General features: G+C 62.7%; 57 protein-coding genes and 1 tRNA gene (1 of these 58 only partly in view). 32 read left to right on the top strand and 26 right to left on the bottom strand.

Annotation, left to right across the window (positions count from 1 at the left end):
• Nucleotides 1-95 precede the first annotated feature (95 nt).
• Both FJ978_RS20655 and FJ978_RS20650 read right to left on the bottom strand, forming a co-directional pair.
• Nucleotides 96-2,540: a penicillin-binding protein 1A gene (locus FJ978_RS20655; RefSeq protein ID WP_140573560.1), complete on the bottom strand. Its 2,445-nt coding sequence runs from the start codon at nucleotides 2,538-2,540 to the stop codon at nucleotides 96-98.
• A 213-nt stretch (nucleotides 2,541-2,753) separates the two neighbouring features.
• Nucleotides 2,754-4,007 carry an N-acetylmuramoyl-L-alanine amidase gene (locus tag FJ978_RS20650; RefSeq protein WP_140573558.1) on the bottom strand — a complete coding sequence of 418 codons (1,254 nt, stop codon included), beginning with the start codon at nucleotides 4,005-4,007 and terminating at the stop codon, nucleotides 2,754-2,756.
• Nucleotides 4,008-4,658: 651 nt separating this feature from the next.
• Between FJ978_RS20650 and FJ978_RS20645 the strand changes: the two genes are divergently transcribed.
• Complete coding sequence (locus FJ978_RS20645) at nucleotides 4,659-7,637, top strand: ribonuclease E/G (RefSeq protein WP_140573556.1); 2,979 nt, start codon at nucleotides 4,659-4,661, stop codon at nucleotides 7,635-7,637.
• Between the two features lie 103 nt (nucleotides 7,638-7,740).
• On the opposite strand, the gene FJ978_RS20640 is transcribed toward FJ978_RS20645, so the two are convergent.
• Together FJ978_RS20640 and FJ978_RS20635 are read right to left on the bottom strand one after the other, a co-directional pair.
• On the bottom strand, nucleotides 7,741-8,724 hold the full coding sequence (locus FJ978_RS20640) for a glutaminase (RefSeq protein WP_140573554.1): 984 nt from the start codon (nucleotides 8,722-8,724) through the stop codon (nucleotides 7,741-7,743).
• Between the two features lie 4 nt (nucleotides 8,725-8,728).
• Nucleotides 8,729-9,877 carry an aminotransferase class I/II-fold pyridoxal phosphate-dependent enzyme gene (locus FJ978_RS20635; protein ID WP_140573552.1) on the bottom strand — a complete coding sequence of 383 codons (1,149 nt, stop codon included), beginning with the start codon at nucleotides 9,875-9,877 and terminating at the stop codon, nucleotides 8,729-8,731.
• A 147-nt stretch (nucleotides 9,878-10,024) separates the two neighbouring features.
• Between FJ978_RS20635 and FJ978_RS20630 the strand changes: the two genes are divergently transcribed.
• The 6 genes from FJ978_RS20630 (at nucleotide 10,025) to aat (ending at nucleotide 15,351) form a co-directional block, all read left to right on the top strand.
• The gene (locus FJ978_RS20630) at nucleotides 10,025-11,416 is read left to right on the top strand and encodes a M48 family metalloprotease (protein WP_140573550.1); all 1,392 of its coding nucleotides are present in this window, start codon (nucleotides 10,025-10,027) and stop codon (nucleotides 11,414-11,416) included.
• A 64-nt stretch (nucleotides 11,417-11,480) separates the two neighbouring features.
• Entirely contained in the window at nucleotides 11,481-12,302 is an 822-nt protein-coding gene (locus FJ978_RS20625; protein ID WP_013895759.1) for a DsbA family protein, read from the top strand.
• 145 nt (nucleotides 12,303-12,447) lie between these two features.
• Complete coding sequence (aroQ, locus tag FJ978_RS20620; protein WP_013895760.1) at nucleotides 12,448-12,882, top strand: type II 3-dehydroquinate dehydratase; 435 nt, start codon at nucleotides 12,448-12,450, stop codon at nucleotides 12,880-12,882.
• Between the two features lie 26 nt (nucleotides 12,883-12,908).
• Nucleotides 12,909-13,367, top strand: coding sequence for an acetyl-CoA carboxylase biotin carboxyl carrier protein (gene accB / locus FJ978_RS20615; protein WP_013895761.1), 459 nt, complete (start codon nucleotides 12,909-12,911; stop codon nucleotides 13,365-13,367).
• A 10-nt stretch (nucleotides 13,368-13,377) separates the two neighbouring features.
• Nucleotides 13,378-14,721: an acetyl-CoA carboxylase biotin carboxylase subunit gene (gene accC, locus FJ978_RS20610; protein ID WP_013895762.1), complete on the top strand. Its 1,344-nt coding sequence runs from the start codon at nucleotides 13,378-13,380 to the stop codon at nucleotides 14,719-14,721.
• A 12-nt stretch (nucleotides 14,722-14,733) separates the two neighbouring features.
• Complete coding sequence (gene aat, locus FJ978_RS20605) at nucleotides 14,734-15,351, top strand: leucyl/phenylalanyl-tRNA--protein transferase (RefSeq protein ID WP_013895763.1); 618 nt, start codon at nucleotides 14,734-14,736, stop codon at nucleotides 15,349-15,351.
• A 3-nt stretch (nucleotides 15,352-15,354) separates the two neighbouring features.
• Here the strand turns inward: aat and FJ978_RS20600 are convergent, their stop codons facing one another.
• The 3 genes from FJ978_RS20600 to FJ978_RS20590 form a co-directional block, all read right to left on the bottom strand.
• Nucleotides 15,355-15,744 carry a hypothetical protein gene (locus FJ978_RS20600; RefSeq protein WP_140573627.1) on the bottom strand — a complete coding sequence of 130 codons (390 nt, stop codon included), beginning with the start codon at nucleotides 15,742-15,744 and terminating at the stop codon, nucleotides 15,355-15,357.
• A gap of 75 nt (nucleotides 15,745-15,819) precedes the next feature.
• Complete coding sequence (locus tag FJ978_RS20595; RefSeq protein ID WP_140573548.1) at nucleotides 15,820-16,398, bottom strand: DUF2155 domain-containing protein; 579 nt, start codon at nucleotides 16,396-16,398, stop codon at nucleotides 15,820-15,822.
• 158 nt (nucleotides 16,399-16,556) lie between these two features.
• Nucleotides 16,557-16,955 carry an NADH:ubiquinone oxidoreductase subunit NDUFA12 gene (locus FJ978_RS20590; RefSeq protein ID WP_140573546.1) on the bottom strand — a complete coding sequence of 133 codons (399 nt, stop codon included), beginning with the start codon at nucleotides 16,953-16,955 and terminating at the stop codon, nucleotides 16,557-16,559.
• A gap of 232 nt (nucleotides 16,956-17,187) precedes the next feature.
• Here FJ978_RS20590 and panB point away from each other — a divergent pair, with 232 nt between their 5' ends.
• Entirely contained in the window at nucleotides 17,188-18,054 is an 867-nt protein-coding gene (panB, locus tag FJ978_RS20585) for a 3-methyl-2-oxobutanoate hydroxymethyltransferase (RefSeq protein ID WP_140573544.1), read from the top strand.
• Nucleotides 18,051-18,902 (top strand): pantoate--beta-alanine ligase, encoded by an 852-nt coding sequence (gene panC / locus FJ978_RS20580; RefSeq protein ID WP_140573542.1) that lies wholly within the window; start codon nucleotides 18,051-18,053, stop codon nucleotides 18,900-18,902. Before panB ends, panC begins: the two co-directional genes overlap by 4 nt.
• Nucleotides 18,903-18,990: 88 nt before the next feature.
• On the opposite strand, the gene FJ978_RS20575 is transcribed toward panC, so the two are convergent.
• The 3 genes from FJ978_RS20575 to gatB form a co-directional block, all read right to left on the bottom strand.
• A complete protein-coding gene (locus tag FJ978_RS20575; protein ID WP_140573540.1) occupies nucleotides 18,991-19,689 on the bottom strand; it encodes an AIM24 family protein in 699 nt (232 codons plus the stop codon).
• A gap of 156 nt (nucleotides 19,690-19,845) precedes the next feature.
• Nucleotides 19,846-20,337: a GNAT family N-acetyltransferase gene (locus FJ978_RS20570; protein WP_140573538.1), complete on the bottom strand. Its 492-nt coding sequence runs from the start codon at nucleotides 20,335-20,337 to the stop codon at nucleotides 19,846-19,848.
• Between the two features lie 4 nt (nucleotides 20,338-20,341).
• The gene (gatB, locus tag FJ978_RS20565; RefSeq protein WP_140573536.1) at nucleotides 20,342-21,841 is read right to left on the bottom strand and encodes an Asp-tRNA(Asn)/Glu-tRNA(Gln) amidotransferase subunit GatB; all 1,500 of its coding nucleotides are present in this window, start codon (nucleotides 21,839-21,841) and stop codon (nucleotides 20,342-20,344) included.
• A 281-nt stretch (nucleotides 21,842-22,122) separates the two neighbouring features.
• Here gatB and FJ978_RS20555 point away from each other — a divergent pair, with 281 nt between their 5' ends.
• Nucleotides 22,123-22,377, top strand: a complete 255-nt coding sequence (locus FJ978_RS20555; RefSeq protein ID WP_140573534.1) for a YjhX family toxin — start codon at nucleotides 22,123-22,125, stop codon at nucleotides 22,375-22,377.
• Nucleotides 22,378-22,423: 46 nt separating this feature from the next.
• On the opposite strand, the gene FJ978_RS20550 is transcribed toward FJ978_RS20555, so the two are convergent.
• Nucleotides 22,424-22,855: a CBS domain-containing protein gene (locus FJ978_RS20550; RefSeq protein ID WP_013895773.1), complete on the bottom strand. Its 432-nt coding sequence runs from the start codon at nucleotides 22,853-22,855 to the stop codon at nucleotides 22,424-22,426.
• Nucleotides 22,856-22,942: 87 nt separating this feature from the next.
• Nucleotides 22,943-23,698 carry a rhomboid family intramembrane serine protease gene (locus FJ978_RS20545; protein WP_013895774.1) on the bottom strand — a complete coding sequence of 252 codons (756 nt, stop codon included), beginning with the start codon at nucleotides 23,696-23,698 and terminating at the stop codon, nucleotides 22,943-22,945.
• Nucleotides 23,699-24,091: 393 nt separating this feature from the next.
• On the opposite strand from FJ978_RS20545, the gene FJ978_RS20540 reads away from it, so the two are divergent.
• From FJ978_RS20540 to FJ978_RS20525, 4 genes are all read left to right on the top strand, one after another.
• The gene (locus tag FJ978_RS20540) at nucleotides 24,092-24,724 is read left to right on the top strand and encodes a PAS domain-containing protein (protein ID WP_140573532.1); all 633 of its coding nucleotides are present in this window, start codon (nucleotides 24,092-24,094) and stop codon (nucleotides 24,722-24,724) included.
• 118 nt (nucleotides 24,725-24,842) lie between these two features.
• Nucleotides 24,843-25,460: a PilZ domain-containing protein gene (locus tag FJ978_RS20535; RefSeq protein ID WP_013895776.1), complete on the top strand. Its 618-nt coding sequence runs from the start codon at nucleotides 24,843-24,845 to the stop codon at nucleotides 25,458-25,460.
• Nucleotides 25,461-25,740: 280 nt separating this feature from the next.
• Entirely contained in the window at nucleotides 25,741-26,349 is a 609-nt protein-coding gene (locus tag FJ978_RS20530) for a transglutaminase-like cysteine peptidase (RefSeq protein ID WP_013895777.1), read from the top strand.
• Between the two features lie 233 nt (nucleotides 26,350-26,582).
• Nucleotides 26,583-27,188: an ankyrin repeat domain-containing protein gene (locus FJ978_RS20525; protein ID WP_246678171.1), complete on the top strand. Its 606-nt coding sequence runs from the start codon at nucleotides 26,583-26,585 to the stop codon at nucleotides 27,186-27,188.
• Nucleotides 27,189-27,231: 43 nt separating this feature from the next.
• Here FJ978_RS20525 and FJ978_RS20520 read toward each other — a convergent pair whose 3' ends face one another.
• Together FJ978_RS20520 and FJ978_RS20515 are read right to left on the bottom strand one after the other, a co-directional pair.
• Nucleotides 27,232-27,759 (bottom strand): gamma carbonic anhydrase family protein, encoded by a 528-nt coding sequence (locus tag FJ978_RS20520; RefSeq protein WP_140573530.1) that lies wholly within the window; start codon nucleotides 27,757-27,759, stop codon nucleotides 27,232-27,234.
• A gap of 20 nt (nucleotides 27,760-27,779) precedes the next feature.
• The gene (locus FJ978_RS20515) at nucleotides 27,780-28,121 is read right to left on the bottom strand and encodes a hypothetical protein (RefSeq protein ID WP_140573528.1); all 342 of its coding nucleotides are present in this window, start codon (nucleotides 28,119-28,121) and stop codon (nucleotides 27,780-27,782) included.
• Nucleotides 28,122-28,244: 123 nt separating this feature from the next.
• Between FJ978_RS20515 and FJ978_RS20510 the strand changes: the two genes are divergently transcribed.
• Complete coding sequence (locus FJ978_RS20510) at nucleotides 28,245-28,976, top strand: hypothetical protein (RefSeq protein ID WP_140573526.1); 732 nt, start codon at nucleotides 28,245-28,247, stop codon at nucleotides 28,974-28,976.
• Nucleotides 28,977-29,032: 56 nt separating this feature from the next.
• Here the strand turns inward: FJ978_RS20510 and FJ978_RS20505 are convergent, their stop codons facing one another.
• On the bottom strand, nucleotides 29,033-29,236 hold the full coding sequence (locus FJ978_RS20505) for a DUF3126 family protein (RefSeq protein WP_023764279.1): 204 nt from the start codon (nucleotides 29,234-29,236) through the stop codon (nucleotides 29,033-29,035).
• Between the two features lie 154 nt (nucleotides 29,237-29,390).
• A complete protein-coding gene (gene cysE, locus FJ978_RS20500) occupies nucleotides 29,391-30,239 on the bottom strand; it encodes a serine O-acetyltransferase (RefSeq protein ID WP_140573524.1) in 849 nt (282 codons plus the stop codon).
• A gap of 145 nt (nucleotides 30,240-30,384) precedes the next feature.
• Here cysE and FJ978_RS20495 point away from each other — a divergent pair, with 145 nt between their 5' ends.
• Nucleotides 30,385-30,990 (top strand): hypothetical protein, encoded by a 606-nt coding sequence (locus FJ978_RS20495; RefSeq protein WP_140573522.1) that lies wholly within the window; start codon nucleotides 30,385-30,387, stop codon nucleotides 30,988-30,990.
• A 142-nt stretch (nucleotides 30,991-31,132) separates the two neighbouring features.
• On the opposite strand, the gene FJ978_RS20490 is transcribed toward FJ978_RS20495, so the two are convergent.
• Genes FJ978_RS20490 through FJ978_RS20480 form a run of 3 tightly spaced genes read right to left on the bottom strand, consistent with a single transcriptional unit; the run spans nucleotide 31,133 to nucleotide 33,100 of the window.
• Entirely contained in the window at nucleotides 31,133-31,900 is a 768-nt protein-coding gene (locus FJ978_RS20490) for an alpha/beta hydrolase (RefSeq protein WP_140573520.1), read from the bottom strand.
• Nucleotides 31,901-31,919: 19 nt separating this feature from the next.
• Entirely contained in the window at nucleotides 31,920-32,480 is a 561-nt protein-coding gene (locus tag FJ978_RS20485; RefSeq protein ID WP_140573518.1) for a DUF192 domain-containing protein, read from the bottom strand.
• 23 nt (nucleotides 32,481-32,503) lie between these two features.
• Nucleotides 32,504-33,100 carry a cold-shock protein gene (locus tag FJ978_RS20480; RefSeq protein ID WP_013895787.1) on the bottom strand — a complete coding sequence of 199 codons (597 nt, stop codon included), beginning with the start codon at nucleotides 33,098-33,100 and terminating at the stop codon, nucleotides 32,504-32,506.
• Nucleotides 33,101-33,316: 216 nt separating this feature from the next.
• Here FJ978_RS20480 and gloA point away from each other — a divergent pair, with 216 nt between their 5' ends.
• A complete protein-coding gene (gene gloA, locus FJ978_RS20475) occupies nucleotides 33,317-33,757 on the top strand; it encodes a lactoylglutathione lyase (RefSeq protein WP_023764274.1) in 441 nt (146 codons plus the stop codon).
• Nucleotides 33,758-33,898: 141 nt separating this feature from the next.
• A complete protein-coding gene (locus FJ978_RS20470) occupies nucleotides 33,899-34,192 on the top strand; it encodes a DUF2218 domain-containing protein (protein WP_140573516.1) in 294 nt (97 codons plus the stop codon).
• A 2-nt stretch (nucleotides 34,193-34,194) separates the two neighbouring features.
• Here FJ978_RS20470 and FJ978_RS20465 read toward each other — a convergent pair whose 3' ends face one another.
• Together FJ978_RS20465 and ilvA are read right to left on the bottom strand one after the other, a co-directional pair.
• Entirely contained in the window at nucleotides 34,195-34,749 is a 555-nt protein-coding gene (locus FJ978_RS20465) for a DUF1697 domain-containing protein (RefSeq protein ID WP_140573514.1), read from the bottom strand.
• Nucleotides 34,746-36,002: a threonine ammonia-lyase IlvA gene (gene ilvA, locus FJ978_RS20460; protein ID WP_140573512.1), complete on the bottom strand. Its 1,257-nt coding sequence runs from the start codon at nucleotides 36,000-36,002 to the stop codon at nucleotides 34,746-34,748. Before ilvA ends, FJ978_RS20465 begins: the two co-directional genes overlap by 4 nt.
• A 411-nt stretch (nucleotides 36,003-36,413) precedes the next feature.
• On the opposite strand from ilvA, the gene FJ978_RS20455 reads away from it, so the two are divergent.
• Together FJ978_RS20455 and FJ978_RS20450 are read left to right on the top strand one after the other, a co-directional pair.
• Complete coding sequence (locus FJ978_RS20455) at nucleotides 36,414-37,487, top strand: alpha/beta hydrolase (RefSeq protein WP_083833288.1); 1,074 nt, start codon at nucleotides 36,414-36,416, stop codon at nucleotides 37,485-37,487.
• A gap of 164 nt (nucleotides 37,488-37,651) precedes the next feature.
• Nucleotides 37,652-38,812: an alpha/beta hydrolase gene (locus FJ978_RS20450; RefSeq protein WP_013895793.1), complete on the top strand. Its 1,161-nt coding sequence runs from the start codon at nucleotides 37,652-37,654 to the stop codon at nucleotides 38,810-38,812.
• Between the two features lie 257 nt (nucleotides 38,813-39,069).
• Here FJ978_RS20450 and ade read toward each other — a convergent pair whose 3' ends face one another.
• Nucleotides 39,070-40,890, bottom strand: coding sequence for an adenine deaminase (gene ade, locus FJ978_RS20445; RefSeq protein ID WP_140573510.1), 1,821 nt, complete (start codon nucleotides 40,888-40,890; stop codon nucleotides 39,070-39,072).
• Between the two features lie 259 nt (nucleotides 40,891-41,149).
• On the opposite strand from ade, the gene FJ978_RS20440 reads away from it, so the two are divergent.
• Complete coding sequence (locus FJ978_RS20440; protein ID WP_140573508.1) at nucleotides 41,150-41,815, top strand: outer membrane protein; 666 nt, start codon at nucleotides 41,150-41,152, stop codon at nucleotides 41,813-41,815.
• 283 nt (nucleotides 41,816-42,098) lie between these two features.
• Nucleotides 42,099-42,184 (top strand) — tRNA-Leu (locus FJ978_RS20435).
• Between the two features lie 114 nt (nucleotides 42,185-42,298).
• On the opposite strand, the gene FJ978_RS20430 is transcribed toward FJ978_RS20435, so the two are convergent.
• Nucleotides 42,299-42,877, bottom strand: coding sequence for an NUDIX domain-containing protein (locus FJ978_RS20430; protein ID WP_140573506.1), 579 nt, complete (start codon nucleotides 42,875-42,877; stop codon nucleotides 42,299-42,301).
• A 159-nt stretch (nucleotides 42,878-43,036) separates the two neighbouring features.
• Between FJ978_RS20430 and FJ978_RS20425 the strand changes: the two genes are divergently transcribed.
• The 4 genes from FJ978_RS20425 (at nucleotide 43,037) to FJ978_RS20410 (ending at nucleotide 45,289) form a co-directional block, all read left to right on the top strand.
• Nucleotides 43,037-44,140 (top strand): NADH:flavin oxidoreductase/NADH oxidase, encoded by a 1,104-nt coding sequence (locus tag FJ978_RS20425; protein ID WP_013895799.1) that lies wholly within the window; start codon nucleotides 43,037-43,039, stop codon nucleotides 44,138-44,140.
• 129 nt (nucleotides 44,141-44,269) lie between these two features.
• Nucleotides 44,270-44,587 carry an SH3 domain-containing protein gene (locus FJ978_RS20420; RefSeq protein ID WP_140573504.1) on the top strand — a complete coding sequence of 106 codons (318 nt, stop codon included), beginning with the start codon at nucleotides 44,270-44,272 and terminating at the stop codon, nucleotides 44,585-44,587.
• A gap of 154 nt (nucleotides 44,588-44,741) precedes the next feature.
• Complete coding sequence (locus FJ978_RS20415; RefSeq protein ID WP_013895801.1) at nucleotides 44,742-45,020, top strand: DUF982 domain-containing protein; 279 nt, start codon at nucleotides 44,742-44,744, stop codon at nucleotides 45,018-45,020.
• Nucleotides 45,021-45,049: 29 nt separating this feature from the next.
• Nucleotides 45,050-45,289 (top strand): DUF2188 domain-containing protein, encoded by a 240-nt coding sequence (locus FJ978_RS20410; RefSeq protein ID WP_013895802.1) that lies wholly within the window; start codon nucleotides 45,050-45,052, stop codon nucleotides 45,287-45,289.
• 118 nt (nucleotides 45,290-45,407) lie between these two features.
• Here FJ978_RS20410 and FJ978_RS20405 read toward each other — a convergent pair whose 3' ends face one another.
• Entirely contained in the window at nucleotides 45,408-45,695 is a 288-nt protein-coding gene (locus tag FJ978_RS20405) for a hypothetical protein (RefSeq protein WP_140573502.1), read from the bottom strand.
• A gap of 53 nt (nucleotides 45,696-45,748) precedes the next feature.
• The gene (locus FJ978_RS20400) at nucleotides 45,749-46,765 is read right to left on the bottom strand and encodes an alpha/beta hydrolase (RefSeq protein WP_140573500.1); all 1,017 of its coding nucleotides are present in this window, start codon (nucleotides 46,763-46,765) and stop codon (nucleotides 45,749-45,751) included.
• Nucleotides 46,766-46,924: 159 nt separating this feature from the next.
• On the opposite strand from FJ978_RS20400, the gene FJ978_RS20395 reads away from it, so the two are divergent.
• From FJ978_RS20395 to FJ978_RS20370, 6 genes are all read left to right on the top strand, one after another.
• Nucleotides 46,925-47,668 (top strand): competence/damage-inducible protein A, encoded by a 744-nt coding sequence (locus FJ978_RS20395; protein WP_140573498.1) that lies wholly within the window; start codon nucleotides 46,925-46,927, stop codon nucleotides 47,666-47,668.
• A 138-nt stretch (nucleotides 47,669-47,806) separates the two neighbouring features.
• Nucleotides 47,807-48,640 (top strand): universal stress protein, encoded by an 834-nt coding sequence (locus FJ978_RS20390; protein ID WP_140573496.1) that lies wholly within the window; start codon nucleotides 47,807-47,809, stop codon nucleotides 48,638-48,640.
• 116 nt (nucleotides 48,641-48,756) lie between these two features.
• Nucleotides 48,757-49,257, top strand: a complete 501-nt coding sequence (gene gpt / locus FJ978_RS20385) for a xanthine phosphoribosyltransferase (protein WP_013895807.1) — start codon at nucleotides 48,757-48,759, stop codon at nucleotides 49,255-49,257.
• Nucleotides 49,258-49,464: 207 nt separating this feature from the next.
• Nucleotides 49,465-49,953 carry an NUDIX hydrolase gene (locus FJ978_RS20380; protein WP_023776232.1) on the top strand — a complete coding sequence of 163 codons (489 nt, stop codon included), beginning with the start codon at nucleotides 49,465-49,467 and terminating at the stop codon, nucleotides 49,951-49,953.
• 108 nt (nucleotides 49,954-50,061) lie between these two features.
• Nucleotides 50,062-50,373 (top strand): PilZ domain-containing protein, encoded by a 312-nt coding sequence (locus FJ978_RS20375; RefSeq protein ID WP_023764226.1) that lies wholly within the window; start codon nucleotides 50,062-50,064, stop codon nucleotides 50,371-50,373.
• 664 nt (nucleotides 50,374-51,037) lie between these two features.
• Nucleotides 51,038-54,829 (top strand): vitamin B12-dependent ribonucleotide reductase, encoded by a 3,792-nt coding sequence (locus FJ978_RS20370; protein WP_140573494.1) that lies wholly within the window; start codon nucleotides 51,038-51,040, stop codon nucleotides 54,827-54,829.
• A gap of 63 nt (nucleotides 54,830-54,892) precedes the next feature.
• Here the strand turns inward: FJ978_RS20370 and FJ978_RS20365 are convergent, their stop codons facing one another.
• Nucleotides 54,893-55,017: the 3' portion of a hypothetical protein gene (locus FJ978_RS20365; protein WP_140573492.1), read on the bottom strand. It continues 76 nt past the right edge of the window; the window shows 125 of its 201 coding nt (coding positions 77-201); the start codon falls outside the window, past its right edge — the gene reads right to left on this strand; the stop codon is at nucleotides 54,893-54,895.

The raw sequence follows: 55,017 nt of genomic DNA, 5'->3' as shown, positions 1-55,017 counted from the left end.
GGACGGCGCCGCCATGTGTAAAGCGAACATGTGCAAAGCGAATAGGCCGGCCCCAGGGCCAACCCCAAGGCCAGCCGTGCCGACGACCGGACCCGTTAGTAGAGTCCGCCGCCGCCGTCCTGGATGGCCTGGTTGGCCTGTGGCGACAAGGCGCCGCCGGAGGCATTGGAGCCGTCGGCGCCCATGCCGATCACCCAATAGCTGTCGGCGGGGCCGGTGCCCGGCTTGAAGGCCTCGACGATGGTGCCCGGATCGCCCGATGCCGCCCGCATGCCGGTCTTGCGGTTGATGGCGATCAGGTTCATGCCATCGGGAACCTTGAAGTCGACATTGGGCGTGCCGTCCAGCGCCACGCGCATGAAATCCTTGAAGATCGGGGCCGCGAGACCGCCGCCGGTGGCGCCATGGCCAAGGCCGCGCGGCGTGTCGTAGCCCATGTAGAGGCCGACCACGAGGTTCGGCGTGTAACCGATGAACCAAGCGTCCTTTTCGTCGTTGGTGGTGCCGGTCTTGCCGGCAATGTGGCGGCCGAGCTCACCGATGGTGGCGCCGGTGCCGCGCTGGACGACGCCTTCCATCATCGACGTGATCTGGTAGGCGGTCATCGGATCGAGAACCTGCTCGGAATTGTCGACCAGTTCCGGCTCCGGCTGGTTCTTCCATTCAGGCGCATTGCAGCTTTCACAGCCACGTTCATCCTGCTTGAACACCGTCTTGCCGTAGCGATCCTGGATGCGGTCGATCAGCGACGGTTTGATCGACTTGCCGCCATTGGCCATGATCGAATAGGCCGAAACCATGCGCATGACGGTGGTCTCGCCAGAGCCAAGCGCCATCGGCAGATACGGCGCCAGATGATCGTAGACGCCGAAGCGCTCGGCATATTCAACGACGAGCTTCATACCCATGTCGTTGGCAAGCCGCACGGTCATCAGGTTGCGCGACTTCTCGATGCCGGAGCGCAGCGTCGCCGGACCGGCGACGGTGCCGTCATAATTCTTCGGCGTCCATGTCGTGTTGCCGCTCTGGATGGTGATCGGCCCGTCCATGATCACCGAGGCCGGCGTGTAGCCATTGTCGAGCGCGGCCGAATAGACGATCGGCTTGAACGAGGAGCCCGGCTGACGCATCGCCTGGGTGGCGCGGTTGAATTCCGACTGCGAATAAGAGAAGCCGCCGACCATGGCCAGTACGCGGCCGGTGTGCGGATCCATGGCGATCAGGCCACCCTCCACCTCGGGAACCTGGCGCAGGCTGTAGGTGTTGTCGGAGCCTTCGTTCTTCTGCACGAAGATGACGTCGCCTGGCTTCAGCACGTCGGCCGGTGATTTGGCCCTGACTGTCTTGCCATCGACCAAATGGCGCATGGCGAAACCCATGTCGTCCTTGCTGACGGTGCCTTCGACGCGTTCCTTGACGATCTCGCCCGACGCCTGGCGTGCGGGCTGCAGGCCGATCGACAATCCAGTCGCCGAACTGTCGAGCACGACGGCAAGCGACCATTCGGGAACGTCCTCCAGCCCCTTGACGGCGCCCAGCGAGGCGCCCCAGTCGCCAGACACGTCGATTGTCTTCACCGGCCCGCGATAGCCGCGCAGCGTGTCGTATTTCATCAAACCGTTCTGCATCGCCTTGCGGGCAATGAGCTGGACTTTCGGGTCGAGGGTGGTGCGAATGGACAGGCCGCCCTCATAGAGCGCGTTCTCGCCGTAACGGGCGATGATCTGCCGGCGGACCTCTTCCGTGAAATACTCGCCGGCGAAAAGGTAGGAGCCGGTGCGGCGCGGGGCAACGCCAAGTGGCTCGGCCTTCGCTTTCGCACCCTCTTCGGGAGTCACGTAACCGTTCTCGACCATCTGGCCGATGACCCAGTTTCGCCGCTCAAGCGCCCGATCGGCATGTTTGAAGGGATTGTAGTTGGCTGGGCCTTTCGGCAGCGATGCCAGATAAGCGGCCTCGGCCACGGTCAATTCGTTCACCGACTTGTCGAAATAGGTCAGCGCGGCGCCAGCGACACCGTAGGCGTTGAAGCCAAAGAAAATCTCATTGAGATAGAGTTCAAGGATGCGATCCTTGGAATAGGCCTGTTCGATGCGAAACGAAAGGATGGCCTCCTTGACCTTGCGTTCCAGGGAGCGCTCGTTGGTGAGGAGGAAGTTCTTGGCAACCTGCTGGGTGATCGTCGAACCGCCCTGCATCGGTCCACCCGAAACGTAAGTGAGCGCCGCCCGGCCCAATCCCGTTATGTCCACGCCAGGGTGATTGTAGAAATTCTTATCCTCGGCGGACAGGAAGGCAGCCTTGACGCGATCGGGGATCGCCTGAATCGGCAAATACAGGCGCCGTTCGCGCGCATATTCCGCCATCAGAGAGCCATCCGAGGCATGGATGCGGGTGGTCACCGGCGGTTCGTATTTGGCCAGCACTTCGTAGTCAGGCAGATCCTTTGCCACATGGCCGATGTAAATCGCAACGCCCGCCGCGACCAGAAGGGCCAGCGTCGTGCCGATGCCGAAGAAATAGCCAATGAGACGAATCATACCCGCTCCAGTCCTTGGTTCGGGAATTTCCTAAACGAAGCCGCCTTCCGCGCAAGCTTTCGTGCCGGGCCCAAACCGTAATCGAAAACCCATGTCGCCGCCATGTGGACAAAATACGGCAAGGCCTTGTTTCGTGGGCGCGTGCTGGAAATAAAGGCATCGGGTGTTGTCATACAGCAACGCCGCCTCTGGTTGCAGGCGTGGCCAGGCATGTCAGCCTCCGGTTCCGGCACGGGCGGAAGCAAAAAGCGCGACGGCGTTGGTGATGCTTTGCGCGGCTTTGTCGCGCCAATCGGCGTTGAGCAGCTGCGCCTCGTCCTTGGCGTTCGAGAGATAGCCGAGTTCGACCAGCACCGATGGCACGTCTGGCGCCTTCAGCACCTTGAACCCAGCGGAACGCTGCGGATTGTTGATGAGGCCGACGCTGGTCGAAAGCTGGCCGACCAATGTGTGGGCGAAACTCATTGAAAAGGTGTGCGTCTCGCGGCGGATCAGGTCGATCAGGATGTCCGTCACCTCCTTCTTATCGTCCTTGATCACCATGCCGGCGAACTGGTCGGAGAGATTTTCACGGTCGGCCAGCGCCTGCGCCTCGGGATCCGACGCCTTGTCGGAAACCGTATAGACGGTGGCGCCGCGGATGCCCTTGACGCTGATGGTGTCGGCGTGGATCGAAATCAGCAGATCGGCCTCATGCTGCCGCGCAATGCGGACTCGGTCGTCCAGGCGCAAATATTCATCGCTGTCGCGGGTCATGAAGACATCGTATTTGCCGGCCGCGGCGAGCTTGTCGCGCAACTCCGTGGCGAAGGCGAGCGTGACGTTCTTCTCGATGGTGCCGTTCAGGCCCTCGGCGCCGCCATCGACGCCGCCGTGACCGGGATCGATGACGACCGTGAAGCGGTGCCCGGGATTGGAGACGGGCCCGGTGCCGACCCGCCCGCCCTTGTCGGTCGAAACCGTGGAGCCGGTGGTCAGCGCCTGGTTGGCAAGGGCTGCATCGAACTCGCGCGCGGAGGCCGCCGACATGTCGATGGCTATGCGGTAGCCGGTGCCGTCCTCGTCCTTGAGCACATCGAGCTTATCGACGGCGAACGGCCCCTTGCCGGTGAGGATCAGCCGCGAAACGCCGTCGCCGAGTTCGCCCAGGCGCACGCCCCTGACCAGACCGCGCGGCTTCAGATCCTTGGCATCGATGGCCAGTCTGGTGTTCGCCAGGTCGATGACCAGACGATTGGGAGCACGCAGCAGGAACCATTTGATGTCAGGCTCGCGATCGAATTCCATGACGATGCGCATCTTGGTGGCATCGCCCGCCATCTTGTAGCCTTTCGCCACCAGCGGCGCATCGGCGGCATTGGCGACTGAGGAAAGGGGGGAACAAACCACCAGCAGCAAGAAACAGAAGGCGCCGAGAATCCGGCCGCCGACACGACATCCCTTGTCTGCGAGGTCTGCCAGTCCCATCTCTCTTCCAGTCGCTCCCGGTTTGGCGCCCGGCGCCCGCTCGTTTCGTCGAAGTGCCGGTTAGGCCGCGAACTCGATTAACGATTGGTATCCAGAGAAGGTTAACCAAGCCTTTTCATGCAGGGCTGGAGCCAGGTTTACGCTACGGAACTGCTTTTTGCCGGCATCGGAAATCGGGGTTGCCTTCCACCCCGCCAAATCATAAAAGCGATAGTGGATCACTGCAATCCTGGAACCGCCCTCCTCCGCAGCTTCCTGCTACAGGGTCAGATGAAAGGCGGCTCCTTTCGCTTCACGCGAAAAGGCTTCAGGTGATCGCGACGAATTTCGCAGGTGTGCGCCCGTGGCGGGGGAATCGCCTGCGTGAGGAAAACGGCCGGGTTTGTTCCCGCGCCGGCTCTGTACGAGCAAACAAGCTGGTCCGGTTTCCGGGCTTTGGTTCAAAGGTTCTGCTGGTGACGATGGCTTCAAGCGCAATCATGGAAAGGTCCGCATCAAACCGCGCCAATATGGCAGCGGGCGGCACCGCCATGACACGCAGGCAGCGTCCGGCGGACGTTCAATTATCCGGCACCCATACTCATCCAGACACACAGCAGCGGGCTTTGCCCCGCCAGCTGCGGCTGACGGCTGCCGGGGGGAAACGAAATAATGCCCAACAAAATGCTGATAGACGCCTCCCACCCGGAGGAAACACGAGTTGTCGTCGTACGCGGTAACCGTATCGAAGAATTCGACTTTGAATCCCAGGACAAGAAGCAGCTCAAAGGAAACATCTACCTCGCCCGCGTAACGCGCGTCGAACCTTCCCTTCAGGCAGCCTTTGTCGAATATGGCGGCAACCGTCACGGTTTTCTCGCCTTCAGTGAAATACATCCCGATTACTACCAGATCCCGGTCGCCGACCGTCAGGCGCTGCTGCGCGCGGAAGCGCAGGAAGCCGAGGACGAGGAGAACGAGGATAGCGAAGGCGAGGATCGCCAGAGCCGCGATCGCGGCCGGCGCGGACGCCGGCGCGGCGGCAAGAGCCGCGACCGCGGCGAGCACCCGCGCGATGCAGGCGGAGCCGAATCCGGCGAGGCAAACGAAGCCGCTGGCGAGGCAAGTGAAAACGGCGACAGTGGCGCCGATGCCGTCGCCGAGGACACCTCCAACGTTTCCGAGACCGTCGAACACGCGGCGGATACGTCGGCCGATGCCGACGCATCCTCGCATGACGAGGCTTCTGCCGAGCAGGAGGAAAGCGAAGCCCGCGAAGGCGGCCCCACCTCGATCGCCGCCTCCGTCGAAGCCGATGTGATTTCCGAGCCCGTCTCGCAGGCGGACCAGGGCAGCGAAGCCACCTCCGCCGACAATGATCGCGGCATGCTCGAAGAGGTGTCGTCCTCGCACCCGGACGATCATGAGATCGAATCGGTCGGTGCCGAGGATGCGCTGGAAGAAGTGCGCAACCGCCGCAAGCCGGTGCGCCGCCAGTACAAGATCCAGGAAGTGATCAAGCGCCGGCAGATCCTTTTGGTGCAGGTCGTCAAGGAAGAGCGCGGCAACAAGGGCGCCGCACTCACCACCTATCTGTCGCTTGCCGGTCGCTATTCCGTGCTGATGCCGAACACGGCGCGCGGCGGCGGCATTTCCCGCAAGATCACCAGCGCGGTCGACCGCAAGCGCCTCAAGGAGGTCGTTGCCGATCTCGAAGTGCCGCAAGGCATGGGCGTCATCCTGCGCACCGCCGGCGAAAGCCGCACCAAGGCCGAGATCAAGCGCGACTACGAATATCTGATGCGGCTTTGGGAGAACGTGCGCAACCTCACGCTCCAGTCCACCGCCCCTGCCCTCGTCTATGAGGAAGGCAGCCTGATCAAGCGCTCGGTGCGCGACCTCTACAACAAGGATATCGACGAGATTCTCGTCTCCGGCGACGAAGGCTACCGCGAGGCCAAGGATTTCATGCGCATGCTGATGCCGAGCCACGCCAAGGTGGTTCAGCCGTTCCGCGACACGACGCCGATCTTCGTGCGCAACGGCATCGAGGCGCAGCTCGACCGCATGTTGCAGCCGCAGGTGACGCTGAAGAGCGGCGGCTACATCATCATCAACCAGACTGAAGCGCTGGTCGCCATCGACGTCAATTCGGGCCGCTCCACCAAGGAGCACTCGATCGAGGATACGGCGCTCCACACCAATCTGGAAGCGGCCGAGGAAGTCGCGCGTCAGCTCCGGCTGCGCGACCTTGCCGGCCTGATCGTCATCGACTTCATCGACATGGAGGAGAACCGCAACAACCGCTCCGTCGAAAAGCGGTTGAAGGATCACCTCAAAAACGACCGTGCGCGCATCCAGGTCGGCCGCATCTCGCATTTCGGCCTGATGGAAATGTCGCGCCAGCGCATCCGCGCCAGCGTGCTTGAATCGACCATGAAGCCCTGCCCGCATTGCGGCGGCACTGGCCATGTGCGCTCCGATTCGTCGGTCGCGCTGATGGTGGTGAGGGCGATCGAGGAATTCCTGCTCAAGGATTCGCGCAGCCACATCACGGTACGCACCCCGGCGGCGACCGCGCTTTATGTTCTCAACCACAAGCGCGGCACGCTGGTGGAACTCGAAAGCCGCTTCGGCCTGACCATCACCATCGAGGCCGACGATGCGGTTGGCGCCCAGCACTATGCGATCTTCCGCGGCGCGCTGGCCGAAAAGCCCGAAGGCTTTGTCGAGTTGCGCAGCCTGCCGGCCTATGTCGAGCCGGAAGAACCCGAGGACGAGATCGTCATCGAGGAAGACGAGGAAGCACCGGCCCAGGCCGAGCAGCCAAGGCACGCCCAGCAATCGCAGCACCAGCAGCCCAGGTCGGGTGAGCCAAGGTCTGGCGAACCCAGGACGGGCGAGCCGAGGACGGGCGAGGACGGCGAAGGCCGCGACCGCAAGCGCCGCAAGCGCCGCAGACGGCGCGGCGGCAAGGATCGCGACCGCGAACATGGCGCCCCGACGGACGGCTCGTCCATCTCCGCACCGGCCGGCGATTTCGCCGAATCGGCACATGAGGCGGACAATGACGACACCGAAACGGACGATGCCGCTGCGATCTCTGCCAGCGCGTCCGACGAGGCGGTACAGGCTTCCGATGACAGCCAGGGCAAGAAGCGCCGGCGCGGCAAGCGCGGCGGCAAGCGCAATCGTCGCGAGGACGGTGAAGGCGAGACCGAGGCCGAGGCCGGCGAAGCCGCCGACGCCTCGGTGATCGATGCCGCTGAAGCTGAGACGGTCGCTAGCGAGCCCGTAGCGGTTGAAGAAGCCGCGGCTTCCGCACCGTCGAACGACGACGCTCCAGCCGAAAAGCCGAAGAAGAAGCGTGCTTCAAGGGCAAAGAAGGCCGCAGCCGAAGTCCCCGCCGAGGCGGTGACCGAGGCAGATCCGGAAGCTGCCGTCGAGCCCGCTCCTGTGGACGATGCGAACGTCGTTGCCGAGCCGTCCGTTGCCGAAGAGGAGCCGGCGAAGGCCCGCCCGTCGCGGCGCAAGGCGGTGGCTGCGGATACTCCGGTCGTGCCAGTGGTTTCTTCGAGCGTCGCCGATGAGGCCAAGACCGAAGAAAAGCCGAAGCGTGCCGGTTGGTGGCAGCGGAAGGGCTTTTTCTAAGCTTTTCAGCTCGTTGAGCTGATGTTCTGACAAGAAAATCCCGCGCGATCGAAAAGATGGCGCGGGATTTTTCATACCCGGCATTCCGATAGGGCGGGAAACGCTAAGGCGCGAAGATCGACCAGTTCATCATCCTGGCCAGCTTTTCCAGTGCGATCGAACCGAGCTTGGAGTTGCCGTTGGCATTGAGGCCGGGCGACCAGACGGCAAGCGAAGCGACACCCGGCACGATGCCCAATATGCCGCCGCCGACGCCGCTCTTGCCGGGAATGCCGACGCGGAAGGCAAAATCGCCGGAGCCGTCATAATGGCCGCAGGTCAGCATCATGGCGCCGATGCGCCGCGCCCGCTCGGCCGACACCACGGAATGCCCCGTCGCCGGGTTCTTGCCGCCATTGGCGAGGAAGCGGCCGGCCATCGCCAGTTGCCGGCAACTCATGGCGATGGCGCAGTGATGGAAATAAACGCCTAGCGCAAGCTCCGGTGCATGATGGAGATTGCCGAAGGATTTCATATAGTTGGCGAGCGCAAAGTTGCGATAGCCGGTGGCGCGCTCGGAGGCCGCCACCTCGCGGTCGATGATGATGGTCTCGTCGTCGGCCAGGAACTGTATGAAACGCAGGATCTCGCCAATCGCCTCGCGCGGCTGGTGGCCGGCGAGCAGGATGTCGGAAATGACGATGGCGCCGGCATTGATGAACGGATTGCGCGGAATGCCGTTCTCGTGCTCGAGCTGTACGATGGAGTTGAACGGATTGCCGGACGGCTCGCGCCCCACCCGCTTCCACAGCGCATCGCCGACATTGCCAAGCGCCAGGGTCAAGGTGAAGACCTTCGAGATGCTCTGGATCGAGAACGGCTGGTCGGCATCTCCCGCCACCAGCACGCGGCCATTATTGGTGACGGCAGCGATGCCGAATTTCCTCGGATCGACCTTGCCCAGTTGGGGAATGTAGGTCGCGACATCGCCGCGGTCGGTGCGCTCGGCCATTTCGGCGGCGACCTCGGCCAATGCCTGATCAAGTTTGGGGGCCTGATCAAGTTTGGGGGCCTGATCAAGTTTGGGGGCTTGTTCGAGTTCCGGCATGGCGCTACCTCAACCAGCGTTCGAGGCGCGCCATGGCCTCGACCATGTCGTCATGGCTGCCGGCATAGGAAAACCGCATCGTGCGGTGCCCCGCCTGGGTATCGAAGTCGCGGCCGGGCGTCGCCGCCACATGGGCTTCCGCCAGCATCTTGCGCGCGAATGCCATGCTGTCGTTGCTGTGCCGGGTGACATCGCAAAAGGCATAGAAGGCACCATCCATGGGCGCCGCCAGCGGAAAGCCGAGCTCGGGCAAACGTTTCATCAGCAGCTCGCGATTCCATGCATAGCGGCCCTTGACCGCCTCCAGTTCCTCCGTCGCGGCAAAGGCCTCGATCGCGGCGATCTGCGACAGCTCCGGTGGCGAGATGTAGAGGCTCTGGGCGATGCGCTCGACCGGACGCACCAGCTCCTCCGGCAGCACCATCCAGCCGATACGCCAGCCGGTCATGCAATAATATTTCGAGAACGAGTTGATCACCGTCACGCTGTCACCGAAGGCGAGCGCCGTGGTGTCGGGGGCGCCATAGGTCAGCCGGTGGTAGATCTCGTCGGAAATGACGGCGATGCCGAGCGCCTCCGCCGTGCTGACCAGCGCCGACAGTTCGCCGGCCGGTATGACGGCGCCCGTCGGATTGGCCGGACTTGCAAACAGGACGCCCTTCAGCGGCTTCTGGCGATGCGCCGCCTCTAGATGGCCGGCATGCAGATAGGCCGCCTCGCCGAGCTCGATCTCGACGACATCGATGCCGAGCGCCGCCATGATGTTGCGATAGGCGGGGTAACCGGGCGCGGCGATAGCAACGCGGTCGCCCGGATCGAACATCGCCAGGAAGGCGAGATTGAAGGCCGCCGACGATCCGGTGGTTACCGCGATCCGCCCCGGCTCGACATCGAGCCCGTAGTGATCGGCGTAATGCCCGGCGATCGCCTTGCGCAAACCGGCCAGACCCAGCGCGTCGGTGTAGCCGATGCGGCCTTCCTGCAGGGCCTTGGCCGCCGCGGCGCGAACCTTTGCGGGCGCCGGATCGGATGGCTGGCCGACCGCCATGGAGATCACCGGCACGCCGTGGGCCTTCAGCCGGTTGGCTTCGGCCAGCACATCCATGGCGTGGAACGGCTCGACATTGCCACGGCGTGAGAGCGAAACGACCATTTTATCCCTATCCCGACGGTTGAGCACGGCATGCCCTGGACGCATGCGCCGCACAAATGCCCGATTGGTGTGAGGATCACAAGTTGAGGAAGTTTTTCCGGTGCCGACTTTTCATCTTTCGCCCGCTCGTCTACCAGTGGACACGTCATGTTGAGCCGACCCAGATCGACCATTGCAGAGGTGGCGCGTGTTTTCGCGACACTTTCGCTCGGCTTTGCCGTTGCGGTGGCGTGTTCGGTCACCGCCTTTGCCCAGTCCGTGCCGGTGGTGCGCGATGCCGAGATCGAGGCCCTAGTTCGCGACTACGCACGGCCGATCTTCAGGGCGGCCGGGCTGGCGAATGACGGCATCGACATCGTCCTGGTCAACGATTCCAGCTTCAACGCCTTCGTCACCGGACGCCGGCTGTTCATCAACACCGGCGCGCTGATGATGGCTGAAACGCCGAACGAGATCATTGGCGTCATCGCCCACGAGGCCGGCCACATCGCCGGCGGCCACCAGCAGAAACTGCGCGACCAGCTCGAACGCGCCAAGACGATGGCCATCATCGCCACTTTGCTAGGCGCCGGCGCCATTGTTGCCGGCGCCACCACCAACAGCCGCGGCCTTGCCGGCGCCGGCATGGGCGTGGCGGCTGGCGGCGGCGAGATGGCGCAGCGCAGCATCCTCGCCTATCAGCGCACCGAAGAGACGACCGCCGACCGCTCGGCGATCACCTATCTCAACGCCACCGGCCAGTCCGGCATGGGCATGCTGAAGACATTCGCCCGCTTCCAAAGCGCGCTGTCCTTGTCCGGCACGCAGGTCGATCCCTATCGTATCAGCCACCCGATGCCGCAGGAACGCATCGCCAATCTCGAAGTGCTGGTCAAGCAGAGCCCCAATGTCGGCAAGGTCGACCCGCCCGCGCTGCAGCAGCGCCATGACATGATGCGGGTCAAGATTGCCGTCTACATGGAAGGCCAGGCGGCTGGGTCACGGCTGATGCGAAAGATGCAAGGAACGCTGGCCGGGCTATATGGCGATGCCCAGTCGACCTACCTTTACGGCAATATCGCCGCAGCGCTCGCCAAGACCAACGCACTGATCAAGGCGCAGCCCAGGAATGCCTACTTCCAGGAGTTGCGCGGCGACATTCTGATGAAGGCGAACAACCCCAAGGATGCGGCGGAAGCCTACGCCAAGGCGGTCAGCCTCGATTCGGCGCGGTCCGGCTTGCTGCCGGTCTCGCTTGGACAGGCGCTGATGGCCATCGGCACGCCCGATTCGCTCAGGAAAGCCGTCGCGCAGATCAACAATGGTCTGGGGCGCGACAAGGAAAATTCCATGGGATACCGCTATCTGGCACAGGCCTATGGCGAGTTGGGGGACATACCGGGCGCCGAGCTCGCCACTGCCGAAGGTCATTTCTATTCCGGTAACTACAAGGATGCGAAGATATTCGCCATGCGGGCGCAGCAGCAGATGAAGCGCGGCGAGCCGCGCTGGATTCGCGCCCAGGACATCATAAACTACAAATCATCAGGCAAGATCTAGTGAACCCTCCGGCCATGCGCTGCGACATAGCCAGACCGGGAAACAGGCAAAAGGAACGAGAACAATGAAAAAGGCACTGCTGTTGGGCACCACGGGAATCGCTGTAGCCCTTGCGATGCTCGCTTTCGGTTTCGTCGCCGGCAACCCGCAGATCGCCAAGGCCGGCACGGCCCAGCCTGTTCAGACGGCTGAGCCTGTCCAGATGGCGGGCGCCGACACCAAGATCGACCGCGCCGAGGTCGAAGGCATCATCCGCGACTACCTCTTGAAGAACCCCGAGGTGTTGCTCGAAGTGCAGGACGCGCTCGAGGCCAAGCAGAAGGAAGAGCAGCGCATCGCCCATCTCGGCGTCATCAAGAACGCCAAGGACCAGATCTTCAACTCCGCCTTCGACGGCGTCGTCGGCAATCCGAACGGCAAGGTGACGATCGTCGAGTTCTACGACTACAATTGCGGCTTCTGCAAACGCGCCATCGAGGACATGCGGGCGCTGACCAAGACCGATCCGGACCTGCGCTTCGTGCTCAAGGAGTTCCCGATCCTCGGCCCGGATTCGCAGAAGGCGAGCGTCGTCTCGATGGCGTTCCACCTGATGATGCCGGAAAAGTACGGCGAGTTCCACAATGCGCTGCTTGGTGGCCAGGGACGCGCCACCGAAGCGGCCGCTATCAAGATCGCGCTTTCGCTCGGCGCCGACGAGGCGACGTTGCGCGAGAAGATGAAGGATCCTTCGATCCCCGAAGCCTTCTCCAAGACCTACGATCTGGCCAACAAGCTGTCGATCACCGGAACGCCGTCCTACGTCGTCGGCAACGAGGTCGTATTCGGGGCTCTCGGACAGGATGTGCTGGCGGAGAAGATCGAGGCGGCGAAAGCCGCGCTTTGATCCGCCGCCGATTTTCATCACGGGTGCATTTCGGCCTGTTGTGGACAGTGAAAGAACGCACTTGCGCTCTTTCCGCGGGCGACTATGCCCGGTATAGAGGCCCAGCGCGCAGGCTTGACGCCGGCGCCGAAAAAGGTCGGCTTTTTTGAAAACGGTTTTCGTCCTGAACGGTCCCAATCTCAACGCGCTCGGCAAGCGCGAGCCGGGCATCTATGGCGGCAAGACGCTTGCCGCGATCGCCGACGACTGCAAGCAGGCGGGCGCGTCGCTTGGGATCGAGATCGATTTCCGCCAGTCCAACCATGAGGGCGACCTCGTCGACTGGATCCAGGAAGCCGGAGACAAGGCTGCCGGCATCGTCATCAATCCAGGCGCCTACAGCCACACCTCGATCGCGATCCATGACGCCATCCGCTCGGTCGCGCCGCTGCCGGTCGCCGAAGTTCATCTTTCCAACATCCACGCGCGGGAACCATTCCGCCATGTCTCCATGGTCGCGCCGGTCGCCGTCGGCATGATCTGTGGCTTTGGGCCGCTCGGCTACACGCTGGCGCTGCAGGCGCTGGCCGCGCGCCTATGACCGGCCCACAAACAGAAGGCTCGAAAATGTCGATAAAGAAGACCGGTGTTGACCAGCAGCTGATCCGCGATCTGGCGGGCATACTGAACGACACCAACCTGACCGAGATCGAGGTTGAACTGGGCGACCTGAAGGTGCGCGTGTCGCGGCAGGCGCCCGCCGTCCACGCGATTGCGGCCCCCCAACCCGCCTATGCGCCAGCGGCAGCCGCTCTGCCCGTGGCCTCGGCCCCGGCGGCCGCGGATGTGTCGAAGAACGCGGTGGCCTCACCGATGGTCGGCACCGCCTATCTGGCGCCCTCACCGGACGCCAAGCCGTTCATCGAGATCGGCCAGAAGGTCAAGGAAGGCCAGACGCTGCTGATCATCGAAGCGATGAAGACGATGAACCAGATCCCCTCGCCGCGCGCCGGCACGGTGACGGCGATCCTGTTCGAGGACGCGACGCCGGTCGAATACGGCATGCCGCTTGTCGTGATCGAGTAGAGCGGGCCGGATGTTCCAAAAGATCCTCATCGCCAATCGCGGCGAAATCGCCCTTCGGGTGCTGCGCGCCTGCAAGGAACTCGGCATCCAGACCGTTGTGGTGCATTCGACCGCCGACGCCGACGCCATGCATGTCAGGCTTGCCGACGAGAGCGTGTGCATCGGCCCGCCGCCGTCGCGCGACAGCTATCTCAACATCCACCAGATCGTCGCGGCCTGCGAGATCACCGGCGCCGACGCCGTGCATCCGGGCTACGGCTTCCTGTCGGAGAACGCCAAGTTCGCCGATATCCTGGCAGCCCACAACATCACCTTCATCGGCCCGTCCGGCGACCATATCCGCATCATGGGCGACAAGATCGAGGCCAAGCGCACCGCCAAGCGCCTCGGCATTCCCGTGGTGCCGGGTTCCGACGGTGCGGTGACCGAGGAAAAGGAAGCCAAGCGCATCGCCGCCGAGATCGGCTATCCGGTGATCATCAAGGCATCGGCCGGCGGCGGCGGACGCGGCATGAAGGTTGCCCATACCGAGGCCGACCTCGAGGTCGCCTTGCAGACGGCGCGCTCGGAAGCGGGCGCCGCCTTCGGCGACGACGCCGTCTACATCGAGAAATACCTGCAGAAGCCGCGTCACATCGAGGTGCAAGTGTTCGGCGACGGCTTTGGCCGCGGCGTGCATTTCGGCGAGCGCGACTGCTCGCTGCAACGGCGCCACCAGAAGGTCTGGGAAGAGGCCAATTCGCCGGCTCTCAACGCCGAGGAGCGGTCCCGTATCGGCAGCATCTGCGCCACGGCCATTGCCGATCTCGGCTATTCGGGCGCCGGAACGATCGAATTCCTGTACGAGAACGGCGAGTTCTATTTCATCGAGATGAACACGCGCCTGCAGGTGGAGCATCCGGTGACGGAAGCGATCACCGGCATCGATCTCGTCCACGAGCAGATCCGGGTCGCCTCCGGCGGCGGACTTTCGGTGAGGCAGGAAGACATCAAGTTCAACGGCCACGCCATCGAGTGCCGCATCAATGCCGAGGATCCGCGTACCTTCACGCCCTCGCCAGGCACCATCACGCATTTCCACACGCCTGGCGGCCTCGGCATCCGCGTCGATTCCGGCGTGTATTCCGGCTACAGGATCCCGCCCTACTACGACAGCCTGATCGGCAAGCTGATCGTGCATGGCCGCAATCGCGTCGAGTGCATGATGCGGCTGCGCCGCGCGCTCGACGAATTCGTCGTCGACGGCATCAAGACAACCTTGCCGCTGTTTCGCGATCTGGTCGGCAATGCCGACATCGCCAATGGCGACTATGACATCCACTGGCTGGAAAAATACCTGGCCAAGGAAGAGTAGTCCGGGGACGCGATGACCCGCCCTTACGCGCCTGGCTATCGCATCCCCACGGACCTCCTGCTCAAGGCATACGCCTCGGGCGTCTTTCCCATGGCCGAAAGCGCTGCCGACCCGGAGGTGTTCTGGGTGCGGCCGGAAACGCGCGGCATCATTCCGCTGCACGGGTTCCACACGCCGAAGAGCCTGAGGAAGACAGTCCGCAAAAACCTGTTCGACATCCGCTTCGACTTCGACTTCGAGGCGACGATCGACGGCTGCGCCGAAAAGCGCGAGGAGCGCCGCTCCACCTGGATCAACGCGCCGATCCGCGAAGCCTATGTACAACTGCACCGCATGGGCCATTGCCATTCGGTCGAGGCCTGGCGCGAGGAGCGGCTGGTCGGCGGCCTCTATGGCGTGTCGCTGGGGCGGGTGTTTTTCGGCGAAAGCATGTTTTCCAAGGAGACGGACGCGTCGAAGACCTGCCTCGTGCATCTCGTCGAACGCTTGAAGGCACGCGGCTTCGCGCTGCTCGATACACAGTTCACCACCGAGCACCTCAAGCGCTTCGGCGCCGTCGACGTGCCGCGCGGCAAATACGAGAAGATGCTGGCCGAGGCCCTGAAGGGCGAAGCGGTCTTCTTTCCGTAGGGATCAAGCCTTATCGGCCGCGGCCTCAATCGGGGTCTGCGAATGGAACATCATCTTCCAGCCGTTGACGCGGTGGACGTAGCCGGTGCTGACCAGCGCGGCATAGGGTTCGCCGTTCTCCCGCGTCGCATGCGCCTCGTAGGTCAGCATGATGACGTCACTGCCCGGCTCGATTATGCCCTTGAGCTCGATATCGAGGTCGCGCCATCGGTTGGGATTGGTCGCCGTCTTGGCCAGATCGGCATTGTCCATCGCTCGTGCCATCCGCGGAAATGCCACCAGGCACTCCGTGTCGACATTGGCCGCATAATAAGCGGCATCGCCCGTCCAGAAGCCTTTTTCGAGTTCGAGCAACTCTTTCTTGCTGGCAGTGATCCGCTTGCTGTCCGACATCGGACTGTCCTCCGGGCGCATCGATGCGCGGTCGTCCGTGGCCCAACGCATGATGACCATGACGGTTCCCGGGGATCAGTTTGTGTCGGTGGTGTCCGGCTCTGTGGGATCGGGCTGTTCCACATCCGGGCTGACCTCAGCGTTCGGCTTGGCGGCAGCCGGCTTCGAAGCGTCGGCCTTGGTGGCGTCCGGTTTGGTGGCATCCGGCGCCGGCACATCGGACTTCTGCTTGCACGCCTTCAGCCAGACGTCATAGACGGCATGTTCGACGGCGTTAAGACCCGGGCTTTCGGCAAACATCCAGCCGGTGAAGATGCGGCGAATCTTGCGGTCCAGCGTGATCTCGTCGACCTCGACGAAGGAGTCCGTCTTCGGCTCCTCGTTCTGCGGCCGGGAATAGCAGACACGCGGCGTCACCTGCAAAGCGCCGAACTGCACCGTCTCGTCGATATAGACATCGAAGGTGATGATGCGGCCGGTGATCTTGTCGATGCCGGCGAACTCGGCAACCGGGTTGGTGATGCGGTCCGATCCCGCGGGCGGAGCCGGCGCAGGTGCCGCAGGTGCGGGCGACGCGGCAAAGGCGGCGGTGCTGACGGCGAGGCTGGCGGCTACCGTCAGGCCGCCTGTCGAGATTCGGTTGAAAAAGCTCATGCAAGGGTACCGGTGGTTCGCGCCCAGGTGATTCCGTCGATCGCCAAGGCTATTCGCCGTTTTCTGATGAGCAAGCAGCTAAACACCAATTGTGGCGATAAAGGACCTGCCTGCACTTCGTGCTGTGACAAGTCGGGGCGCCGTTACGAGCCGGGCCGTTACGACCCGGGCGTCCAGGCGTCGTAGTCGCCGGTAACCTGCGGGCGGTGCTGGTTGGTCAGCACCGAGCCCTTCGGGCGATAGGCCGCCGGTGTTCCGGTCAGATTGGGCTGATGCGACTTCTGCCAATCGCGCGGCTTGTAGTCGTCGCTCGGTGGCGCGACATCGACCCGGTGGTGAATCCAGCCGTGCCAGCCGGGCGGAATGGCCGAAGCTTCCGAATAGTTGCGGTAGATCACCCAGCGGCGCGTGCGGCCTTCCGAATCGACACCCCCTTCGTAATAGACGTTACCTGTCTCGTCCTGGCCGACCCTCTTGCCGTACCGCCAGGTGTGCAGGCGCGTTCCCAGCGTCTGGCTGTTCCACCAGGTGAAAAATTGCGTCAGGAAAGTCTTCATCTCAGAACCCTCGCGCTGGCGGCGCCTGTTTCCTGCTTATGGCGTCAGGCCTTCGGGAAGGCAAGGGTTTTGCCGTATAGAGCGCACAAATGGCGCGCCCGGGATCGACACCGACTTGTGATCTTTCCACATAACGGGATGCGCGCTTGCCAAGTCTTCCCGGTGTTTCTAAAGCTCGGCGTGGTCCGCGCGGCAGTATCCAAACTGACCGCGAGCCCAACGGAGGTGACGATTGGCCACGGAATTGCCGACCACCGACAACCGCGTCAGTCCAAGCCTGATTCGCCAGCGCAAGGGAGGTACGCCTCTCGTTTGCCTCACGGCCTACACCTATCCCGTCGCCCGCCTGCTTGATCCCCATGTCGACCTGCTTCTGGTCGGTGACAGCGTCGCCATGGTCCTGCATGGCCATCAGACGACGCTGGGCGCCTCGCTCGAGATGATGATCGCGCATGGGCAGGCCGTGATGCGCGGCTCCGCCAGGGCCTGCGTGGTCGTCGACATGCCGGCCGGCACCTATGAGGATTCAGCGGCACAGGCCGTTGCCTCGGCGCGGCGCATCGTCGACGAAACCGGCTGCCAGGCAGTCAAGCTGGAAGGCGGCGTCGACATGGCCGGACGGATCGCCGCGATCGTGGCCACCGGCATTCCGGTCATGGGCCATATTGGCCTGCTGCCGCAATCGGTGGAGAAGGAGGGTGGCTACAAGATCAAGGGCCGCACTGACGAGAATGTCGCGGCGCTGGTGGCGGACGCGCTGGCCGTCGAAAAGGCCGGTGCGTTCTCGGTGGTCATCGAAGGCACCATCGAGGCGGCCGCCGCCGACATCACGCGCCGCATCGCCATTCCTACCATCGGCATCGGCGCCAGCGCCGAATGCGACGGCCAGATCCTGGTCATCGACGATATGGTCGGACTGACCGTCGATCGCGTGCCGAAATTCGTCAAGGAATATGCCGATCTGCGCAGCGTGATCGCGCATGCCGCCGAGCGCTACGCACTAGAGGTGCGAAGCCGGACATTTCCCGGTCCTGCCCATGTCTTTTCGAATTCAAAACTCTTTTCCCGCACGAACACGAGTGGCGGAGATGACGCATGAGCCGGCTTGACGTCGTCGACAGCGTTGCCGCCCTTCGCGCGCGGATCCGTGACTGGCGGCGCGATGGGCTTCGCGTCGCCATGGTGCCGACCATGGGCGCGTTGCATGAAGGGCATCTCTCCCTGATCAGAATCGCACGCGAAAGAGCCGAGCGCTGCGTGGTGTCGATCTTCGTCAACCCGGCGCAGTTCGCGCCGAGCGAGGATCTCGACAAGTACCCGCGTCAGCTCGCCCGCGATCTCGATATGCTGGCGACGGCCAGGGCCGATCTTGCCTTCACACCGACTGTCGATGCGATGTATCCCGCCGGCTTTGCCACCAGGATTTCGGTCGGCGGCCCGTCCGCCGGGCTCGAATCGGATTTTCGCCCCACCTTTTTCGATGGCGTTGCCACCGTGGTGGCCAAGCTGTTCCTTCAGGCAACGCCCGACTTTGCCGTCTTTGGCGAAAAAGACTATCAGCAGCTTTGCGTCGTCAGGCAGCTCTGCCGAGACCTAGACCTGCCCGTCGAGATCATTGGCGCACCGACCATACGCGATCCGCATGGCCTCGCCATGTCGTCTCGCAACGCCTATCTCGGCGAGGCCGAACTCCAGATCGCTCGCCAGCTCAACGTGATCCTGCACAAGACAGCAGCGGCGCTGGCGGCGGGCGCGGGCCAGAAAGACACAGTCGCCGAAACCCGCAGCACCTTGATCGCCGCCGGCTTCCAGACGGTCGACTATGTCGAGGCCCGTGAGAGCCTGACGCTCGGGCCATGGCGGCGCGAGCGCGCAGGCCGCGTTCTCGCCGCCGCCTGGCTTGGAAAAACCAGGTTGATCGACAATGTGGAAATTGCCTCCGCCTGATGTAACAACCGACGGCTAGTGCGGCATGATCCGCGAATTGTCGCCGCCCGTGCGCTCACGCTGCGGGGCCTGAAACTCCGGTCGCCGCCTATTCCTCGGTCGGCATATGCAGGTACATCGACTGGATGCCCACCCGGCCCGGGCCGGTGAAGCGGTTGACGATGAAATTCATGTTGGCGCCGAAGAAGCCGCTCGACAGGCGGTCGATCTTGGTTTCCATCTTGACCGAGGTGTCCTTGAACAGCCAGCCGCCCGGCTCGATGTCGATGGTCTCGCCTGGTGCAAGCGTCTTTTCGAAGACATTGCCGTAGCCGTGCAGCCAGACGATGCCTTCGCCGGCATCGCCGCGAAACCGGTCGATGAAAAAACCGCTCTGTCCGAACAGCATCGTCGCCAGGCCGCGCACCCGCTCGAACGTGTAGTCGACATTGCCGGTGGCGGCGAGAAACTGGTGTTCGCGCACCTGGATCTCCTCGCCGCGCCTGAGATGGATCGGCACGATGTGGCCAGGCCCGTCGCGGCTGAAGGCGATGATGCCCGCCCCCGACGCCTCGGTGACGAAGATCTGCATGCCTGCCATCATGCGCTTCAGCGCGCCCTTCAGCGATTTCAGCCCGATGGTGATGGTGGAGTTCTTCCACAAAAGGATGTGGTGCTCGAAATAGACCGGCATCTGCGTCACATCGACGGAAAGCACGGGCACCAGCTCGCCCGCTATATGATAGGTGACGCCACCAAAAGTTTCGTCCGACACCTGTGTCGGCATCAGTTCCGGCAAGCTTGGCATGATCCCCCCAACGCCGCCTTGCGTGCCGGTTCATTCCGGCTTCCGCACGGTCAGCTGAGGCAGCTTTGGGGCCGGAGCCAAGGGGCGTCAAACGAAAACAGCCCCTCCACAACGCCGCTCGCGCGAAGGTGATCCAGGCCGGTCCGCCGGAAAGAATCAGCCGGCGAGCGGCCGGTGATAGACGAGCGTCGCCTCACCAGTGGCGCGTGCGCGTTCGCCGGCATCGCCGGACCGCACGAAGCCATTCGCCTCGTAGAAGGCGATGGCGTGCGTGTTCCGCTTCTCCACCTCCAGACGGACGGCCCGGGCTTCGGGGAAGCATTCGATGACCTCGTCGAGGAGCATGCCGCCGATGCCCCTGCCCTGCAGGGTTGGAAGCACGTAGAGCTGTTTCAGGACAACCAGGTCTCCGCCATCGACGCTTTCGGCAAAAGCCACGCCGCCAATGCGCTTGCCGTCATCGGCGACGAGGAATTCGCTGTTGGGCTTGGTCAGCCGCGCCTTCAGCGCGGCGATCGAATGCCATTCCTCGGTGATCGCGGTGACCCGCTCGACGCCATAGATGGCGTCATAGGTCGCGTGCCAGGTTTCGACCAGCAACGCCCGGATGGCAGCAAGGTCACGATTCCCTGCGGTGCGGACGAACATAGCCTTACTCTATGCCGAGCTTGGCCTTGACCAGGTCGTTGACCGCCTGCGGGTTGGCCTTGCCGCCCGTTGCCTTCATCACCTGGCCGACGAACCAGCCGGCCATCGTCGGCTTGGCGCGCGCCTGCTCGACCTTATCAGGATTGGCTGCGATCACCTCGTCGACGGCCTTCTCGATGGCGCCGGTGTCGGTGACCTGCTTCATGCCGCGGCTCTCGACCAGCTGGCGCGGATCGCCGCCCTCGTTCCAGACGATCTCGAACAGATCCTTGGCGATCTTGCCGGAGATCGTGCCGTCCTTGATCAGGTCGATGACAGCACCAAGCTGATCGGGCGAAACCGGAGCGTTTTCAATACCCTGGCCGGCCTTGTTCAGTTGCCCGAGCAGATCGTTGATGACCCAGTTGGCGGCGAGCTTGCCGTCGCGACCGGCGGCCACCTTCTCGAAATAATCGGCGATCGGCTTTTCCGAGACCAGGATCGAGGCATCATAGGTCGAGAGGCCGAGCGAGGCGATCAGCCGCGCCTTCTTGGCGTCGGGCAGCTCCGGCAACTCCTTGGCCAGCGCATCGACATAGGCCTGGTCGAACTCGAGCGGCAGAAGATCCGGATCGGGGAAATAGCGGTAGTCGTGCGCCTCTTCCTTGGTGCGCATGGAGCGCGTCTCGCCCTTGACCGCATCGAACAGACGCGTCTCCTGGTCGATCTTGCCGCCATCCTCGAGGATGGCGATCTGGCGCCTCGCCTCATAGTCGATGGCTTGGCCGATGAAGCGGATCGAGTTGACGTTCTTGATCTCGCAGCGCGTGCCGAATTCGCCGCCGGGCTTGCGCACGGAGACATTGACGTCGGCGCGCATCGAGCCTTCGTCCATGTTGCCGTCGCAGGTGCCGAGATAGCGCACGATGGTGCGCAGCTTGGTGACGTAGGCCTTGGCCTCGTCGGCGGAGCGCATGTCGGGCTTGGAGACGATTTCCATCAGCGCTACGCCCGAGCGGTTGAGATCGACATAGGACATGGTCGCATGCTGGTCGTGCATCGACTTGCCGGCATCCTGTTCCAGATGCAGGCGTTCGATGCCCACCTCGATGTCCTCGAATTCGCCCTGGCGATCAGGACCGACGGAGACGATCACCGTGCCCTCGCCGACGATCGGCTGCTTGAACTGCGAGATCTGGTAGCCCTGGGGCAGATCGGGATAGAAATAATTCTTCCGGTCGAAGACCGACTTGTGGTTGATCTGCGCCTTCAGGCCGAGGCCGGTGCGGATCGCCTGCTTGACGCATTCCTCGTTGATGACGGGCAGCATGCCGGGCATCGCCGCATCGACCAGGCTGACATTGGCGTTGGGGGCCGCGCCGAAAGTGGTCGAGGCGCCGGAAAACAGCTTTGCTTCCGAGGTCACCTGCGCATGGACCTCGAGGCCGATGATGATCTCCCAGTCACCGGTAGCGCCGGGGATCAGGCGTTTTGCGTCGGGCGTGCGGGTATCGATGATTGTCATGGTAGCCTGCGCTTCTAGCTCGCGAATATTGCGATTTTCGCGAATTTGGGTGTTGGCCTTCGCTAGTGCAAACCGCCCGGCGAGACAAGCGCAAAGCCGCAGGCTGGCCTTTTCTGACCTGTTCGCCTATGGGACTCCCATTCCAATGGAGAGTGGATGTCCACTTACGCTCGGTCCCGGTAAGGCCCTGACCTCGTAGCGAGGCAGGGCAGAAAACCTGAAACCCCGTGCCGCGAAGCTCCGCGGCGGCGGCTTTTTTTGTTTTCCCGGAAAACTCTCCCATGGATATTTCGCGCACTGAACAGCGCATCCTGCACCTGCTTGCGCAGGGCGGACGCATTGAAATCGAAAAGAACCAGAAGAAGCGGATCGCCTCCGTCAAATGCCTGACCCGTGACGGCTGGCATTATCCGGGCGTCGATCTCGACCTGTTTCGAAAACTGAAACGCAAGAAGGCGGTTTCGTCGTCGGGTGGCGGTCCCTACATCACAAGGCGCGGACTTGAACTCGTCCGCTCCGAACTCGACAACAGGTAGCCTTGTGCCGCCGGCCGGAATACCGACCGGCGGTTTCCTTCGCCGCTCAGGCGGTGGCGATGTAGGCGCGTATTTCCTCGGCCTCACGCTCGACATCCTCGATGCGGCGCTTGACCACGTCGCCGATGGATACGATGCCATCGAGCAGGCCGTCCTTTTCCACCGGCAGGTGGCGGAAACGCCCCCTGGTCATGATCTCCATCACCTCGTTGACGGTGTGGTTCTCGTTGCAGATCTTCACCTTCGGCGTCATGGCCGAGCGCACGGGAATGTCGAGCGCGGCGCCACCTTCCCTGGCGACCACCCGCACGATGTCGCGTTCGGACAGGATGCCGACGATCTTGTGATCGCCGTTGGTGATGACCAACGCGCCGATCTTGTGTTCGGCCAGGATGCGGATGGCTTCGCTCAGCTTTTCGTTCGGCCCGAGCGTCAACACGTCATGGCCTTTTCTTTCCAGAATTGCCTTAACCGTCATGGCGTCCTCCTCTGCTTCGCCTGCCGGTTCCCTGCCCAGACCGGCCTCACGCAAGAGTGAACATCGTGCGCCGTGATCGGTTGCATTTCAAGTGCGGTCGAGGCTCTCCCATTCCGGTGCCTGCCATCCTCTGTCGAACCACCGCAGGCCGAAAAAGCCCGCGATAAAGCCGCCAATATGAGCCTCCCAGGCAATCTGGCCATCTGTTCCCGGCGCGAAGCCAAGAAGGCCGGTGGCGAGGTTGATGATCATCCACATGGCAAGGAAGATGACGACGCCGCGCGAGCGCAGCACGATCGAGACCGGCAGCACCGGGCCCGCGAAAGCCGCCTTGCCGGCCGAACGGTCGGTGTGGAAGCCAAAACGCGCCGCGGCACCCATCATGCCCGATATGGCGCCGGAAGCGCCGACCAGCGGCGCCTCTCCGTACGGATGCATCGCCCAGAAGAGGCCCACGGAAGCCAGTCCGGTCACGGCAAAGAACAGTGCGAACCGGAGTGCGCCCAGACGATTGGCCAGCGGCGAGCCAAAAGCCGCGAGCCAGACCATGTTGATGGCGATATGGGCAAAACCGCCATGCATGAAGGCATAGGTGAAGGGCCGCGTGAACAGGAACCAGTCGAAGCCGTATTGTCCGGTGTAGAGGACGGGAATGAAGGCCCCGTCGTACAACAGCGTCATCTGCTGCGTGTCGTTCAGCCCATACTGCTGCAGCAGAAAGACAGCCGCGCAGATGCCGATGATCGCGAGCACGACCGGCGGCAGGTTGAACACCGGCTCGCGACGCCGCTCCGGCTCCAGGCCGGCCTGTTCCATTTCGGGGGGACTTTCGGGTTCGCTCATAAGCGCCAGCACTCGATCCAGGGAATTTAGTCGGGCGAGCATCTAGACCACTGGCAGCCAACTCACAAAGGGCGAATCGCCCCAGCGCGAATCAAAAAAGAAGCCGTCCAAGGTTTCCCTTGAACGGCCGGTCGAGCCCCCTGCTCCCCTAAAACTCTTGACTGAAGTGCTGCCGATCGTCGCAAAACGACCGCTTCTGGAGTGGTTTTGGTGTGCCACAGGGCTCGCCCGGGCGCAACGTAAACCACTTGTTAACCTTAACGGCCCCGACCCGTGAACAAGTGTTAACGACGCTGGCACGCTTCCTGCTCGGCAACGCATGTAGGTCATCGGAGGGCGCCCTTCTGTTCACCGATGGGACATCAGACGACAGAATGCGCGGAGCTGCATAGCATGAACCAGAACGGATCGATCACGCTGTTCCACTATTGGAACCGCCTGCGTGACGGACGCCCCGCTCCGAAGCGGTCGGAGGTCGAGCCGGCCGACATCAAAGCGCTGCTTGCCGATACGTTCATCCTGGAACGGGACACGCGCGGGCAACCCGTGTTTCGCCTGGCCGGCACCAGGCTGTGCGCCTGTTATGGCCGCGAACTCAAGGGGTTCTCGTTCCCGTCGCTGTGGCGCGAAAAAGACCAGCGGCTGGTATCGCGGCTGATCCATGGCGTCTTCGACCAGAAATCGGTCGTGCTGATCGCCTTCGAGGGCTTCAGTCGCAACGGCCGCTCCAACAAGTTCGAATTGCTTGCCCTGCCGCTTGACGGCGGTGTCGAAAACCCGCGTTGCCTCGGCGTGATCAGCGCCGTGGAGAAGCCGTTCTGGCTGGGCGCGGATCCGATCACCGACGCATTGATCGATTCGATCCGCGTCATCGACCCGGAAAAGGAACTCCTCAACAACCGCCCTGCGATCAGCGTTCCGTCGCTCGTTCCCGACGAGATCGACACGCCCGAAACGATCTCGGAACTCGGCCGCGCGCGCCGCATCCGCCATCTCGTCGTGTTCGACGGCGGACGTGAGGAATAGTTGACGATCTGCCGGCCCAACGGGCTCACTTTTCCCCTTTGTTAACCCGCTTTGTTGTAGTTCTGCGATGAAGTTCCTCGCATCGACGCGCGGAATGCCAAACGGGGTGTAGGCAGACATGAGGTCAGCGGCGGTCGACTACGCGCCGTCCCAAGCTGAAAGGCGTAACTTTCAGCGCGTCCGGGTCAAGATATACGGGCGCTTCATGCTGGAAGACCGCACCGAACACCCTTGCCAAGTCGTCGACATGTCGCCCGGCAACGTCGCGTTTCGCACCGATCGCATCGGTATGCCCGGCGAGAAAGTCATCGCCTATATCGACCATATCGGCCGCATTGAAGGCGTCGTGACACGCACCCTGCAGGACGGCTTTGCGATGACGGTGATTGCGTCCGACCGCAAGAAGGACAAGCTTGCCGCGCAATTGACCTGGCTTGCCAACAAGCACGAGCTCGACCTGCCGGAAGACCGCCGCCACGAGCGCGTCGCACCGCGCAATCCGACCAGCGTGCTGCAGCTCACCGACGGCCGCCAATATCAGTGCCGGATCATCGACCTGTCGCTGTCGGGCGCGGCGGTCGAGATCGACGTCAAACCGGCGATCGGCGTCCAGGTCACGCTCGGCACCATGCGCGGGCAGATCGTTCGCCATTTCGAGGATGGCGTCGCCATCGAATTCGCCGTCATCCAGCGCCCCGAGACGCTCGATTCCGAATTCAACACACCGCGCGCCTGACCGGGTCGGCCAGGCCAGGACGCCCCAATCGAACCGGCCCTTCGCGGCCGGTTTTTTGTTCAGCGCCACAGCAACTGAGATCCTGCCGGACAGCCCAAGATCGCGGTTCTCGACAGCCTGCGCCCTCGAAAGACAGGTTTCCGCAATCCAAACAATTCAATACTCAAATGATTCAAATTTTATGTTTATTCTATGGGCGTTTTACTTAATATCTACTTCGCGCCTTTGCGTCAAATAAATCCACCTGTGGCAATGTCTCCTTCGAACGGGGAGACTAGAAATGAAAAAAACGAGGGGCAAGCTATTGCTGCTGGCAATGGCGATGCAGCTTTCCGCTTGGGGATCAGCATATGCCGCGGGACCGGCCTATATGCACACCGGCGGCCGCACCACACAGCCTGTTGGCCATTATGAATTCTGCCAGCGCATTCCCGGCGAATGCAACGAGAAGACGCCCAAGGGAGCGCCGGTCGACCTGACCCGCAAGCTCTGGGCAACGATCATCAATATCAACAATTCGGTCAACACCCGCGTCAAGCCGCGCACCGACATGGAAAACTACGGTGTCGAGGAATACTGGGCCTATCCCGACAATGGCTATGGCGACTGCGAGGACTACGCGCTGGAAAAGCGCCGCGCGCTGATGGATATCGGCGTGCCGGCCGGCGACCTGCTGATGACGGTCGCCCGCCAGCCCAACGGCGACGGCCATGCCGTGCTGACCGTGCGCACCAGCCTCGGCGAGTTCATTCTCGACAATCTGCAAACCAAGGTGCTGTCCTGGACGGACACCGACTACACCTATCTCAAGCGCCAATCGACGGAGAATTCCGGCGTTTGGGTGACGATCAACGACGGCCGCTCCGACGCGGTCGCCAGCGTCCGCTAAAGGCGCACAGAGAACAGAGATCAAGCGCGTCGCACGAATGGACGCGCTTCAGGAGAAACCCGGTCGAGTCCCCACCCTCCCCGTCCCCAACGACCGGGTCATAGGAGCCGGCCCCGTCCCCGGGCCGGCTCCGCCATTTCTGGCGGTCACTTGAGCAACCTATCACCTTTGGCGGCCCCGAAGATCGGTCGAGCCAATGGTGTCATCCCGACCCACCTTTCCACGAGCAGCAGGTGGAGGCACTATACGCCATTGATTTCGCCACCTGGATCACGGTGATGTTGGAAATCCCGGAAGATCGATGCGAGCGCCATCGTCTGTTCAAGGCGATCGACGACGCGTTCAAGGCCGGTGACTTCGATGACCTTGGCAAAGCCCTGGGCGACTCGCCGCGCTGGTTCAACGAACGCATGCCGTTTGAACTCGGCCTCGGCCACCCGCTGGAATATGCGATCTATTGGAGCCCGGTCGGCTTCATCTCGACCTTGCTGGATGCGGGCTCCGATCCGAATTATCAGGATCACGGTGGCTTTCCGGCAATCATTGCCGCGCTGTCCACGGACCGCACCGACCGACTGGAAATCGTCAGACTGTTGATCGATGGTGGCGCCGATCCCAACATGCGGGGCGTGAACGACTGGACACCGCTTCACTATTCAGTGGTCATTCGTAGCGCCGACGCAATCCGCCTGCTTTTGGCGGCAGGCGCCGACCCGATGCTCGAAACCCGCATCGACAACTATACGACAGCCGTCGAGGAGGCCGACAATGCAGGCTTCGAAGCCGGTGCTTCATTGTTGCGTGATGCGATAGCCGGACGCGACTCTAGCGGACGGTGAATTGGGCTGCGACTGTCGGCAACAGGAACAAGCCAGACTGGCCTCAAACCTTCTTCAGCCCTGCCTTGAAGCGTTTGCCGTTGGCGACGTAATGCGCGGCCGACCCGCGCAACCTGGCGATTGCCGCGTCGTCCAGCACCCTGATCGCCTTGGCGGGCGAGCCGACGATCAGCGAATTGTCCGGGAATTCCTTGCCTTCGGTGACCAGCGCACCGGCTCCGACCAGGCAATTCCTGCCGATCTTCGCTCCGTTCAGCACGATGGCGCCCATGCCGATCAGGCTGTTGTCGCCGATCGTGCAGCCATGCAGCATCGCCCGGTGGCCGATCGTGCAGCCTTCGCCGATGATCAGCGGAAAGCCGGGATCGGTGTGCATGACCGTATGTTCCTGCACATTGGTGTCGGCGCCGATGACAACAGGTTCATTGTCGCCGCGGATGACGACGCCGAACCAGAACCCGGCGTTGCGGCCGACGCTGACATTGCCGATCAGCGTCGCATCGGGTGCGATCCAGTTCGAGCCGGCGTCCACGAAGCTGGGTTCCGTTCCATCGATCGCATAAAGCGGCATTGTCGGCCTCCGAATCGCCTTCAGGCTGGAATGCCGGACCCTAGGAGACGGATCGTCCATGAGGCAATGGCAAGCACGACTACGCCCAGGGCCAGGGACCAGGCAATCGCGGTGCAACCGCACGACAAGAGCGCCACTGTCGAAATGCGGTTCAGGCGCCTGGCATCCAGGGCATCGTTGATCAGCATGAAGGGCCCGGCGCCGGCGGTCGCCGCCAGCGAGCGCAGCACATGCGAGGGCGATACATAGGGTTCCGCGAAGGCGACCTTCCGGCCTGACACCAGCTCCATCGTCGAGCCGATCAGCCCGCAGACCGTCAGCCCGACGACAAAAGCGAACAGGAAAGGTTCCATATCAGTCATCTTAACCCTCCATTTACCATGAAATCGCACAGTCGTTTCAGCAAGGCTGCAAGAGCCGTGCCGAGCGATGTGTGCCGCCGATGGACACCCAAGGCGCATGGCAAGCTGGATTCGAGGACCGAGATGAAACAGGCAACGATCGCCGACGGCCCCGAGCTCACCGTGGTCGATTCCGTGCTGATGAAGCGGGTGTTCTACGCCTTCGCGGCGCTGGCCTTGCTGTCGATCGCCATCAGCCTTGGCGGCAAATGGTTCGGGCACTCCATCGCCATGGCCGGCTATACGGACGATCCGACCATCCATCAGGTGGTCATCGGCAACAATGTCATTGCCGTTCCAGCCAACACCATCCGGTTCGCCCAGGCCCGGCGCGAAGGCATCGCCTCGCGTCTCGACCTTTATCTTCGCTATCCGCAGATGGACGGCTTCAGTGCGGCGGCGAGCGACGACTTCAATCACACCGGGACAGCCAAGAACATCATTTTCCTGTCCTTCGAACAGCAGATGATGTCGCGCGACATGAGCGGCCGGTTCGCGCCGATCTACAGCGCGCTGATCGTCCAGCCCGGCATTCCCGGGCCGGGCGGCACGACGGTCTACGGCTTCAACGAGAAGTCAGGCTACCTGAACGAGGTGCTGGTCGTCGGCAAGCGGGAGGGCAAGGCTCCTTTCGTGGCGCGATGCCTGAGCGGGCCGAGCGCCGGCGAATCGCTGGCGCCCTGCGAGCGGGATATCCATGTCGGCGAGGATCTCAGCCTCACCTATCGTTTTCCGAAAGAGCTTCTCGATGATTGGCAGGCGCTCGACGCGGCAATGACGAACGAGGCTGCGCGAATCCTGAAAACCGGGCACTGACGGACAGGTGCCGAGGCCGGCCGCGCTCGACGCGGCCCGCCATGAAAATAGCTGGCTCAGGCCAGATCGATGTCGAGGATCGCCATCGAGAAATTGTAGTCGCCGTCGTCCTCATCCTTGAAGACGATGCCGAGGAACTCTTCACCGACATAGACTTCGGCCGAATCCTCTTTGCGCGGCCGAGCCTTGACCACAAGCTTGGGGTTCTGGAAGACGCGCTTGAAATAGGCGTCCAGCTTTCTGATTTCGTCCGGCTTCAACAGTCTTCTCCGATCATCGGGCTTGCTGGTTTGAAGGGCGCTTCTGGCACGTCGACAATGGCGATGTAAAGGCAAGCCCGCTGTATTGCACCGGAAGCCGCAGCGCCGCCGGGCAAATCGCGATCACGCCAAGGCGGCGCGCCGGCGAGGAAAATCAGATATCGAAGCTGACCACCTGGTCCATCGTCTGCGACGGCAGCAACTGGTCCATCTGGCGCGAAGGCTGATCGCAGCCGGTCTCGCCAACGACACGGGCCGGCACGCCGGCAACCGTCTTGTTGTGCGGCACCGGTGACAGCACCACCGAGCCCGCGGCGATCTTGGAGCAGTGGCCTATCTCGATGTTGCCGAGGATCTTGGCGCCGGCGCCGATCAGCACACCACGGCGGATCTTGGGGTGGCGGTCGCCGCCGGCCTTGCCGGTGCCGCCCAGCGTCACGCCGTGCAGAATCGATACGTCGTCCTCGATGACCGCGGTCTCGCCGACGACGAGGCCGGTGGCGTGATCGATGAAGATGCCCATGCCGATGCGCGCGGCTGGGTTGATGTCGGTCTGGAAGACCGACGACGAGCGGCTCTGCAGGTAGAGCGCGAAATCCTTGCGGCCCTGGTTCCACAGCCAATGCGCCAGCCGATGGGTCTGGATGGCGTGAAAGCCCTTGAAATAGAGAACCGGCATGATGAACCGGTCGCAGGCCGGGTCGCGGTCATAATAGGCCTGGATGTCGACGCGCACCGTGGTCGGCCAGCCCTTGTCATCGGCCAGCATCGACTTGAAGGTCTGGCGGATGAGGTCGGAGCCGATGTCCTGATGGGCGAGCCGCTCGGCGATCCGGTGGATCACGGCCTCTTCCAGGCTCTCCTGATTGAGGATCGTCGAATAGAGGAAGGCGGCAAGCAGCGGATCACGGTTGACCGCTTCCATCGCTTCGTCACGGATCGAACGCCAGATCGGATCGACCGGCTGCAACGCGCTCTGGCGGGAAATGCTGATGCTGTTCATCGACGTCTTGTCCTGCGTCCTGCTAGCTTGCCTGTGGTGCTGCCTGCTATCTGGCCGCACATATAGGCCAGATCATAGCACGATTGAACTCAATTTTCCTTAGTGCTCTGTCAAATGGATTTGGTTCGCAGGAATTCAAGCAGCCATGGAAAACGAACCCTTGATCGACAATGCAGTGAAAACCGAGCTTTCGGCGCTCTACCAGGCAAAGGGCCGCCACTACCACAACCTTGCCCATATCGAGGCGATGCTGGCGCTGGCTGGCGACTATCGGCGGCTGCTCGGCGACCCCCAGGCCGTCGAGGCGGCAATCTGGTTCCACGACGCCATCTACGATAGCAAGGCCAAGAACAATGAGGCCAAAAGTGCGGCTCTTGCCGAGAAATGGCTCGCGGGCCGCATCGATGCCGGGCGCCTGAGCCGCATCAGAGCGATGATCCTGGCCACCGCAACGCATGAACTGCCCCGGTTCGACGACGCAACGGCGACGCGGGACGCCAGCCTGTTCCTCGACATGGATCTGTCGATCCTGGGTGCCGGGCCGGATGCTTTCGACGCCTATGAGCGCGCGGTCCGGCGCGAATATGACTGGGTCGAGGAGCCGATGTGGCGTGCCGGCCGCGGCGCGGTGCTAACGAATTTCCTTGCCCGTCCGCACATCTTCCACACGGAGGAATTTCGCCAACGTTTCGAGCCGCAGGCCAGGCTGAACATGGCGCGGTCGCTGGAGGCGCTGCAGAAGCCTGCCTGACCGGTCCCCGTGGCGCCCTTGCGTGGGTCGCCTTAAGTAGTTCGTGCCGCCGGGATCGTATCGAACAGGGCCCCGAGAAACGCTCGCAAAGTCGGTTCAAGGAGCGAGAAAGCCGGACTGAGCCCAGGCCCGCTGCGCAGCTTCAAAGCGGATGTTCGGCGTAGAACTCCAGCACGCGCTGCTTGAAGGTCTTGTCACCGACCGCCAGCATATGGTCCCTGCCCTCGATGTGAAAAGCCCTGGCGTTCGGCATCAGGGCGGCCAGCTCGTCCGGCGAACCGCCAATGTCGTCGGTGGTGCCGACCGCGATCAGCGTCGGTTGGGAGATGCGGGCAATATCTTCGTCGCTCAACAGCTCCCGCGATTTGGCGATGCAGGCGGCAAGCGCCCGGCGGTCGCTGCGGGTCTGGTCGGCGAAGGCGCGAAACGAGCGGCCGCGCGGATGCGTGGTGGCGGCCGGATCGTCGGCAAGAAGGGCCGCGGCGATCGGATCCCAGTCGCCGACACCGTCGATCATGCCGATGCCGAGGCCGCCGAAGACCAGCGTCGCCACCTTGTCCGGATCTGACAGCGCCAGGAACGCCGCGATACGCGCGCCCATCGAATAACCCATCACGTGCGCACGTTCGATGCCGAGATGATCCAGCAGGGCGGCCGCGTCGGAGGCCATGGCGTCGGGCGTGTAGTCGGCCTCGTCATAGCTCTTGGACGACGAGCCGTGGCCGCGATTGTCGAAGGCGATGGCGCGGTAGCCGGCATCGTTGAGCGTCTTGAACCAGCCGGGCGACACCCAGTTGACATAGTGGCTCGAAGCGAAGCCGTGGATCATCAGCACCGGATCGCCCTCGCCCGATGCCGGCTGGCGGTCGAGGAAGGCAAGATCGAAACCGTCGTGTGAAAAATACTGCATCAGCGACCCGCCTGTGTACTCAACCGCCGCCGTTGGGTGCATCGCCCTTGTCGGCCGGCGGCACGCCAGGCCCCGATGCGGTGCCAATCGCCGGATGGCGCAACAGATCGCCGTCCGCGATACCGTCCCGGGCGGCCGTGCCGGCCTTGAGTTCGAGCACGAAGCGGACCGGCTCGCCTGGCGACACGATCGCCTCGGATTGCGGCTCGCCTTGCTTGATCGCCCGGATCCTGCCGTCCTGGCCGACAAAGATCAGGTCGAGCGGCATCGGCGTGTTCTTCATCCAGAAATTGACCTCGCGGGTCTCGTCGAAGACGAACAGCATGCCATGATCGTCGGCCATGTCCTTGCGGAACATCAGGCCGGCCTCCCGCTCTGCCTCGTTATCGGCGACTTCGATCGAAAAGGAGCGTTCGCCGCTTTTCGTCACCGCGACCAGCGGCGTCGGGTCGACAGGAAGGAGCATCGCCCTGCCATCGGCCGCGCTGGGTACCTGGAAATAGAAGAAAGCGCCTGCGGCGATGATGACGGCAGCAACGGCGCAGATCACTCCCGCCGTCAGCCAGTTCCTGTGAGCCATACGAAATCCTCGGCCGGGTCGCCCTAATGCGAGACCGGCAAGGTACCCATATCGGGGTGAATTTCGGCGGCCATAAGGCCTTTGTCACCGCGCCCGAAACGGACCAGCACGACCTGTCCAGGCCGAAGCTCGGTGATGCCGTAGCGGCGCAAGGTCTCCATATGGACGAAAATGTCCTCGGTACCCTCGCCGCGCGTCAGGAAGCCAAATCCCTTGGTGCGGTTGAACCATTTGACCAAGGCACGTTCGAGCCCGCTCTCCGGCGTCACCGAGACGTGGGTGCGCTGCTCCTGCATTTCCGCGGGATGGACGGCGGTGGTGACATCCATGGACAGCACGCGGAAGGCCTGCAGGCCGCGCTCGCCCTGTTTGACAAGGCAGACCACGCGCGCGCCTTCCAGGGCTGTCTGGAAGCCGTCCCGTCGAAGACATGTCACATGGAGGAGGATATCGCCCGAAATACCGTCATCCGGAAGGATGAACCCGTACCCCTTGGCCACATCGAACCACTTGATGGCGCCAGCTATTTCGACGAGATCGGCAGCATCGCCGCCTTCGTCGCGCGTCAAGGCGTCGCCAAGGGTATCGGCCCGCCCCGTCAAAGAGGCCTTTTCCCCCATAAGAATGCCCCCTCTTTTCAAGAACACCGCAACTGATTCTTGATACCAGATTAACACCGGCGCTTCCCGTGTGTGCAAGACCTGACGTGCCTTTTTTCACGGTTCATTGCGGGAATACCGTATTTGTTCTTTGCCGGCATCCCCGCGGCCCGACGATTGCCCTTTGAGCGACCCGACCCTATGTTGCGCCGCAACCCAACAAATCGAGGAAAACACATGCGCTATCTGCACACCATGGTCCGCGTCGCCGATGTCGATGCCTCGCTCGATTTCTACTGCAACAAGCTCGGCCTGAAGGAAGTGCGCCGCTATGAAAACGAGCAGGGCCGCTACACGCTGATCTTCCTTGCCGCGCCGGAAGACGAGCAAAGCGGCATCAACGAGAAGGCACCGCTGGTCGAACTCACCTACAATTGGGATTCGGAGGACTACAAGGGCGGGCGCAATTTTGGTCACCTCGCCTATGAGGTCGACGACATCTATGCCACCTGCCAGCGGCTGATGGACAGCGGCGTCACCATCAACCGGCCGCCGCGTGACGGCAACATGGCCTTCGTCAGGTCACCCGACGGCATCTCCATCGAGCTTTTGCAGAAAGGTCCGGCCAAGGCCAAGGCCGAGCCCTGGGCTTCGATGGCGAACACCGGAAGCTGGTAAGCTTCCATCCATGCCGGGCGAATATTGCCCGGCGGCCTTTGGCGTTCGGCAACACAGCGCCTATCTGTCCGATGTCGCGCCGGCTTTGAACCGCCGGCGCCTTGTCATGCCAATGGGCGTCCGCCCGCGGAGAATTCAGTCATGCCGTCCAGCCATGCCGACGTCGCCACCGAACATGCCAGCCACTATTTGCAGCAATTGTGCAAGCACTGGGCGCACAAATTCCCGGTCGAGTTCGATCCCACCCATGGCACGATCGATCTCTCGCTCGGCCGCACCACAATGGATGCCGATGCAAGTGCGCTGCACATCGCGGTATCGACTGACGAAGCAGGCTCGCTCGAGCGCCTGGAAAGCGTTGTTGCCGATCATATCAAGCGCTTTGCCTTCCGCGAAGAGTTGAGTTTCGACTGGAAGCGGGCTCCGGCGGCGTAGTCCTAGTTCTTGCCGGCCTTACCGGCCATTTCCAGCAACGCCAGCACCGAGCGCCAGTTGCGCGCCGTGCAAGGCACCTTCAGAACGCGCGGAATGAGGTTGGCAAATACCGATTTGCCGAGCCCGTCCGGCGCGCTGAGATAGAGCACGTCTCCCTTGACTTCGAAGCGCTCGGGGCCGGTGCACTTTTCGGCGAGCCGCGCCACCTCTTCGGCGGTCGGCTCGCGCTCCAGCGCATAGGCATGGAGCTTGGTGTGGTCGGCGGCCGCTTCCGGATAGGGATTTTCGTTCACCAGCCGTTCGAACCATGAGAGATCGCGCACCATGATGCGCGAATGAAAACCCCATTTCTTTTCGAAGGCCGCCTCGATCTGTTTGGTAAGCGCGGCGGCATCGCCCTTCGTGGCCCGGAACACGGCATTGCCGCTCTGCACATAGGTGGCGACGTCGGAAAAGCCGAGATCCGCGAAAAACGTCCGCAACTCCGCCATCTTGACGATGCGGTTGCCGCCGACATTGATCCCGGAAAACAGGGCGATGAAGGTTTTTGCGCTCATATGATGAACCCGGCCAATGTCTCATTGTCGGTGATGTCCTGATACTGGACGCCCTCGGCCTCGAAATTCGCCTTCAGCAGATCGAAATTGCGGCGATCCTTGGTTTCGATGCCGATCAGAACCGAGCCGAAATTGCGCGCCGACTTCTTCAGATATTCAAAGCGCGCGATGTCGTCGTCCGGACCGAGCAGTTCGAGGAAGTCACGCAGCGCGCCCGGCCGCTGCGGAAAGCGGATGATGAAGTATTTCTTCAGTCCCTCGAAGCGCAGCGCCCGCTCCTTGACGTCCGGCAGCCGCTCGAAATCGAAATTGCCGCCCGAGACCACGGCGACAATGGTCTTGCCCCGGATCTCCTTCCTGGAAAAATCCTTCAGCGCATCGATCGCCAGCGCGCCGGCCGGCTCCAGCACGACGCCTTCGACATTCAGCATCTCGATCATGGTGGCGCAGAGCCGGTTTTCCGGGATGAGCCGCACCGTGTCGGCAGCGAACTCCTTGAGATGCCGCAGCGGTTCGCGGCCGATCTCGGCGACCGCGGCACCGTCGACGAAATTGTCGACCTTGGCGAGCTTCAGCCTTTTTCCCGCCGCAAGGCTTTCGCGCAGGCTCGGCGCCCCGGCCGGTTCGCAGAAGACGAAACGCGCCTCCCGGCCCTGATCGGCGAAGTAGTGCGTCACCCCGGCAGCGAGGCCCCCGCCGCCGACCGGCAGCATGACGATGTCGGGCATGCGCGCGCCCGGCATCTGGTCCGCGATCTCATAGGCGACCGTCGCCTGTCCTTCGATGATGTCCTTGTGATCGAAGGGCGGCACCATGTGGGCGCCGGAACTTTCGGTGAATTCGAAGGCGGCGCGGTAGCAGTCGTCGAAGAAGTCGCCGACCAGCCTGATCTCGACGAAGTCGCCGCCGAACAGCCTGGTCTTGTCGATCTTCTGCTGCGGCGTGGTCACCGGCGTGAACACCACGCCCTTCCTGCCGAAATGGCGGCAGACGAACGCGAAGCCCTGCGCATGGTTGCCCGCGGAAGCGCAGACGAACAGTTCGGCCTGGTTGCCGGCGGCAAGCGCCTTGCGGAAGAAGTTGAAAGCGCCACGGATCTTGTAGGACCGAACGGGGCTCAGATCCTCGCGCTTCAGCAGCACCCGCGCCCCGGTCTTTTTCGACAGATAGTCATTCTCCTGCAGCGGCGTCTCCGGAAAAATCTGACGGATCGCGGCAGCAGCGGTGGCGACGCGCGAGGAAAAGCTGGTCATGGCAAGATCATCCCGGACCGCCCGCAGGCGAGTTAGACCCAACCCTATTGCACATCCGGCGGGGCAAGACCATTGTCAGATTGGCGTCGCGCCAACTGCAACATATTCCTGTCATAATTGCAGTCACTTGAAAGCGTTTGTTGATGTCCTCTGCAAACGGTATGAGCGCGCATCGTCGGTGCCGCTCGCGGGATCCGGCCGAGGCCTGGGATGCTGGCCTTGCGCGGCGCTCCAGCCTTCCCGCCGCCGCGTTGGCTTTCGCGCAACAGTCGGAGGGCCGTCGCCGGACGCCGATGAGATTTCGGCTGGACACGACTTACTTCCGCCGCACTTTGGCCTGCTGGGGAGATATCGCGGAGGGTGGACGGCCCTTGTTTGGGCCCGGGTGGAATTTGACGTGGAATTTTTGACGTGCATTTGAAGACGATTTGCATTCTTGCGCTTGCCTTGCTGGTTGCGGGCTGCGGCGGCCGCCAAACCGAGGAACTGCTCGGCAGCGCGGTCATGGCCGTACCGGTGACGGAAATCGCCGGCAACCATTCGATCTTCATCGCCACGACGCGCAAGCATTCCGACGATCCAAACAAGGTCTTCGATGGCGAACGCTCGGCGACGCTGAACTACGCACGCGTCAACGTCACCGTGCCAGGCGTCCACCAAACCGGCCAGATCGAGCGGCGCTCGCGTGGCAAATCGAACGATCCGGCCAAGTATTTCATGGCCTCCGAGGTCGTCGGCTACGACACCCAGCCGAAATTCTCCAGTGCGCTCAACGCCGACATCGCCGCGCGCGGCGGTCGCGTCATGGTCTTCGTCCATGGCTACAACACCGGCTTCGACGATGCCGTCTACCGCCTGACCCAGATCGTCCATGATTCCGGTTATCCCGGCACGCCTGTGCTGTTCTCCTGGGCCTCGGGCGCCAAGACCACCGACTATGTCTACGACAAGGAAAGTGCCAGTGCCGCCCGCGACCAGCTCGAAGTGACCTTGCGCATGCTGCAGCAGTCCGGCGCACGGCGTATCGACATTGTCGCGCATTCGATGGGGACCTGGGTGACCATGGAAACGCTGCGCCAGATGGCCATCAGCGGCGACCGCGACCTCGGCGGCAAGCTCGGCGACGTTGTGCTTGCCTCGCCCGACATCGACGTCGACGTGTTCAAGAGCCAGATGCGCCGCTACGGCAAGCCGGACAAGCCGTTCATCCTGCTGTTATCGGACGACGACCGGGCGCTCAGGCTCTCCGGCCTGATCGCCGGTTCGCGGCCGCGCGTCGGCGACTACAAGGATGCCGCCGATCTTGCCACCTATGGCGTGACGGTGGTCGATCTCTCCAAGGTCAAGGGCAGCGACAGCTTCAACCATACGAAATTCGCCGACAATCCGGCCCTGGTGAAGATGATCGGCCAGCGGCTGCGCGAGGATGACGGCTTTGCCAGCGACCGCGACGTGACCGACCGCATCAGCCTGCTCGGACAATAGATGCGGGCGCAGCGGATTAGATGCGGGCGCAGCGGATTGCGCCGTGCCCGCTCACCATTGCCGAGCCGTCAATCCACTTTGAACTGGACCGCGCCGGTCACTGGCCTTATCGGAATAGTCAGCGACGTCATGCGTTTGACGTCCCCCGCTGCGGGAGCCAACGTGTGACTGTGCGTTTGAAGGGTTTGCTCGTCGCATTTGTGCTCGCCATCGGCGGCTGCGCCGGCCCTACGCATGACCTCCTCAACAAGACCACCGTCGCCGCGCCAGCTTCGGACATCGCGGCTACACATGAGATTTTCGTTGCGACGACGCGCCAGAGGGCAACGAAGGATCCGCGGCAGGTGTTCGACGGCGACCGTTCCCTGACCACCAGCTACGCCCGCGTCGACGTTACCGTTCCGAGGAGTCATCAGGTCGGCGCCATCGAGCGGGCCAAGGGATCCGCCAACAGCAATCCAGCCAAGGATTTCACCGCCAAGGACGTCACCTACTATGAAGGCGCACCGCAATTCGCCAAGGCGGTCGGCGCCGACATCGCGATGCGCGGCGACCGTGCGCTGGTCTTCGTGCACGGCTTCAACAATGGCTTCGACGACGGCATCTACCGGCTGACGCAAATCGCCCATGACACGAAATATCCGGGCACGCCGGTGCTGTTTTCCTGGGCGTCGAGCGCCAAGACCACGGGCTATATCTACGACAAGGACAGTTCCACCGCCGCCCGTGACGATCTCGAGGCGACGCTCAGGATGCTCGCCAAGACGCGGGTAAAGAGTATCGACATCATCGCGCATTCGATGGGCACCTGGTTGACGATGGAGGCGCTGCGCCAGCTCGCCATCACCGGCGACCGCGATCTCGGCGGCAAGCTCGGTTACGTCATCCTCGCCTCCCCGGACATCGATGTCGACGTGTTCAAGAAGCAGATGATCCGCTATGGCAAGCCCGACAAGCCGTTCGCCGTGCTGCTTTCAGGCGATGACCGGGCACTCAAATTGTCCTCTCTTATCTCCGGCGACAAACCGCGTGTCGGCGATTATGGCGATGCGGCCGATCTCGCCAGCTATGGCGTGTTAGTGGCCGACCTGACCAAGACCAAGGGCGGCGACGGTGGCCTTAACCATGCGAAATTCGCCGACAATCCGATCCTGGTGCAGTTGCTCGGAGACCGGTTGCGGGCGCCGGCCGGCCTGGCGTCGGACGAACCCGACCCGACGCAGCTCAACAATCTCGGCCAGGGCCTCGGCAAGGCCGTCGGCTCGGTCGCCGAGATCGTCATCACCACGCCGTTCAAGGTTCTGACCATCGCCACCGGCGGGTGAAGGATTTATCTCGTGCCGTACTCGATGTGGATATTTGGCTTAGCTGGTGTCGGTATTCTAGTTTATTTCAATCTCCTCGATAAGGATACGCAACGGTGGCGAAAACTAGAAAATAGAACCGATGTGTATGCTTATATTGCCTTTTTTGGATCTATTGCATTAGGGATCGCTGCATCCTTCTTTGAAAGTTACCTCTTCTAATTCTGCTGCAAAAAGCCCATACAGAGCTCCAGCGGGATCGGATATTCCCAAACAGTTTATACAAAAAGATCGACCTTCTGGAACGTCGTGACGTCGATCAGGCCGACGTCGGAGATCCTGAGCTCAGGAATGACGACCAGCGCCAGCAGCGAGTGCTGCATGTAGGCGTTGTTCAGGGAACAGCCCATCTTGCGCATCGCCTCGGTCAGCTTGTCCGCCTTGGCGGCGACGATCTCGGCCCGCTCGTCCGACATCAGGCCGGCAATCGGCATTTCGACCAGCGCCAGTTCCTTGCCCTTGGAGAACAGCACGACCCCGCCTCCGACCTCGCCCAGCCGGTTGACCGCCAGCGCCATGTCCTGCTTGTTGGTACCGACGCAGATGATGTGGTGGGCGTCATGCGCTACGCTGGACGCCAAGGCGCAGTCTCCCATATAGCCGAAACCGGAGACGAAGGCGTTGGTGACGCCGCCGGTGCCCTTGTGCCGCTCGACCAGCGCGATCTGGCAGACATCGTTGCGGCGATCCATGGCGACCAGCCCGTCCTCCACGGCAAGATCCGCCTCCAGCGCCCGCGTCGGCGCCTGGTTCTCGATGACGCCGATGACCCGCACCCGCACCTCGTTGGCGCCCTTGGGCGCCGCCGCGATGTCGAAATCGCCGGCCTTCAGCTTCTTGCCCAGCTTGACGGTGTTCTTCGCCGTCTTCGGGTAGTCATAGGCCGGAATGTCGATGTCGAGCTTGCCGCCCTTGGCCAGCCTGACACCGCGCGCATAGACCTCGTCGATGGTCATCGCGGCAAGATCGGAGACAATCAGCAGGTCACCCAATCGCCCCGGCGCGATCGAACCGATCTCGCGCTCCAGCCTGAAATGCTGGGCGGTGTTGATCGTCGCCATCTGGATCGCCGTCACCGGCTTCAGCCCTTGGCTGATGGCGTGGCGCACCACCCGGTCCATGTGGCCTTCGTGGACCAGCGTGCCGGAATGGCTGTCGTCTGTGCACAGTATGAAATTGCGCGGGTCGATGCCGCTCTCCGTCACCGCCTTGATCTGCGAGGCGACATCGTACCAGGCCGAGCCCAGCCGCAGCATCGCCTTCATGCCCTGGCGCACGCGGGCGATGGCGTCCTCGGCGCGCGTGCCCTCATGGTCGTCCTCCGGGCCGCCGGCGACATAGCCATGGAACGGCAGGCCGAGATCGCGCGAGGCATAATGCCCGCCCACCGTCTTGCCCGCCTTCACCGTCGCGGCGATCTCGCCCGACATCACCGGATCGTTGGCCGCCACACCAGGGAAATTCATCACTTCGCCGAGCCCGATGATGTTTTCCCAGCTCATCGCCTCCGTCACATCGGCGACCGTCAGTTCGGCGCCGGCGTGTTCGAGCCCCGGCGCCGAGGGCACGCAGGACGGCATCTGGACATGCACGTTGATCGGCATCGCCACCGCCTCGTCATGCATCAGCCGCACGCCGGGCAGGCCCAGCACATTGGCGATCTCGTGCGGGTCGATGAACATCGAGGTGGTGCCATGCGGGATGACGGCGCGGCAGAACTCGGTCACCGTCACCATGCCGCTTTCGACATGCATATGCGCATCGCAGAGGCCGGGCACCAGATAGCGCCCGCCGGCGTCGACCACCTTGGTGCCCTGGCCGATCGCGTGGCTGGCATTCGGTCCGCAATAGGCGAAACGGCCGCCGGCAATCGCGATGTCGGTGCCGGCGATGATCTCGCCGGAATGAACATTCACCCAGCGGCCGTTGCGGATGACGAGATCGGCGGGCTTGCGACCCATGGCGACATCGACGAGATGCGTCGCCATCTCGGTCCATGGCCTGGGTTTCGTCGCATGCGCCGCCGGCTTCTTTGCCATGAAGGAACTCCTGTTTGCGCGACTGTGCCAAGCCTGCCTGGATTTGACCAGCGCCAAACAGCGGATTGGGTGAGGCCTACGCAGCCCTCGCAAAGCCTATTCGGCCTTTACCGACGCTGCGACGGCAACGGCGCCAGGCTTGCCACCGCACCGGCGCGGCAGGCGGCATAGGCCGCTATCGGAAATCTGATTCCGTTTTGCGGCAAATCAGGTTACGTTGCCCGCAAGGATTTTTCTGGCTCTTGGTCCGGGGAGTTCGATGTACCGCCTGATCGTCGCAAGTGCCGGTCTTCTTGCAGCCCTGTCCGTGCCGGCTTTGGCAGCCGACCCGACGGTCGATGTGCCGATGACCGCGCCCGGCTTCGACTGGACCGGCTACTATGCCGGCATGCAGGCGGGTTATGGCTGGGGCCAATCCGATATCTCCGGAACCGACGGCGGACCGTTTTCCGTCTCGCCCGAGATCGACGGCGGCTTCGTCGGCGGCCACGTCGCCGGGCTGTGGCAATTCGACCAGGCGGTGATCGGCGCCGAGGCTGACCTCAACTATTCCTCCGTCGACGGGACTGCCGACCTAGGCGCGGGAAACACGTTCGGTACCGACGTCAAGTGGTTCGGGTCGGTCAATGCCAAGGCCGGCTATGCCATCGACCGCGTGCTGGTCTATGGCATAGGCGGCGTCGCCTTCGCCGGCATCGAAACCTCGCAATCCGCGGGCGCCGCCTTCTCCGAAACACGTACGAATGTCGGCTGGACCGTGGGTGCCGGCGTCGACTATGCGCTGACCGACAAGTTCGTCGTCGGCGCGCAGTATCGCTACTACGATTTCGGCTCGGAGCACTTTGATGGATCCAACGGCTTCGCCGACCGCGACCAGGATACGAAGCTGAATACCGTCGGCGTCAATCTGAGCTACAAGTTCTGAACATCGCCAACAGCGTTACACTGCCGACAAGGCCTTGACTTGTGGATCGATCCTGCGGATGCGGGGGCGGCCGACGCCCGCAGGGGGCGGGGGAATGGGTTGGGCCTGAGAGGCGCCGGCCATGGCGGATCAAATCCGCCGCGCCAACGTTACCACAGCCTCCGGTGAGGATAATTCCGCGATCGCACCAGTATCGCCGCGCGCCCTCCTCTGGGTTGCGCGTTCAGACAGCCCAAGAACACGACTTGACGGCCTGTGTCTGGCGTCTGAAAAGGGCTGGCCTGCGGACGTGGCGGAATTGGTAGACGCAAGGGACTTAAAATCCCTCGATCTCTGATCGTACGGGTTCGATTCCCGTCGTCCGCACCACCCTTCGCTCTTCGAGCTTCGGGTGGCAGGCCACCTGGAGCTCGTTAGACGAAGGAGTTGTACTCCGAAGCTCCCGGCGCTTGCGTACCAACGAACCGCTTCCGACGACCCGGATCAAGCCTTCATCGGGTGCAGCTTCAAATGCTGGATCAGAATAATCGTCTTGGCATCGATGATGCGGCCATCGGCAATGCCGGCGAGCGCTTCGTCGAGCGGCATTTCCAGGACTTCGATGTCCTCGCCTTCTTCGGCCGCGCCGCCGCCGGCCGAGATGCGGTCGGCGGGTGAATAGCGGGCGATGAAGAACCAGAGCCGCTCGGTGACGCTGCCGGGGCTCATATACGGCGAAAACAGCCGCTCGATATCCTTCAGCCGGTAACCGAGCTCTTCCTCGGCCTCCTTGCGGATGGCGGTCTCGGGATCGTTTTCGTCGAGCAGGCCGGCGCAGGCCTCGATCAGCGATTCGCGGTGGCCGGTGACGTAGGCCGGGTAGCGGAACTGGCGCACCAGGAGCACGGTCGAACGCTGGGGATCATAGGGCAGGATCACCGCGCCGTCGCCGCGATCATAGGTCTGGCGGACCTGCGTTTCCCACTGGCCGTCACGCCGGCGATAGTCGAGCACGGTCTTCTTCAGGACCGCCCAGTCGTCGGAAAGAACCTCTTCCGAGCGGATGCGAACGCGATCTTCCATGGGATACCTCGGTGCTTGCTTGGCGGACGCAGGCGTAGCCGCGAACCGGCTCCGGCGCAATCGGACCAGCGATTGGTCCAGTGCGCTTCACTCTCTCGTGTGTGGTATGGAAGAGGTCCGCTGCCTAAATAGCGCATTCCCCCTCCCCGGAGTTTCCTCATGACGACATCGCTTTTCCAGCCGATCACGCTCGACGGGCTGACCTTCCCCAACCGCATCGCCGTGGCGCCGATGTGCCAGTATTCCGCCGAGGACGGATCGGCCAGCGACTGGCACCTCTACCACTGGATGAACCTTGCCATGTCGGGCGCCGGCATGGTCACGGTGGAGATGACCGATGTCGAGCGGCGCGGGCGCATCACCCATGGCTGCCTTGGCCTCTATTCCGAAGACAATGAAGCCGCCGCGCGGCGGACGCTGGACGCCGCCAGGCGAGTGGCCGCACCCGGCACGAAATTCGGCACGCAGCTTGCCCATGCCGGCCGCAAGGCCTCGAACCGCAAGCCCTGGGAGGGCGGCGGCCCGCTGCAGCCAAACGAGGATCCCTGGCAGACCGTCTCGGCCTCGGCCATCGCCTACGACAGCGGCTGGAACGTGCCGCACGCCCTGGAGGACGAGGAGATCCTGCAACTCATCGAGCGGTTCGCCGAGGCCGCGAGGCGGGCCGAACGCGCCGGCTTCGACTTCATCGAACTGCATGCCGCGCATGGCTACCTGATCTTCCAGTTCCTGTCGCCGCTGTCCAACCAGCGCACGGACCGCTGGGGCGGCTCGCTGGAAAACCGGATGCGTCTTGTCGTCGAAATCGCCAGGGCGGTGAGGCGAGCGGTGCCGAAGCTGATGCTCGGCACACGGCTGTCGGTGAAGGACTGGGTCGATGGCGGCTTCGACGTCGAGGACGCGATCGAGGTGGCGAAAGCCCTGAAGGCCGAGGGTGTCGCTTATCTCTGCTGCTCCAGCGGCGGCAATTCGCCATTGCAGAAATTGCCCAGCGGCCCCGGCTACCAGGTGCACCTGGCGGAAGCCGTGCGCAAGGGCGCCGGTATCCCGACCCGCGCGGTCGGCCTGATCGACGATCCGAAGCAGGCCGAGACAATTGTCGCCGAGGGCCGCGCCGACATGGTGGCGCTGGCGCGTGCCTTCCTCGCCGACCCGCGCTGGGGATGGCGCGCGGCCGCCACGTTCAGCGAAAAGATCCATCCGGCGCCGCAGCTCGCCCGCTCGGTGACGACGATGGAGCACTGGATGAAGGCGGCGGGCTGATCGGCCCGTTTTCCTGAAACCGGCGCGCCGCTGCCTGCGGTCCCGGAAAGTTCGCCCGCTTCAATTCCGGCCGTGAACTGCTACGTTGGGTGAGGCTGCGGCGGGCGCGGCCGGGCTTGGGAGGACATCATGTCAATGAGGGCATTCTTGCCGGCGGCAGCGTTCGTGGCTGCTGCCGGGTTTTGGCTTGGCGCGTCAACGGCGAGCGTCGCGCAATATTGCGAAGGTACGGTGCACGGCCTTTCCGGCCGCTACAATCTGGCGACCGGCAGCGGTTTTCTCGCCGTGCGGACACGGCCAAACTCGTCGTCGCGGATGATCGGGCAGCTGTTCAATGGCGATCACACCGAGATCTTCGACCGGCGCGGCAACTGGTACCAGGTCGAAATCGGCGGCACGACCGGCTGGGCGAACGTGCGCTGGCTGCGCAACGATTGCGGCTACTGAGCTGGCCGCGCATGTCGCCCAAAACTGGATCCGGTTTTGGGACACGTGATTTTGGGACAGGCATCAGACAAAGACTGAAGCGCGTCGCAAGCGACTTTTGGGCGCAGGCTGAAGGCCATTTTTGCAACCAAATTGGCTGCTTTGCGTTGCGGCCATGATGGACAACAAACCTTTTGAAACGCCCGTCGTGGTCGAGCTTGGCCATGTCGGCAAATATCGGCAAATCCGCAGCGCCCAGGAGGCGGCGGAATGCCTGATGACGGTGTGGCCACTCAATCGCGGCCCGCGCCATCGTGATGCCCTCGACACTTGCCTCAAAGTGCTGGAAGGTTATCGTTCGACAGCGGATGCGCGTCGAGCACTGATCGAGGCCGCAAGGGAATCGGAAGTGCTGGTGCCAGACGACAGACTGTCCGACGACCGGCTGCATTGAGCAGGCGGACCTTTCAACCGGAGGTTTTCATGGCGAAGCTGACTTACAAGATCGTCGAACATGACGGCGGCTGGGCCTACAAGGTCGGCGCCACTTTCTCGGAGACGTTTCCCACGCACCAGGACGCGCTGCGCGCAGCCGAAATCGCTTCAGCCGAGCAACAGGTGGCGGGCTCCACTGACGGCATCCAGTATGAGGATGCCGAAGGCAAGTGGCATGAGGAACTGGCTGATGGCCGCGATCGGCCGCAGACCGAGGTCTCCGACTGATTTCGCAGCCTAATGATATGCAACCTTAAGCCTGATCGCCTGATCGCCTGATCGTCGCGCGCCGGCCGCGGACGTCAGGAGAGAAAGACGTCCCGCGGCCAGCACGGGGCCCGGCTGGCTATTTGCCGCAGTACTGGTCGTTGACGTTGCCCTGGGCATTGGCATCTGGACCAGGGGTATTGAAGGCGCAGGGTCCAGTGTTGCCGTAGGTGTTCAGCCCGGAACCGTCCGCATTGATGCTTCCGGTCGTGGTACGGTCAACGCTCGAGGAATCCTCGTTGCCCCAGAGCCAGTTGTGGTGAAGCCAATCTTGATCGTTGGAATAGGTGCCGTCCGACGACTGCGCCATGGCAGATGTGGCGAGACCGATCGTCAGAACGGACGCTGCGAGAAGTTTCTTGTACATTGGATTACTCCGTTTCGTCTTTGTCGCCTTGGGTGCGACACGAGGCAAACCGGTCATCCGCCGAATGGTTCCTTGAATTCCTTGTGAAGCGGCGGTGAAGTCGCATCACAAAATGCGTGAGCGGCCATGCGCTGGATGAAGGCCGCGACCCGTTCCGGTTCGACGAACTGCGGCATGTGGCCGACGCCGTCGACGGGTTCGAAGCCGAGCCCTTTGATCTTTTCTTGCATCGGCTCGCCATGGATGCCGATGTCGATGACCTGGTCGGAGGTGCCGAAAAGGATGCCGGCGGGCATGGCGATCTCGCTATAGCGTTGCTCGATACGGCCGAGATCGCGTTCGATGGCCACGACATCGGCGGATGTTGCCTGGAAATGGGCTGGCCGCAGCCCGAGCCAGCCGCCGCCGTCGACCATGTAGTCTGCTGGAAAAGCCTGCGGTGCGAAGATGAATTCCATGGTCGGCCGCGCATACCGCAGGCTCGTCGGTATCGCGACCGTGTAGGCCATGATCCAGCGCCGGAGTGGTGATGGAATATTGAGCAAGCCGGACTTCTCGCGCATGCCGGCTTGCATATGGGTCAACGGCGCCAGCAAGGCGATGCCCGAAATCGCCTCGGGATGTTCCACGGCCAGGGTCAGCGTGATGGCGCCGCCCAGCGAATGGCCCACCACCAGCGGCTTCTCCAAGCCCAGCGTTTCGATGAAACGCCGCACGAGCTCGGCCTGTTCGGGCAACCGGCCCGTCGCGCCGCGCGCCCGAACCGAATAGCCCGATCCCGGACGATCGAGCGCGATCAGCCGGTAGCCCGGGCCGAAATGTGCGAACAGCGTGTGGCGGAAGTGGTGGAGTTGAGCGCCAAGCCCGTGCAGGAAGACGATCGGCTGTCCATGGCCGACATCGACATAGTGAATGCGGTTGCCGTCGACCTCGATGAATTTTCCGACCGGCGGCACCAGCCTTTCGGCCTTGGCCGCGATCCACAATGTCGCCAGCATAAGGCAGCCGATGGCGAGGACCGCCAGCAGGAGCAGAACGGCCAGCAGCCACGACAGTATCGACAGGAGCATCGTTCACCCGGATCAGACGAGGTCAGCTTAGTTGCATCCGGTCGCGCCGCAATCTCGCATCGAAGCGGACCGGATGTTGCCGGATACTACCGCTCGGCCGGCATTGCCGACAGCCGCGCGTCGCGCTATTTCAGGCGACCCGTCCTGCCGGAGCCTTCCATGCCTGAAATCGTGACCGCCGCCATGCTTGTCATCGGCGATGAGATTCTGTCCGGCCGCACCAAGGACAAGAACATCGGCCACCTCGCCGACATCATGACGGCTATCGGCATCGACCTGAAGGAAGTGCGCATCGTTCCCGACGAGGAAGACGAGATCGTCGCGGCGGTGAATGCCGTGCGCTCACGCTACACCTATGTGTTCACCACCGGCGGCATCGGCCCGACCCATGACGACATCACCGCCGATTCGATTGCCAAGGCGTTCGGCGTGCCCTGCGAATACGATGCCAAGGCCTATGCGCTGCTGGAAGCGAGCTATGCCGAGCGCGGCATCGAATACACCGAGGCACGCAAGCGCATGTCAAGAATGCCGCGCGGCGCCGACCATATCGACAACCCGGTGTCCGTGGCACCCGGCTTCCGCATCGGCAACGTCCATGTCATGGCCGGCGTGCCCTCGATCTTCCAGGCCATGCTCGACAATGTCGTGCCGACGCTGAGAGCCGGTACGAAGATGCTGTCGGCGACCGTGCACTGTCCGTTTGGCGAAGGCCTTGTCGGCGGACCGCTGGGCGATATCCAGAAAGCGCATCCGGACACCATCATCGGCTCCTATCCGAAATATGGCGACGGCAAGTTCTGGACCGAACTGGTCGTGCGCGCCCGCAGCCAGGACGCGCTGGACGCCGCGCGGGCTGATGTCGAGGCGATGGTCGCGGGTTTCGCCGCCAAGGCGGGCTGATCCGCTCTATCTCCTTGTTTTGACGCCATTCCCGTTTGACGCAATTCCCCAGGGAATTGGCTCCAGCCGGAACCAAGCAAGGCAACGCGGCGTTTCCCTGCACGCGAGATCGAACGCTCGCCAGATTGAGGGATCGCCATGCGCTTCAAGACCATCGTGGCCATTCTGCAGAACGAGCAAGACGCCGAGCGCGTGCTTGATTGCGCCATTCCGCTCTCCAGCCGTTTCCAGAGCCATCTGGTCGGCATCCATGCCGAGGCGCTTCCGGTGCCCTACACATCGGCGACCGGCTTTCCGGATACCGAATTCCTGCAGGTGTCGGCCGACATGAACCGGGAGCGCGCCGACAAGCTGCAGGCCGTCTTCCTCAGGCGCATCGAGGATTCCGGCCTCTCTTTCGAATGGCGCAGCCTGGAGAGCTTCTCCGGCGACAGCGCGCTGACCGGCATTTCGACGGTGCGCGCCGCCGACCTTATTATCGCCGCCCAGCGCGACACCGGCGGCGATCCGGGCGCGGATGTCGACACGCTGGTCTATGATGCCGGCCGGCCTGTGCTTGTGGTGCCGCACGCAGGGCCGCTGGTCACCACGTTCAAGCACGTGCTGCTTGCCTGGAACGGCAGCAAGGAGGCCGCGCGCGCCGCCTTCGACGCCCTGCCCTTCATCATCGAGGCCGAGAAAACCGACATACTGGTCATCGATCCGCCCGAAACGCTTGACGAAAGCCCGGAAGCCGCCGGTGCCGAGATCGCGTCGGCGCTGTCACGCCACGGTGCCACGGTCAGCGTCTCGGTGCAGAAATCGGGCGGCACCTCGGTCGACGACATGATCCAGAACAGGATAGCCGAGACCGGCGCCGATCTTCTGGTTCTCGGCGCCTACAGCCACTCGTGGCTGCGCCAGCTCCTGTTCGGCGGCGTGACGCGCACGGTGCTGCGCACAACGCAGGTGGCGGCCTTCCTGTCGCGATAAGTCCACAGCGATCACTGCCGACCGCCCTTGCCAAGCCCAAGGTTTTCCAGTTAATTCCGCGCGCATTCCCCTGTTTTCTCGCACGCGGTCCTCGCGTGCTGCGGAGTGCGCGAGACATGTCCCTTCCCGAAAAAGCTTTCCCGGTCTCCTGGGACCAGTTCCACCGCGACGCCCGCGCGCTTGCCTGGCGGCTTGCCGGTACCAACAAGGGTCAATGGAAGGCTATCGTCTGCATCACGCGGGGCGGACTGGTGCCCGCGGCGATCATCTCGCGCGAACTCGGCATCCGCGTCATCGAGACGGTCTGCGTGGCCTCCTATCACGACTACACCAGCCAGGGGCAGTTGCAGGTGCTCAAGGAGGTCACGCCTGCGCTGCTGGCCGACGATGGCGTCGGTGTGCTGATCATCGACGACCTGACCGACACCGGCAAGACCGCCGGCATCGTGCGGGCAATGATGCCGAAGGCCCACTTCGCCACCGTCTACGCCAAGCCCAAGGGCCGGCCGCTGGTCGATACTTTCGTCACCGAGGTCAGCCAGGACACCTGGATCTATTTCCCCTGGGATATGGGCTTCACCTATCAGAAGCCGATCGCCGACGACCACGCCGGCTGATTCGCAGAACAACCCTCGTTCTACTCGGTACGAGTTCGGCGAGTGCCTTTTGCTGCCAAATAGGCAGCTGAAGGTACAATATTTTGTGGAATCGGTTGTGGTGCATTTTTACCGGTCCATATGAAGTTTTTTACTTTTATAGATTACGATTCGCCGTAAGATTCGTGAGACGGCAAACGATTCTGGAGGCTGGGGCTAGCTTCTCCGATGTTGACGAGGCCAACGACGCACAACCATCTGGCCGAAAGGGTCCGGCGACTCTTCGGCACAGCGCCGTGTCGTCTGCAGGTTGCCGCCCTGCCCTGGCGCGATACCGGGAACGGTGTCGAGATCATGCTGATCACCAGCCGCGACACCGGCCGCTGGGTGCTGCCGAAGGGCTGGCCGGAGGCCAGGGAGCCGCTCTGCGAGGCGGCAGCGCGCGAGGCCGGCGAGGAAGCCGGATTGCGCGGAACCGTCTCCCATCTCGAAGCCGGCCGTTACTTCTATGCCAAGGTGCTGGCTTCTGGTGAAGAAGTGCCCTGCGAGGTGCTGGTGTTTCCGCTGCACGTCGAAAAGATCGCCGACCGCTGGAAGGAAAAGCGCGCCCGCACCCGCAAATGGGTCAATTCCAGCGAAGCGGTGCGCATGGTCAACGAACCGGACCTTTGCCAGATCATCGCCTATTTCTGCGCCGACCCGCACAGGTTCTCCTAACCCACCCCTTACGCGTGCATCATGGCCGATTTACAACCTTATGGTTGTGTCCATGAATGGTTTGCTAATTTTTCTCCGCTACAAATCGATCAATCTGGCGTTTGATTGATGATGAAGCCCGTAGACAACCTTCAGCAAGGTCCCGGCGAGCCGCAGCGCGAGCATCGTCCGCGCGTGCTCAAGGGCGGAACTATCATCACCGGCATTCAAAACTCGGAAGTCGGCGTTACCGTGCGCAATCAGCATGCGGGCGGCGCCGAGTTGAAGGTACCGCTCGAGTCCCGGGTTCCCGATCGCTTTCTTCTCTATGTGCCGCTCGACGGCGTCGCCTATCGCTGCGAGGTCCGCTGGCGCCGCAACGACCGGATTGGCGTGAAGTTCACCGGCATCGAGCCAAAGCCGAAGTTGCACTACGGCTGATTTTTTGGAACTGCCGCTTTTGCTGGCGGCTGAAGCGTTTTCGCGGACCGCCACGCCGGCCATCGGCGGCGCGCATCCCGTCGCCGGAAAAATAGTGATCGCGGCGGGTCAATCTGTCCCCGTTATCCACATATGTGACACACAAGATGTTGGGGTCACAAAAGCTACGCAAACGAATCCTTGACGGCGCAAAACGAGTCGCCTTTTATAGGCCATGTGCTCCTGTTGAGAGCGCGACCGGAAAGTTCTGAGCCCGGTCTTTTTCCCGGATTATGTGAGTTTTGCCCGCATTTCCGCCTGTTTACGAGGCCGGCGGAAGCGTTGGGATTGTGGGTGGCGGGGCGAGGAAAGGGAGAATTGTCGGACTGGAATAAATTGTCTGTTAACACTATATTTAGTGTTTGCAGGTAGGTTCGACGCTAGATAGTGTGAATTTCCCTCGAGTGAGGGAATCGAAAAAATCAGATTTGAGGGACCCGCGAGGGTCCGCCGGTCCGCTAGACATACGCTTCGCAAGGAGCCTGACCTGCAAGGACTGACGGAGACCGCGAAATGGAGAGCCGGCCGTTTTCGAACGCCGGCAGACGGCGGACATGCGTGTTTCGCATTGGGGGCAGAAATCCCCTGACGAAAGCGCTATATATAGACAAAAGGGACAGGACCAATGCGCATCGAGCGTCGTTTCACCAAGCCGGGACAATCTGCTTACGCGGAGATCGAATTCCGCAAGGCGCTTTCCGAGATCAAGAATCCGGATGGCTCGGTGGTGTTTCGTCTCGACAACATCGATGTGCCGGCGCAGTTCTCCCAGGTTGCCGCCGACATCCTGGCGCAGAAGTATTTCCGCAAAGCCGGTGTCCCCGCGCGGCTGAAGAAGGTCGAAGAGAACGACGTCCCCTCCTTCCTGTGGCGCTCCGTCGCCGACGAGGCCGAGCTTGCCAAGCTGCCGGAAGCCGAGCGCTACGGTTCCGAGATCGATGCCCGCCAGGTCTTCGACCGGCTGGCCGGCACTTGGACCTATTGGGGCTACAAGGGCGGCTACTTCAAGTCGGAGGACGACGCGCTCGCCTTCCGTGACGAGCTTGCCTACATGCTGGCCACGCAGCGCGTGGCGCCGAATTCGCCGCAATGGTTCAACACCGGCCTGCACTGGGCCTATGGCATCGACGGTCCGAGCCAGGGCCACTTCTATGTCGACCCCTTCACCGGCAAGCTGACCAAGTCGAAGTCCTCCTACGAGCATCCGCAGCCGCATGCCTGCTTCATCCAGGGCGTGCAGGACGACCTCGTCAACGAGGGCGGCATCATGGATCTGTGGGTGCGTGAAGCGCGCCTGTTCAAATACGGCTCCGGCACCGGCTCGAACTTCTCGTTTCTGCGTGGCGAAGGCGAAAAGCTGTCCGGCGGCGGCCGTTCGTCCGGCCTGATGAGCTTCCTCAAGATCGGCGACCGCGCGGCGGGCGCCATCAAGTCGGGCGGCACGACGCGGCGCGCGGCGAAAATGGTCATTGTCGACGCCGACCACCCCGATATCGAGGAATTCATCGACTGGAAGGTCAATGAAGAGCAGAAGGTCGCCTCGCTGGTCACCGGCTCCAAGATCGTCAAGAAGCATCTCGAAGCGATCATGAAGGCCTGCGTCAACTGCGAAGGGCATGACGACGACTGCTTCGATCCTGCCATCAACACCGCGCTGAAGCGCGAGATCAAGGCAGCGAAGAAGTCGGCGGTGCCGGAGAACTACATCTACCGCGTCATCCAGTTCGCCAAGCAGGGCTACACCTCGATGTCGTTCAAGACCTACGACACCGACTGGGATTCGGACGCCTACCTGACGGTCTCCGGCCAGAACTCCAACAATTCGGTGTCGCTGAAGGACGATTTCCTGCGCGCTGTCGAGCAGGATGGCGACTGGCACCTGACCGCCCGCAAGGACGGCAAGGTCTTGAAGACGTTGAAGGCCAGGGACCTCTGGGAAAAGATCGGCTACGCCGCCTGGGCATCGGCGGATCCCGGCCTGCATTTCAACACCACGATGAACGACTGGCACACCTGCGCGTCGGCCGGTGCGATCCGGGCCTCCAACCCGTGCTCGGAATACATGTTCCTGGACGACACGGCCTGCAACCTCGCCTCGATCAACCTTTTGCCCTACCGCAACGCCGATGGCACGATCGATATCGCCGCCTATGAGCATACGGTCCGGCTGTGGACCATCGTGCTCGAAATCTCCGTCATGATGGCGCAGTTCCCGTCGAAGGAGATCGCCAAGCTCTCCTACGAATACCGTACGCTCGGCCTCGGCTACGCCAATATCGGCGGCCTGCTGATGACCTCGGGCATTCCCTATGATTCCGACGAGGGCCGAGCGATCTGCGCCGCACTCACCGCGATCATGACCGGTACGGCCTATGCCACTTCGGCCGAAATGGCCTCCGAGCTCGGCGCCTTCGCGGACTATGACCGCAACGCCCAGAACATGCTGCGCGTCATGCGCAACCATCGCCGCGCCGCCTATGGCGACAAGGACGGCTATGAGAAGCTGGCCGTCAATCCGGTGCCTCTGGTCGCCTCCGACCTCAAGCAGCAAGCGCTGGCCGATCATGCGAAAGCCGCCTGGGACCGCGCCATCGAGCTTGGCGAGGAGCATGGCTACCGCAACGCACAGGCAACCGTCATCGCGCCGACCGGCACGATCGGCTTGGTCATGGATTGCGACACCACCGGCATCGAACCCGATTTCGCCCTGGTGAAGTTCAAGAAGCTCGCCGGCGGCGGCTACTTCAAGATCATCAACCGCGCCGTGCCGGAGGCGCTGCGCACGCTCGGCTATTCCGAAGCCCAACTCGCCGAGATCGAGGCCTATGCGGTCGGCCATGGCAACCTCAACCAGGCGCCCGGCATCAATCCCGGCTCGCTCAAGGCAAAGGGTTTCACCGATGACAAGATCGCGGCGCTCAATGCCGCGCTGAAGTCGGCCTTCGACATCAAGTTCGTCTTCAACCAGTGGACGCTCGGCGCCGACTGGGTAAAGGAGACGTTTGGCTTCACCGACGAGCAGCTCAACGACTTCTCGTTCGAGATGCTGCCGGCGCTCGGCTTCTCCAGGAAGGACATCGAGGCCGCCAACATCCATGTCTGCGGTGCCATGACGCTGGAAGGCGCACCCTTCCTCAAGGCCGAGCACCTGCCGGTGTTCGACTGCGCCAGCCCGTGCGGCAAGATCGGCAAGCGCTCGCTTTCGATCAACAGCCACATCCAGATGATGGCGGCGGCGCAGCCCTTTATCTCGGGCGCCATCTCCAAGACCATCAACATGCCGAACGACGCGACGGTGGAAGACGCCAAGGGCGCCTACATGCTGTCGTGGAAGCTGGCGCTGAAGGCCAACGCGCTCTATCGCGACGGCTCGAAGCTGTCGCAGCCGCTGAACTCCTCGCTGCTCGCCGATGTCGAGGACGACGAGGATGAGGCCCTCGAGCAGCTGATTCAGGCACCCGCCGCCGCCCGCGCTGCCCAGATCACCGAGCGGATCGTCGAGCGCATCATCGAGCGTGTGTCGCGCGAGCAGGAAAAGCTGCCCGGCCGCCGCAAGGGCTACACACAGAAGGCCAAGATCGGTGGCAACACCATCTTCCTGCGCACCGGCGAATATGATGACGGCCGCCTCGGCGAGATCTTCATCGACATGAACAAGGAGGGTGCCACGCTGCGTGGCCTTCTCAACAACTTCGCCATCGCCATCTCGCTCGGCCTGCAGTACGGCGTGCCGCTCGACGAATATGTGCACGCCTTCACCTTCACCAAGTTCGAGCCGGCCGGCATGGTGCAGGGCAATGACGCGATCAAGAGCGCGACGTCGATCCTCGACTACGTGTTCCGGGAACTGGCGATTTCCTATCTCGGCCGCAACGACCTCGCCCATGTCGACCAGTCGGACTTCTCCAACACCGCACTTGGCCGCAACATCAGCGAAGGCAAGACCGACGCCGTCTCCAAGGGCCTGACCCGCGGTTCGCCGGTGAAGCTGGTTTCCAGGGCAAGCGGCAACGATCCCAAGGGCTTTGCCGGCGGTTCCACCGGCACCCCGGCCCGCTCGGCGCCGACAGCCTTCTCCGGTTCCAACGTGCTGGCGCTGAAGCCGGCCAGCGACGAGGCGGTCGCCTACAAGCGCGACTATGAGGACCGGGCCAAGGAGCTGGCGGAAGACATGGCGTTCGAGGAGGCAGCCGACGCGGCGTCCAACGCTTCCACGGATGCCACCGCGGCCCTGTTCACCGACGCCGCAGCGAACGAAGCAGCCGAGGCGAAGAAACTCGCCGCCGACCGCCGCGCCAAGTCACTGCTCCAGGGCTACACCGGCAATTCCTGCTCCGAGTGCCAGAACTTCACCATGGTGCGGAACGGGACCTGCGAGAAGTGCGATACGTGCGGCGCCACGAGCGGATGCAGCTGAGAAATTTGAACCTCAGCAAAAAAGGGCCCCGGATGGGGCCCTTTTTTAATCTAATTACTCAGATTAAGCTAAATTAGCAAATTTCCGAAGCTCGCAATCATCTGCCCCTCGATAGGTTTGCAATTTCTCGTCATCCACGACGAAACGGGCGCCAACAAGAGCAGCCAAATTCTGGATATCTTTCGTTA

It is taken from the genome of Mesorhizobium sp. B1-1-7 (assembly GCF_006442705.1).
Classification (GTDB): Bacteria; Pseudomonadota; Alphaproteobacteria; order Rhizobiales; family Rhizobiaceae; genus Mesorhizobium; species Mesorhizobium opportunistum.
This window is presented reverse-complemented; position numbering and strand designations above follow the sequence as displayed.

Bases quoted from the DNA above. Each gene is read 5' to 3' on its own strand.
- FJ978_RS20645 (WP_140573556.1), top strand. From the start codon at position 4,659: ATGCCCAACAAAATGCTGATAGACGCCTCCCACCCGGAGGAAACACGA.
- FJ978_RS20465 (WP_140573514.1), bottom strand. From the start codon at position 34,749: ATGAGCGCAAAAACCTTCATCGCCCTGTTTTCCGGGATCAATGTCGGC.
- FJ978_RS20550 (WP_013895773.1), bottom strand. From the start codon at position 22,855: ATGACGGTTAAGGCAATTCTGGAAAGAAAAGGCCATGACGTGTTGACG.
- FJ978_RS20530 (WP_013895777.1), top strand. From the start codon at position 25,741: ATGAAAAAAACGAGGGGCAAGCTATTGCTGCTGGCAATGGCGATGCAG.
- FJ978_RS20415 (WP_013895801.1), top strand. From the start codon at position 44,742: ATGATGGACAACAAACCTTTTGAAACGCCCGTCGTGGTCGAGCTTGGC.
- FJ978_RS20635 (WP_140573552.1), bottom strand. From the start codon at position 9,877: ATGGTCGTTTCGCTCTCACGCCGTGGCAATGTCGAGCCGTTCCACGCC.
- FJ978_RS20575 (WP_140573540.1), bottom strand. From the start codon at position 19,689: ATGCCAAGCTTGCCGGAACTGATGCCGACACAGGTGTCGGACGAAACT.
- FJ978_RS20640 (WP_140573554.1), bottom strand. From the start codon at position 8,724: ATGCCGGAACTCGAACAAGCCCCCAAACTTGATCAGGCCCCCAAACTT.
- FJ978_RS20405 (WP_140573502.1), bottom strand. From the start codon at position 45,695: ATGTACAAGAAACTTCTCGCAGCGTCCGTTCTGACGATCGGTCTCGCC.
- gpt (WP_013895807.1), top strand. From the start codon at position 48,757: ATGTCCCTTCCCGAAAAAGCTTTCCCGGTCTCCTGGGACCAGTTCCAC.
- FJ978_RS20650 (WP_140573558.1), bottom strand. From the start codon at position 4,007: ATGGGACTGGCAGACCTCGCAGACAAGGGATGTCGTGTCGGCGGCCGG.
- gatB (WP_140573536.1), bottom strand. From the start codon at position 21,841: ATGACAATCATCGATACCCGCACGCCCGACGCAAAACGCCTGATCCCC.
- accB (WP_013895761.1), top strand. From the start codon at position 12,909: ATGTCGATAAAGAAGACCGGTGTTGACCAGCAGCTGATCCGCGATCTG.
- FJ978_RS20480 (WP_013895787.1), bottom strand. From the start codon at position 33,100: ATGGGGGAAAAGGCCTCTTTGACGGGGCGGGCCGATACCCTTGGCGAC.
- gloA (WP_023764274.1), top strand. From the start codon at position 33,317: ATGCGCTATCTGCACACCATGGTCCGCGTCGCCGATGTCGATGCCTCG.
- panC (WP_140573542.1), top strand. From the start codon at position 18,051: ATGAGCCGGCTTGACGTCGTCGACAGCGTTGCCGCCCTTCGCGCGCGG.
- FJ978_RS20630 (WP_140573550.1), top strand. From the start codon at position 10,025: ATGTTGAGCCGACCCAGATCGACCATTGCAGAGGTGGCGCGTGTTTTC.
- FJ978_RS20470 (WP_140573516.1), top strand. From the start codon at position 33,899: ATGCCGTCCAGCCATGCCGACGTCGCCACCGAACATGCCAGCCACTAT.
- FJ978_RS20485 (WP_140573518.1), bottom strand. From the start codon at position 32,480: ATGGCTCACAGGAACTGGCTGACGGCGGGAGTGATCTGCGCCGTTGCT.
- aat (WP_013895763.1), top strand. From the start codon at position 14,734: ATGACCCGCCCTTACGCGCCTGGCTATCGCATCCCCACGGACCTCCTG.
- FJ978_RS20510 (WP_140573526.1), top strand. From the start codon at position 28,245: ATGAAACAGGCAACGATCGCCGACGGCCCCGAGCTCACCGTGGTCGAT.
- FJ978_RS20540 (WP_140573532.1), top strand. From the start codon at position 24,092: ATGAACCAGAACGGATCGATCACGCTGTTCCACTATTGGAACCGCCTG.
- FJ978_RS20400 (WP_140573500.1), bottom strand. From the start codon at position 46,765: ATGCTCCTGTCGATACTGTCGTGGCTGCTGGCCGTTCTGCTCCTGCTG.
- ilvA (WP_140573512.1), bottom strand. From the start codon at position 36,002: ATGACCAGCTTTTCCTCGCGCGTCGCCACCGCTGCTGCCGCGATCCGT.
- FJ978_RS20545 (WP_013895774.1), bottom strand. From the start codon at position 23,698: ATGAGCGAACCCGAAAGTCCCCCCGAAATGGAACAGGCCGGCCTGGAG.
- FJ978_RS20570 (WP_140573538.1), bottom strand. From the start codon at position 20,337: ATGTTCGTCCGCACCGCAGGGAATCGTGACCTTGCTGCCATCCGGGCG.
- FJ978_RS20430 (WP_140573506.1), bottom strand. From the start codon at position 42,877: ATGGAAGATCGCGTTCGCATCCGCTCGGAAGAGGTTCTTTCCGACGAC.
- FJ978_RS20490 (WP_140573520.1), bottom strand. From the start codon at position 31,900: ATGCAGTATTTTTCACACGACGGTTTCGATCTTGCCTTCCTCGACCGC.
- FJ978_RS20410 (WP_013895802.1), top strand. From the start codon at position 45,050: ATGGCGAAGCTGACTTACAAGATCGTCGAACATGACGGCGGCTGGGCC.
- FJ978_RS20375 (WP_023764226.1), top strand. From the start codon at position 50,062: ATGATGAAGCCCGTAGACAACCTTCAGCAAGGTCCCGGCGAGCCGCAG.
- FJ978_RS20395 (WP_140573498.1), top strand. From the start codon at position 46,925: ATGCCTGAAATCGTGACCGCCGCCATGCTTGTCATCGGCGATGAGATT.
- FJ978_RS20370 (WP_140573494.1), top strand. From the start codon at position 51,038: ATGCGCATCGAGCGTCGTTTCACCAAGCCGGGACAATCTGCTTACGCG.
- accC (WP_013895762.1), top strand. From the start codon at position 13,378: ATGTTCCAAAAGATCCTCATCGCCAATCGCGGCGAAATCGCCCTTCGG.
- ade (WP_140573510.1), bottom strand. From the start codon at position 40,890: ATGGCAAAGAAGCCGGCGGCGCATGCGACGAAACCCAGGCCATGGACC.
- FJ978_RS20425 (WP_013895799.1), top strand. From the start codon at position 43,037: ATGACGACATCGCTTTTCCAGCCGATCACGCTCGACGGGCTGACCTTC.
- FJ978_RS20520 (WP_140573530.1), bottom strand. From the start codon at position 27,759: ATGCCGCTTTATGCGATCGATGGAACGGAACCCAGCTTCGTGGACGCC.
- FJ978_RS20600 (WP_140573627.1), bottom strand. From the start codon at position 15,744: ATGTCGGACAGCAAGCGGATCACTGCCAGCAAGAAAGAGTTGCTCGAA.
- FJ978_RS20390 (WP_140573496.1), top strand. From the start codon at position 47,807: ATGCGCTTCAAGACCATCGTGGCCATTCTGCAGAACGAGCAAGACGCC.
- FJ978_RS20440 (WP_140573508.1), top strand. From the start codon at position 41,150: ATGTACCGCCTGATCGTCGCAAGTGCCGGTCTTCTTGCAGCCCTGTCC.
- FJ978_RS20495 (WP_140573522.1), top strand. From the start codon at position 30,385: ATGGAAAACGAACCCTTGATCGACAATGCAGTGAAAACCGAGCTTTCG.
- cysE (WP_140573524.1), bottom strand. From the start codon at position 30,239: ATGAACAGCATCAGCATTTCCCGCCAGAGCGCGTTGCAGCCGGTCGAT.
- FJ978_RS20590 (WP_140573546.1), bottom strand. From the start codon at position 16,955: ATGAAGACTTTCCTGACGCAATTTTTCACCTGGTGGAACAGCCAGACG.
- FJ978_RS20625 (WP_013895759.1), top strand. From the start codon at position 11,481: ATGAAAAAGGCACTGCTGTTGGGCACCACGGGAATCGCTGTAGCCCTT.
- FJ978_RS20420 (WP_140573504.1), top strand. From the start codon at position 44,270: ATGTCAATGAGGGCATTCTTGCCGGCGGCAGCGTTCGTGGCTGCTGCC.
- FJ978_RS20380 (WP_023776232.1), top strand. From the start codon at position 49,465: ATGTTGACGAGGCCAACGACGCACAACCATCTGGCCGAAAGGGTCCGG.
- FJ978_RS20595 (WP_140573548.1), bottom strand. From the start codon at position 16,398: ATGAGCTTTTTCAACCGAATCTCGACAGGCGGCCTGACGGTAGCCGCC.
- FJ978_RS20515 (WP_140573528.1), bottom strand. From the start codon at position 28,121: ATGACTGATATGGAACCTTTCCTGTTCGCTTTTGTCGTCGGGCTGACG.
- FJ978_RS20555 (WP_140573534.1), top strand. From the start codon at position 22,123: ATGGATATTTCGCGCACTGAACAGCGCATCCTGCACCTGCTTGCGCAG.
- FJ978_RS20655 (WP_140573560.1), bottom strand. From the start codon at position 2,540: ATGATTCGTCTCATTGGCTATTTCTTCGGCATCGGCACGACGCTGGCC.
- FJ978_RS20535 (WP_013895776.1), top strand. From the start codon at position 24,843: ATGAGGTCAGCGGCGGTCGACTACGCGCCGTCCCAAGCTGAAAGGCGT.